The sequence below is a fragment of the Curtobacterium sp. NPDC088465 genome (genome assembly GCF_044753165.1).
Taxonomy (GTDB): domain Bacteria; phylum Actinomycetota; class Actinomycetes; order Actinomycetales; family Microbacteriaceae; genus Curtobacterium.
In genome coordinates this window covers 113356-166404 of the sequence record NZ_JBIVMR010000003.1, presented here as the reverse complement: position 1 = coordinate 166404, position 53049 = coordinate 113356, and the positions used below count along the sequence as shown (strand labels likewise).

At 73.1% G+C, this 53049-nt stretch carries 41 protein-coding genes and 2 tRNA genes (1 of these 43 only partly in view); 14 read left to right on the top strand and 29 right to left on the bottom strand.

Translation table 11 applies throughout. From position 1 onward, the window contains the following. Window positions 1-189 precede the first annotated feature (189 nt). Window positions 190-1431 (top strand): mannosyltransferase family protein, encoded by a 1242-nt coding sequence (locus tag ACIP6W_RS12545; protein ID WP_400429879.1) that lies wholly within the window; start codon window positions 190-192, stop codon window positions 1429-1431. Here the strand turns inward: ACIP6W_RS12545 and ACIP6W_RS12540 are convergent. Both ACIP6W_RS12540 and pucL read right to left on the bottom strand, forming a co-directional pair. Next, window positions 1339-2073 carry an NTP transferase domain-containing protein gene (locus ACIP6W_RS12540; protein WP_400429877.1) on the bottom strand — a complete coding sequence of 245 codons (735 nt, stop codon included), beginning with the start codon at window positions 2071-2073 and terminating at the stop codon, window positions 1339-1341. The genes ACIP6W_RS12545 and ACIP6W_RS12540 overlap by 93 nt on opposite strands. Window positions 2074-2087: 14 nt before the next feature. Continuing rightward, window positions 2088-3029, bottom strand: coding sequence for a factor-independent urate hydroxylase (gene pucL, locus ACIP6W_RS12535; protein WP_209685656.1), 942 nt, complete (start codon window positions 3027-3029; stop codon window positions 2088-2090). 283 nt (window positions 3030-3312) lie between these two features. On the opposite strand from pucL, the gene ACIP6W_RS12530 reads away from it, so the two are divergent. From ACIP6W_RS12530 to ACIP6W_RS12515, 4 genes are all read left to right on the top strand, one after another. Continuing rightward, window positions 3313-4146 carry a xanthine dehydrogenase family protein subunit M gene (locus ACIP6W_RS12530; protein ID WP_066655746.1) on the top strand — a complete coding sequence of 278 codons (834 nt, stop codon included), beginning with the start codon at window positions 3313-3315 and terminating at the stop codon, window positions 4144-4146. Continuing rightward, window positions 4143-6938: a molybdopterin-dependent oxidoreductase gene (locus ACIP6W_RS12525; RefSeq protein ID WP_400429874.1), complete on the top strand. Its 2796-nt coding sequence runs from the start codon at window positions 4143-4145 to the stop codon at window positions 6936-6938. The genes ACIP6W_RS12530 and ACIP6W_RS12525 overlap by 4 nt, the downstream gene beginning before the upstream one ends. Then, complete coding sequence (locus ACIP6W_RS12520) at window positions 6935-7921, top strand: XdhC family protein (RefSeq protein WP_271826777.1); 987 nt, start codon at window positions 6935-6937, stop codon at window positions 7919-7921. The genes ACIP6W_RS12525 and ACIP6W_RS12520 overlap by 4 nt, the downstream gene beginning before the upstream one ends. Before the next feature lie 375 nt (window positions 7922-8296). Continuing rightward, window positions 8297-9694: an amidohydrolase family protein gene (locus tag ACIP6W_RS12515; protein WP_400429872.1), complete on the top strand. Its 1398-nt coding sequence runs from the start codon at window positions 8297-8299 to the stop codon at window positions 9692-9694. Window positions 9695-9725: 31 nt separating this feature from the next. Here ACIP6W_RS12515 and ACIP6W_RS12510 read toward each other — a convergent pair whose 3' ends face one another. The 10 genes from ACIP6W_RS12510 to ACIP6W_RS12465 form a co-directional block, all read right to left on the bottom strand. Continuing rightward, a complete protein-coding gene (locus ACIP6W_RS12510) occupies window positions 9726-10106 on the bottom strand; it encodes a hypothetical protein (protein WP_251160298.1) in 381 nt (126 codons plus the stop codon). Between the two features lie 101 nt (window positions 10107-10207). Next, window positions 10208-11734, bottom strand: a complete 1527-nt coding sequence (locus tag ACIP6W_RS12505) for a PucR family transcriptional regulator (RefSeq protein WP_400429869.1) — start codon at window positions 11732-11734, stop codon at window positions 10208-10210. Further along, a complete protein-coding gene (locus ACIP6W_RS12500; protein ID WP_400338687.1) occupies window positions 11731-12813 on the bottom strand; it encodes a DUF917 domain-containing protein in 1083 nt (360 codons plus the stop codon). Before ACIP6W_RS12500 ends, ACIP6W_RS12505 begins: the two co-directional genes overlap by 4 nt. A 28-nt stretch (window positions 12814-12841) precedes the next feature. Further along, window positions 12842-13957 (bottom strand): DUF917 domain-containing protein, encoded by a 1116-nt coding sequence (locus ACIP6W_RS12495; protein WP_251160301.1) that lies wholly within the window; start codon window positions 13955-13957, stop codon window positions 12842-12844. Continuing rightward, entirely contained in the window at window positions 13954-15108 is a 1155-nt protein-coding gene (locus tag ACIP6W_RS12490; protein WP_400429867.1) for a DUF917 domain-containing protein, read from the bottom strand. The genes ACIP6W_RS12495 and ACIP6W_RS12490 overlap by 4 nt, the downstream gene beginning before the upstream one ends. Beyond that, window positions 15105-16661, bottom strand: coding sequence for a hydantoinase/oxoprolinase N-terminal domain-containing protein (locus ACIP6W_RS12485; protein ID WP_400429865.1), 1557 nt, complete (start codon window positions 16659-16661; stop codon window positions 15105-15107). The genes ACIP6W_RS12490 and ACIP6W_RS12485 overlap by 4 nt, the downstream gene beginning before the upstream one ends. Before the next feature lie 176 nt (window positions 16662-16837). Continuing rightward, window positions 16838-18229 carry a purine-cytosine permease family protein gene (locus ACIP6W_RS12480; RefSeq protein WP_400429863.1) on the bottom strand — a complete coding sequence of 464 codons (1392 nt, stop codon included), beginning with the start codon at window positions 18227-18229 and terminating at the stop codon, window positions 16838-16840. Between the two features lie 321 nt (window positions 18230-18550). Beyond that, window positions 18551-18623: transfer RNA gene (locus ACIP6W_RS12475), tRNA-Arg, on the bottom strand. 112 nt (window positions 18624-18735) lie between these two features. After that, window positions 18736-19521: a dienelactone hydrolase family protein gene (locus tag ACIP6W_RS12470; RefSeq protein WP_066655775.1), complete on the bottom strand. Its 786-nt coding sequence runs from the start codon at window positions 19519-19521 to the stop codon at window positions 18736-18738. A gap of 102 nt (window positions 19522-19623) precedes the next feature. Further along, complete coding sequence (locus tag ACIP6W_RS12465) at window positions 19624-21048, bottom strand: glucose-6-phosphate dehydrogenase (protein ID WP_066655780.1); 1425 nt, start codon at window positions 21046-21048, stop codon at window positions 19624-19626. 81 nt (window positions 21049-21129) lie between these two features. On the opposite strand from ACIP6W_RS12465, the gene ACIP6W_RS12460 reads away from it, so the two are divergent. The 3 genes from ACIP6W_RS12460 (at window position 21130) to ACIP6W_RS12450 (ending at window position 26637) form a co-directional block, all read left to right on the top strand. After that, window positions 21130-22299 carry a Gfo/Idh/MocA family protein gene (locus ACIP6W_RS12460; protein WP_066655782.1) on the top strand — a complete coding sequence of 390 codons (1170 nt, stop codon included), beginning with the start codon at window positions 21130-21132 and terminating at the stop codon, window positions 22297-22299. A gap of 52 nt (window positions 22300-22351) precedes the next feature. Further along, window positions 22352-24166 (top strand): thiamine pyrophosphate-requiring protein, encoded by a 1815-nt coding sequence (locus ACIP6W_RS12455; protein ID WP_251160371.1) that lies wholly within the window; start codon window positions 22352-22354, stop codon window positions 24164-24166. 122 nt (window positions 24167-24288) lie between these two features. Beyond that, the gene (locus ACIP6W_RS12450) at window positions 24289-26637 is read left to right on the top strand and encodes a bifunctional UDP-sugar hydrolase/5'-nucleotidase (protein WP_209685630.1); all 2349 of its coding nucleotides are present in this window, start codon (window positions 24289-24291) and stop codon (window positions 26635-26637) included. A gap of 253 nt (window positions 26638-26890) precedes the next feature. On the opposite strand, the gene ACIP6W_RS12445 is transcribed toward ACIP6W_RS12450, so the two are convergent. The 3 genes from ACIP6W_RS12445 to efeU are packed head-to-tail and all read right to left on the bottom strand — an operon-like array spanning window position 26891 to window position 30997. Beyond that, the gene (locus ACIP6W_RS12445) at window positions 26891-28174 is read right to left on the bottom strand and encodes a Dyp-type peroxidase (RefSeq protein ID WP_209685628.1); all 1284 of its coding nucleotides are present in this window, start codon (window positions 28172-28174) and stop codon (window positions 26891-26893) included. Next, on the bottom strand, window positions 28171-29421 hold the full coding sequence (gene efeO / locus ACIP6W_RS12440) for an iron uptake system protein EfeO (protein WP_400429860.1): 1251 nt from the start codon (window positions 29419-29421) through the stop codon (window positions 28171-28173). The genes ACIP6W_RS12445 and efeO overlap by 4 nt, the downstream gene beginning before the upstream one ends. Next, window positions 29408-30997 carry an iron uptake transporter permease EfeU gene (gene efeU, locus ACIP6W_RS12435; protein ID WP_400429858.1) on the bottom strand — a complete coding sequence of 530 codons (1590 nt, stop codon included), beginning with the start codon at window positions 30995-30997 and terminating at the stop codon, window positions 29408-29410. The genes efeO and efeU overlap by 14 nt, the downstream gene beginning before the upstream one ends. Before the next feature lie 69 nt (window positions 30998-31066). Between efeU and ACIP6W_RS12430 the strand changes: the two genes are divergently transcribed. After that, complete coding sequence (locus ACIP6W_RS12430) at window positions 31067-31840, top strand: trimeric intracellular cation channel family protein (protein ID WP_400429856.1); 774 nt, start codon at window positions 31067-31069, stop codon at window positions 31838-31840. A 415-nt stretch (window positions 31841-32255) separates the two neighbouring features. Further along, on the top strand, window positions 32256-32864 hold the full coding sequence (locus ACIP6W_RS12425) for a TetR/AcrR family transcriptional regulator (protein WP_209685623.1): 609 nt from the start codon (window positions 32256-32258) through the stop codon (window positions 32862-32864). Between the two features lie 202 nt (window positions 32865-33066). On the opposite strand, the gene ACIP6W_RS12420 is transcribed toward ACIP6W_RS12425, so the two are convergent. From ACIP6W_RS12420 to ACIP6W_RS12390, 7 genes are all read right to left on the bottom strand, one after another. After that, complete coding sequence (locus ACIP6W_RS12420; protein ID WP_400429854.1) at window positions 33067-35424, bottom strand: transglutaminaseTgpA domain-containing protein; 2358 nt, start codon at window positions 35422-35424, stop codon at window positions 33067-33069. Continuing rightward, window positions 35421-36752: a DUF58 domain-containing protein gene (locus tag ACIP6W_RS12415; RefSeq protein WP_400429852.1), complete on the bottom strand. Its 1332-nt coding sequence runs from the start codon at window positions 36750-36752 to the stop codon at window positions 35421-35423. Before ACIP6W_RS12415 ends, ACIP6W_RS12420 begins: the two co-directional genes overlap by 4 nt. Further along, entirely contained in the window at window positions 36752-37744 is a 993-nt protein-coding gene (locus ACIP6W_RS12410) for a MoxR family ATPase (RefSeq protein ID WP_235426362.1), read from the bottom strand. The genes ACIP6W_RS12415 and ACIP6W_RS12410 overlap by 1 nt, the downstream gene beginning before the upstream one ends. A 188-nt stretch (window positions 37745-37932) precedes the next feature. Next, window positions 37933-38931 (bottom strand): glycosyl hydrolase family 18 protein, encoded by a 999-nt coding sequence (locus ACIP6W_RS12405; RefSeq protein WP_400429850.1) that lies wholly within the window; start codon window positions 38929-38931, stop codon window positions 37933-37935. A 147-nt stretch (window positions 38932-39078) separates the two neighbouring features. Further along, window positions 39079-39168: transfer RNA gene (locus ACIP6W_RS12400), tRNA-Ser, on the bottom strand. A gap of 343 nt (window positions 39169-39511) precedes the next feature. Next, window positions 39512-40186, bottom strand: coding sequence for a GntR family transcriptional regulator (locus tag ACIP6W_RS12395; protein WP_209685615.1), 675 nt, complete (start codon window positions 40184-40186; stop codon window positions 39512-39514). 149 nt (window positions 40187-40335) lie between these two features. Then, window positions 40336-41736: an MFS transporter gene (locus ACIP6W_RS12390; protein WP_066658565.1), complete on the bottom strand. Its 1401-nt coding sequence runs from the start codon at window positions 41734-41736 to the stop codon at window positions 40336-40338. A gap of 249 nt (window positions 41737-41985) precedes the next feature. Here ACIP6W_RS12390 and ACIP6W_RS12385 point away from each other — a divergent pair, with 249 nt between their 5' ends. From ACIP6W_RS12385 to ACIP6W_RS12375, 3 genes are all read left to right on the top strand, one after another. Next, window positions 41986-43185 (top strand): cobalamin-independent methionine synthase II family protein, encoded by a 1200-nt coding sequence (locus ACIP6W_RS12385; RefSeq protein ID WP_307810457.1) that lies wholly within the window; start codon window positions 41986-41988, stop codon window positions 43183-43185. Between the two features lie 124 nt (window positions 43186-43309). After that, complete coding sequence (locus ACIP6W_RS12380; RefSeq protein WP_209685614.1) at window positions 43310-44725, top strand: AAA family ATPase; 1416 nt, start codon at window positions 43310-43312, stop codon at window positions 44723-44725. Beyond that, window positions 44718-46736, top strand: a complete 2019-nt coding sequence (locus ACIP6W_RS12375; protein WP_400429847.1) for a VWA domain-containing protein — start codon at window positions 44718-44720, stop codon at window positions 46734-46736. The genes ACIP6W_RS12380 and ACIP6W_RS12375 overlap by 8 nt, the downstream gene beginning before the upstream one ends. A gap of 120 nt (window positions 46737-46856) precedes the next feature. Here the strand turns inward: ACIP6W_RS12375 and ACIP6W_RS12370 are convergent, their stop codons facing one another. The 3 genes from ACIP6W_RS12370 to ACIP6W_RS12360 are packed head-to-tail and all read right to left on the bottom strand — an operon-like array spanning window position 46857 to window position 48937. Beyond that, window positions 46857-47633, bottom strand: a complete 777-nt coding sequence (locus ACIP6W_RS12370; protein ID WP_251154492.1) for an SCO1664 family protein — start codon at window positions 47631-47633, stop codon at window positions 46857-46859. Further along, window positions 47630-48157 carry a DUF3090 domain-containing protein gene (locus tag ACIP6W_RS12365; RefSeq protein ID WP_066655829.1) on the bottom strand — a complete coding sequence of 176 codons (528 nt, stop codon included), beginning with the start codon at window positions 48155-48157 and terminating at the stop codon, window positions 47630-47632. Before ACIP6W_RS12365 ends, ACIP6W_RS12370 begins: the two co-directional genes overlap by 4 nt. A 33-nt stretch (window positions 48158-48190) precedes the next feature. Then, a complete protein-coding gene (locus ACIP6W_RS12360; protein ID WP_400429844.1) occupies window positions 48191-48937 on the bottom strand; it encodes an MSMEG_4193 family putative phosphomutase in 747 nt (248 codons plus the stop codon). A 61-nt stretch (window positions 48938-48998) separates the two neighbouring features. Between ACIP6W_RS12360 and ACIP6W_RS12355 the strand changes: the two genes are divergently transcribed. Beyond that, a complete protein-coding gene (locus ACIP6W_RS12355; protein ID WP_271826759.1) occupies window positions 48999-49457 on the top strand; it encodes a BLUF domain-containing protein in 459 nt (152 codons plus the stop codon). 32 nt (window positions 49458-49489) lie between these two features. Here ACIP6W_RS12355 and ACIP6W_RS12350 read toward each other — a convergent pair whose 3' ends face one another. The 4 genes from ACIP6W_RS12350 to ACIP6W_RS12335 form a co-directional block, all read right to left on the bottom strand. Further along, the gene (locus ACIP6W_RS12350) at window positions 49490-50101 is read right to left on the bottom strand and encodes a ScbR family autoregulator-binding transcription factor (protein ID WP_158407764.1); all 612 of its coding nucleotides are present in this window, start codon (window positions 50099-50101) and stop codon (window positions 49490-49492) included. A gap of 76 nt (window positions 50102-50177) precedes the next feature. Continuing rightward, on the bottom strand, window positions 50178-50648 hold the full coding sequence (locus ACIP6W_RS12345) for a BLUF domain-containing protein (protein ID WP_066655844.1): 471 nt from the start codon (window positions 50646-50648) through the stop codon (window positions 50178-50180). 114 nt (window positions 50649-50762) lie between these two features. Next, the gene (locus tag ACIP6W_RS12340; RefSeq protein ID WP_400429838.1) at window positions 50763-52136 is read right to left on the bottom strand and encodes an ABC transporter substrate-binding protein; all 1374 of its coding nucleotides are present in this window, start codon (window positions 52134-52136) and stop codon (window positions 50763-50765) included. Window positions 52137-52148: 12 nt separating this feature from the next. After that, a protein-coding gene (locus ACIP6W_RS12335) for a carbohydrate ABC transporter permease (protein WP_400429836.1) crosses the window boundary here: on the bottom strand, window positions 52149-53049 show its 3' portion. The gene runs 53 nt beyond the window's last position; 901 of the gene's 954 nt are visible here — the last part of the coding sequence; its start codon lies beyond the right edge, outside the window — the gene reads right to left on this strand; its stop codon occupies window positions 52149-52151.

The following is a 53049-nucleotide window of genomic DNA, read 5'->3' as shown; positions in this document are numbered from 1 at the left end:
CCGCGCGCGTGGTGGCCGCGGCGGTGCGCAACGGCTGGGTCACCGCCCCGCCCCGGGGGGGGGGGGGGGGGGGGCCCGGGGGGGGGGGGGGGGGCCGGCGGCCCCCGCGCCTCCCGTCCGTCCGTCCGTCCGTCATCCGTGTCGCACCGGTGCCGGGTCGGAGGCTCCCGGCCCACCTAGGATCTTCCGGTGAGCACCGCGACCGCGCCGCCGACGCCCCTCGACCGCCCCGACCACCTCGTCGGCGAGTCGACGCACGACCCCTCCGGAGCGCTGCACGACCGCGGTCGACGGGCGCTTCGCGGGACGCTCGCGGCGCTGGCGATCTGGGCGGCGGCCCGGGTGCTGCTCGAGGGAGCCGCCCTCGTCGCCTGGCTCGTCGAGCGACCGGGACAGCTCGGCCTGCGGACGCTGCCGACCGTCCTGAACCACTGGGACGCGGAGAACTACCTGCACGTCGCCCTGGCCGGCTACCCGACCTTCGGCGTCGTGCCGTTCGACGAGGCGTTCCTGCCCGGGTACCCCTTCCTCTCCCGCTTCGTCGCCGAGGGTGTGTTCTTCACCGTCACCCCGAACCCGACCCAGGTCGCCGCGGCCATGTGGCTCGTGACCGGCCTCTCCGCCGCCGTCGCCGCGGTGCTGCTGTGGAAGGTCGTCCGCGACCGCTTCGACGCGCGCGTCGCGGCCGGCGCCGTCGCGCTCCTGGTCGCGGGGCCCTATGCCCACTTCATGGTCGCGCCGTACGCCGGGTCGCCCTACCTGGCCTTCGCGATCGCCGCCTGGCTGCTCGTCCAGCGCGGCCGCTGGCTCACCGGGGCGCTGCTCTGCATCCCGGCGGGACTGATCCGTGTGGAGACGGTCTACCTCGTGGCGGCCCTGGTCGTCGCGCAGCTGCTCGGCCCGCGGATCCGGCCGTTCTGGTCGCGCCTGTGGCGAGCCGCCGCCTTCGGTGCGGTGGGGTCGCTCGGCCTGGGCTACTACCTCGCCTGGCTCTGGCACCAGACCGGAAACCCGACGCACTGGTTCCTCGTCCAGAAGCTCGGGTGGCACCGCGAGACGCAGTGGCCGTGGGAGACGTTCCGCACGACGCTCCGGATCGCGACCGGGACGACCGGGTCGGGGCAGTTCCAGGAGTGGTCGGACATCGTGATGGTCGCGGTCTACCTGGTCGCGGTCGGCTTCCTCATCGCGAAGCGGTGGTGGCCCGAGCTGGTGTACACGGGCCTCATGGTGGTGTCCATGGGGACGAGCTACGCGTGGACCTCGATGGCCCGCGAGAGCTCGGTGCAGTTCCCGCTCATGGTGCTCGTGGCCTCCACGCTGGCCGGCCGTCGTCGCTCACGGTGGATCTTCTGGGTGGTGCTCGGCATCGGGATCGTGGACGCGACCTACCAGTCGTACCGGTTCGCACTCGGCGACTGGGGCGACTGAGCCGTCAGCGGTCTGGTCGACGGGCGGTCCGGGCGTCGGGCGGTCCTGGTCCTCGCCGTCCCACAGGTCCGCGCAGTCGACCGCGGAGACCCCCGCCCGCCGGAGCCAGGCACCGGCGACCCGGTCCCCCGGGTCGGCCGTGACCGCCGCGACGAGCGCCCCGCGGTGCGCCGGACCGACCAGCACCGGGTGACCCGGTCGGCCGTCGAACGCGGCACGCCGCAGGACGTCCGCACCCGCAGACGCCCCGATGACGCGGCGCACGACCGTCGGTGGCATCGTCGGCAGGTCGACGAGCGCGACGCACGCGACGACCCCGTCGTCGAGCACCCGCAGCCCCGCCGCGAGCGACGCACCGGGTCCCTCGGCCCAGTGCTCGGCGACCACCGTGCGGACGGACGGCAGGTCCGGCACGAGCACTCGGGCGTCCCCGGCCGCGGCGCCGAGGACCACGACCACCGAGGCGCAGCCGCCGTCGAGCAGTGCCCGGCTCACGGACCCGAGCCACGGCGTCCCGTCCGTCGTCCGCACCAGCGCCTTCGGCATGCCCATGCGCGTCCCGGCACCGGCGGCGAGCAGGACCCCGGTCACCGGCAGCGGGACGTGCGGGGCGACCGGCAGCGGGTCGTCCGGTCGCGGCACGCGCGGGCCGCCGCTCAGACGAACGCCGGGACGGACGTCCAGGCTGCCGGGGCGTCCTCGACCCCGTCACGCACGACCGTGCCCGAGATGAGTCCGTAGGGACGGTCGGCGGCGAAGAACACCTCGCCCGGGTTCTCGAGCCCGAACGGGGACAGGTCGACCAGGAAGTGGTGCTTGTTCGGCATCGAGAAGCGCACTTCGGCGATCTCGGGGAACGACTCGATCGCCGCGCGCCCCATCGCGAACAGGGTCTGCTGCAGGGCGAGCGAGTGCAGGTCCGCGAAGGTCGCGAGCATCCGGTCGAGCACGCCGGTCCACACCCGGTCGTAGTCGATGCCGTCGGCGACCGCCTCGGGTGTGTAGCGCCACCGCGCGGTGACCGACGTCGCGAGGATCCGGTCGTCGGTCTCGGCGAGCGTCGTGTACGCGTCACGCGGGAAGCCGTGGAACTCGCTGCCCGTCGACTTCAGGACCGTCAGGTCGGTCACGCCGGCGAGCACGTGGACGTCGTCGCCGTCGACCTGCACCACGGCGGTGCGGGTGCCGCGGCCGGACCGGACGAACGCGTGGTCGTGCGCCCGACCGTCGACCGCGATCCGCTCCCAGGCGTGCTGCTCGGCGGACAGCGTCGACCCGTCGTACCAGTCGAACGCCGTCGCGAAGTGCCGGCCGAGGCGGAGGAGGAACTCCTCCGGGGCGCCCACACCGTGCTCCTTCGCGAACGCGTAGACGGTGTTCTTCTGCGTGTCCGTCGCGACGACCTTCGCGTTGTCGCCCTCGGTGTAGGACTCGGCGAGCGCCGCACCGCGCAGCTGGGTCGTGACCGTCAGGTCCTCGATCTCGTGGCGGTCGGTGTCGCGGGTGACCCGGACGAGGCGGACCTCGGCCTTGCCGTACTGGTTCGCACCGAGGCGGACGGACGTGCTGACGGGGGCTGCGGTGGCGGTGGTGTCCATGCGGCGACGATGACAGCCGCGTGTTTCGGTGGTGCGTCGATCAGGTCACGAGCTCCGTCCGCCGAGCCGGCCCGGTCGTGACGCGGCCGTCGTTCCCCCGTAACGGTGCCGAAACACCCGTTCCCTAGCGTTGCCGCCACGAACCGATCCGACCGAGGAGGCACCGTGGCGCGCAGCACCGCACCCCGAGCGTCCTCGGCGTGGAACCGCGGGATGATCGCGCACGGCCGACGACCGGGCGACACCGTCGTCACCCGTCCCGCCACCCCGATCGGACCCCTGCATGGACCTCGTCACCGTCCGCACCCTGCGGACACCGTCGCACCGCGACGACCTCGCGCTCGCACCCGGTGAGCAGCCGCTCGCCGGCGGCACCTGGCTGTACTCCGAGGAGCAACCGGGAACCACCGGCCTCGTCGACCTGACCGGCCTGGGCTGGCCGGACGCCGAGCACACGCCGGAGGGTCTGCGGCTCGGTGCGACGTGCACCATCGCGACGCTGCTGCGGCTCGACCCCGAGCCGGGGTGGCGTGCGTGGCCCCTCGTCGAGCGGTGCGCGAACGCCCTGCTCGCGTCGTTCAAGGTGTGGAACGCGGCGACGGTCGGCGGGAACGTGGCGACCGCGCTGCCCGCGGGAGCGATCACGGCGTTGCTGGTGACCCTGGACGCGACGGCGGTCGTCTGGACGCCGGACGGCGGGGACCGCCGCCTGCCCGTCGCCGACCTCGTCACCGGGGTCCGCGCCACGGCACTGGCGTCCGGCGAGGTGGTCCGCGCGTTCGACGTGCCGGAGTCGGCGCTCAGGAGCACCACCGGGTACCGCCGTGTGTCGCTCAGCCCCCACGGTCGGACCGGCGCGCTCGTGACCGCGCGCTGGGACGCCGACGGCTTCGTCCTCGTCGTCACCGGCGGGACCCGGCGACCGGTCGTGCTGCGGTGGGACGCGGTGCCCACGGCGGCCGAGGTCGACACGGTGCTCGCCGCCCACGACGACTGGTACGACGACCCGCACGGCTCCCCCGACTGGCGTCGGGCGGTGTCCCGCCGCTTCGCCGCCGAACTCGTCGCCGAGGCCGGCGGCTCGGGTCTCGCTGCTGCGGAGGGGGACGCCCGATGAGGTTCGAGGTCGACGGGACGACCCTGGACGCCGCCCCGCAGCCGGGCCAGGTCCTCCGCACCCTGCTCCGCGAGCACGGGGTCACCAGCGTCAAGAAGGGCTGTGACGCCGGCGACTGCGGTGCCTGCTCGGTCCTGCTCGACGGGGTGCCCGTGCACTCCTGCATCACACCGGCGCACCGGCTCGAGGGTCGCGTGGTGACGACGGCCGCGGGCCTCGGCACGCCGGAGCAGCCCCACCCCGTGCAGCGGGCGTTCGCCGAGGCCCCCGGGTTCCAGTGCGGGTTCTGCACCGCCGGGTACGTCGTCACCGCGTCCGCCCTCGACGACGACCAGCTCGCCGACCGACACCGGGCGCTCAAGGGCAACCTCTGCCGGTGCACGGGGTACCGCGCGATCGAGGACGCCCTCGACGGCGTGCGCAACACGGCGTGCCCGGGTGCCGGGGCCGCCGTCGGCACGTCCGTCGCGGCCCCGGCGGCGATGCGGATCGTGACCGGGGGCGAGGAGTACACGCTCGACGTCCGCTCGACCGAGGCGCTCCTGCACGTGGCGGTCCTCGGCAGCCCCCACCCGCACGCCCGCGTCGTGTCGATCGACGCGAGCGCGGCCGAGGCCCTGCCCGGTGTGCACCTCGTGCTCAGCCACCACGACGACCCCGGCGTGCTCTTCTCGACCGGGCGGCACGACTCGCGGCTCGACGACCCCGACGACACCCGCGTGTTCGACCGGGTGCTGCGGTTCCGTGGGCAGCGCGTGGCGGCCGTCGTCGCCGACAGCGTCCGGATCGCGGAGCAGGCGTGCGCCGTGCTTCGGGTCGAGTACGAGCTGCTGCCGAGCGTGCACGACGTCGACGCCGCGCGCGGCCCGGGCGCTCCCCTGCTGCACGGCGACAAGACGACCGCCGAGCACCGCATCGCCGACCCCGGCCGCAACGTGGTCGCGGCCCTGCACGGCGAGACCGGCGACGTCGAGGCCGCGCTGGCGTCCGCCGTCGCGTCGGTCGACGGCACCTGGAGCACCGGTCGTGTCTCCCACGCGGCGCTCGAGACGCACGCGACCCGCGGTTCGCTGGACCGGGACGGGAGGCTCGTGCTGCGGACCGCCACGCAGGTCCCGTTCCTGGTCCGCGACGAGATCGCGCACGTCTTCGGCCTCGACGCGTCGCGTGTGCGGGTGGTCGCCAAGCGCGTCGGCGGTGGGTTCGGCGGGAAGCAGGAGATGCTCACCGAGGACCTCGTCACCCTCGCCGTGCTGCGCACGGGTCGGAGCGTGCAGTACGAGTTCAGCCGCCGGGACGAGTTCACGATCGCGCCCACGCGGCACCCGATGCGGGTGCGTGTCCGGCTCGGTGCGGACGCGTCCGGCCGCCTGACCGCGATGCACGTCGACCAGGTGATGGACACGGGCGCCTACGGGAACCACGGCGTCGGCGTCATGTTCCACTCGGTCAGCGAGTCGGTCGCCGTCTACCGCTGCCCGGCGAAGCGGGTCGACGCCGAGTCCGTCTACACGAACAACCTGCCGTCGGGGGCGTTCCGCGGGTACGGCCTGGGCCAGGTGGTGTTCGCGATCGAGTCGGCGATGGACGAGCTCGCGCGTCGGCTCGACCTCGACCCGTTCGAGCTCCGGCGGCGCAACGTCGTCGTGCCGGGCGACCCCCTCGTCGTGACCGATCCCGACGAGGAGGACGACCTGCGCTGGGAGGGCAGCTACGGCCTCGACCAGTGCCTCGACCTGGTGGAGGACGCGCTGCGCGCGCCGCTGCCCGAGGTCCCGGCGATGGACGGTCCACCGCTCGACCCGCCCACGGCGGACGGTTCCGGGGACTGGGCGTACGGCACCGGCATCGCGCTGGCGGCCATCGCGACGATGCCGCCCCGTGGGCACCACGCGCACGCGACCGTCGAGGCCACCACGGACGGCCGCTACCGGATCGGGGTCGGCACGGCGGAGTTCGGCAACGGCACGACGACCGTGCACACCCAGCTCGTCGCGACCGCCCTCGGCACCACGCCGGACCGGGTCGACGTGCACCAGTCCGACACCGACGCCGCGCAGTACGACACCGGTGCGTTCGGCTCCGCCGGGGTGGTCGTGGCGGGCAAGGCGCTGTTCGCGGCGGCCGAGGACCTCCGCGAGCAGCTGACCGCCCGGGCGCTCCGGATCGTCGCCGCGCGCACACCCCGTGCCGCCTCCGGGCCGCTCGGCCCCGCCGTCGAGGTCCTGCCCGGCGGCGTCCGCGTCGGTGACGAGGTCGTCGGACACGCCGAGCTCCTCGCCGAGGGACCACTGGTCGCACACGGCAGCCACGACGGCACCCCGCGGTCGCTCGCGTTCACGGTGCACGGTGCCCGTGTCGCGGTGCACCGACCGACCGGCGAGGTCCGGGTGCTCCACAGCGTGCAGGCCGTCGATGCCGGGACCGTCCTGAACCCCGAGCAGCTGCGCGGACAGGTCGAGGGCGGCGCAGCACAGGCGATGGGATCGACCCTGTACGAGGAGGTCGTGCTCGACGACACCGGTCGCGTGACCACCGACGCCTTCCGGTCGTACCGGGTGCCGAAGATCTCCGACGTGCCCCGCACCGAGGTCCGCTTCGCCGACACGCACGACCCGCTCGGACCGCTCGGGGCGAAGTCGATGAGCGAGGCCCCGTACAACCCCGTCGCCCCGGCTTTGGCGAACGCCGTCCGCGACGCGATCGGCGTGCGTCCGTACCGCCTCCCGATGACGCGCGACCGTGTCTGGGCACTGCTGCAGGGCGACGCGACCGACGCCGGAGGTGCGTGATTTTCGAACTGGCACCGCGCCTCCTGGCCGTCCTCGACACGGGTGCACCGGTCGTCGTCGCGACGGCGGTCTCGATGACCGGCAGCGCGCCGAGCGGCGTCGGGACCTCGATGGCGGTGCTGCCGGGCGGACAGGTCGTCGGCGCCATCTCCGGAGGCTGCGTCGAGGGCTCGCTGTTCCTCACCGCCGAGCAGGTGCTCGAGACCGGCGAGGCGGTGTTCGAGCGGTTCGGCTTCGACGACGACCCCGACGCCGTGTGGGCCCCCGCGCTCCGGTGCGGTGGTCGCGTGGAGGTGCTCGTCCACCGGGTCACGTCCGACGACGCCCTGCTCGTGAGCGCGCTCCGTGACGCCGCGGCCGGTCTGCCGACCTCGCTCGCCGTCTCGCTGGAGCCGGGGACGCTCGGGGTGGTCGTCACCGCTCCGGACGGGTGCCGCGACCGGGTCTTCGTCGAGCGCAGTGACCACCGCCCCCGCTGCGTCGTCGTCGGCGCCGTCGAGACCGCCGTCGCCGTGACGAACGCCGCCGCGGTGCTCGGCTACGCCGTGACCGTGGTCGACCCGCGGCCGGTGTTCCTGACGGACGAGCGCTTCCCGGCCGCGGACGAGCGGATCGTGGGCTGGCCGACGCGCGTGCTCGAGGGGTTGCCCGTGGACCGGACGACCGCCGTCGTGGTGCTCTCGCACGACGACCGGTTCGACGCCGAGGTGATCGACCAGGCGCTCCGCCGCGGAGCCGGGTACGTCGGCGCGATGGGCTCCCGATCGACCCACGAGCGGCGGCTCGCGGAACTGCACGCGCTCGGCACGCCGGACCTCGATCGGCTCCGCTCCCCGATCGGTCTCGACATCGGCGCGCGGACCCCGGCCGAGACGGCCGTCGCGATCATGGCCGAGGTCGTCGCCGTGCGGACGGGCTCCTCGGGAGGGGCGCTGACCGGCGGGTCCGGCCCGATCCACCGCGTCCCCGCGCGGGTCCCCTGACGCGCGCGCGTCGTGCCCGTCGAACGACGCTCCCGGGACGGCACCAGGGGCGGCGCCTGGTTCGACCTCGCATCCGTGGTTCGACGTCGCATCCGTGGTTCGACGTCGCATCCGTGGTTCGACACGGCCGTCCCGCTCGGCGCCGCGAGCGTCCGGGCGAGAGGAGCCCGAAGGGCACGGGCTCCCACGCGCCTTGAACGGTATGACGATTCGAGCGCACACAGAGCGGTCCAGTGCACGAGGACCGACCGGCACCGACCGCTCGTCACCGCCGCGACCGGGCGACGACGACTCCGGGTTCCGACTGCGCCTCCGGGCGCCGAGGGGAAACTCCGCGGTGACACCGGCGAAACACGGGCACCCTAGGTTCGCCCCATGACGCAGACCCTGATCCGCGCCGGCTGGGTGCTCACCGCCGCACCGGACGGCTCCTCCACACCCGCAGCGATCCGCGACGGCGCCGTCCTGCTCGACGGGGACCGCATCGCCGCCGTCGGCACCTTCGCCGAGCTGTCCGCTGCGCATCCCGACGCACCCGTCCGCGGCGGCGCGTACGACATCGTGACCCCGGGCTTCGTGAACACACACGGCCACTTCAGCGAGGGGCTCATCACGGGCATCGGCTCGCAGTACACGCTGTGGGAGTGGCTCACCGCACTGATCGGCCGCGTCAATCGGGTGATGACCCGCGAGAAGGCGTACGCCGGCACGGTGCTCCAGGGCATCCAGCTCCTCCGGAGCGGTGTGACGACCGCGAACGACATGTTCTGCGCCGACCCGGTGCCCGACGAGCCGGCGACCCCGGGTGTCGTGCAGGCACTCGAGGACCTCGGGCTCCGCGGTGTCGTGTCGTTCGGCTCCGGCGACGTCGACCGCGACTTCGGCGCGACCCCGATCCTCGACGAGTTCGAGGCCCTGCGCGAGGCCGCCGACGCCAGCCGCTACAGCACCTTCCGCGTGGGCGTCTCGTCGATCGGCCGGTACACCGACGACACCTGGCAGGAGCACGTCGACTACGCGGTCGCGGGCGGCCACGGGGTGCACGTGCACTTCCACGAGGTGCGCGAGGAGGTCACCGCCGCCCGGCAGCGCACCGGTCGGACGGCGATCGGCCACGCCGAGGCGACGGGCATGTTCCAGGTCCCGGTGATCGCCGCGCACAGCGTCTGGGTCGACCGCGAGGACCGCGAGCGCTACGCCACGCACGGCGTCGGGGTCGCGCACAACCCCGTCGCGAACGGCATCCTGGCGAGCGGCATCGCGCCGGTCACCGAACTGCGAGCGCTCGGCGTCCCGGTCGGGATCGGGGTCGACGGTCCGGCGTCGAACGACTCGCAGGACTTCCTGCAGGCGATGAAGACCGCGGCCCTGCTCGCCCGCGTCCGCGACCTGCAGGCAACCGCGATGAGTGCACGCGAAGCCCTCGAGATGGGCACGATCGGCGGCGCCCGGGCCCTGCGGATGGAGCAGGAGATCGGGTCGCTCGAGCCCGGCAAGCGCGCTGACCTGGTGGTGTTCGACGGCGACTCCCCCACGCTGGCGAACGTGCACGACCCCTACCAGGCGGTCGTCTTCGTCGCGGGCAGCCGTGAGGTCCGCGACGTCTGGGTCGACGGCGAGCTGAGCCTCGCCAACGGCGACGTCACGAAGGTCGACGTGCGCGAGGCGGTGGACCGCGCCCGCCCCCTCGCCCGCCAGCTCGTCGCCGAGGCAGGGCTGGAGCGCCTGTCGGCGCTCACCGGTGGCGCGCTCGACGACACCGAGCGTCCGTAGCGGCGCACGTGCGACCGATCGGCCGTGGGGCTCAGCCGAGCGTGATCTCCCGGATCGTCGCCGACACCGTCGACGGATCGTCGGCCGTGGTCTGCGCGGAGCACGACCACTCGACCGGTTCCGTCGCCGTCCCGTGCTCCTCGCGCCGCACGGACGACTCCCCGGTGACGGCTGCCACCGTCACCCCGCTCGGACCGGACGATCGCTGCTCGACGCCCGTCGACCGGGTGTCGACGACCTTCCACGGGGTCGTCCCGTACTGGTCACGCCACCAGGCGACGATCGCCGGCCCGACCCTCGTCTCGCACGCCGCGCGCGCGACCCCGTCGAAGGAGGTCTGCTGCTGCGTGCAGCCGGTGAGCGCGACGAGCACGACCACGACGGCCGTGGCCGCGACGGTGCGGGTCCTCATGTACCCATCGTGCCGAACGCCGTGCGGCGCGTACAGCCCGGGGACGCCGGAGCGCGCGACGCGGCGACCGATCCGCTGCACGACGCACGGTCGCCCCCGCGCTACGCCCCGCCGAGCGCCCGCGTCGCCAGGTGCAGCGCGAGCCGGGTCTCCGGGTCGCCGAGGTCCACGCCGAGCAGCCGCTGCACCCGGTCGATGCGATCGGCCACGGTGTTGCGGTGCACCCCGAGCACCGCGGCCGTCTCCGCCACCGAGGACTCCGCGTCGAGGTACGCCGCCAGGGTCGAGCGGAGCGCCCCGCCTCCGCGCTCCAGGGGCGCGAGGAGCTGCTCCGCCGCCGGCAGGAACGTGTCGGTCTGCGTCCACGCGAGCAGCAGCTGCGCGAGGCCGAGCCGGTCGACGTGCACGAAGAAGCCCGACTCCGGTCGCGCGGCGGCGAGGCGGACGGCGTCGCCCGCTTCGCCGAGCGTCCGCACGAGCCCCGCCGGACCGGCGTGCACGCTGCCCACGCCGGCGTTCGTGTCGACCGCGGCGCGCAGGGCGTTCTGGGCGGCACGCACCGAGGCGGCGATCGCGGCGACCGTGGCACGGTCGGGTTCGTCGGACGACGAGCACCAGAGCGCCCACCCGTCGGTCTGCTCGACCACCACCACGTCGAGCCCGTGCGCGTCGAACGCCGTCTCGACCTCGCGTCGCAGGGCCACCGCGTCGACCGGCGCCCGCGCGACGAGCCGGACACCGACGTGCCAGGCGTCGAGCTCCCAACCGGCGGCGATCGTCCGCTGCACCAGGGGCGGCGCCGGTGCCCCGTCGGCGGTCCGGAGGTCGTCGAGCATCGCCATCCGGTACCGGGCGTCGCGCTCGTCGTCGAGCCGGGTGAGCACGAGCCGGTGTCCGGCCGCGACCGCCGCGACCCGCAGTGCGGTCGCGAGCACGACCCGCTCGGCACGCACGGGCGTGGTGGTGCCGACCGCGAGCCAGGCCCGCGGTCCGATGCCGGTCGGGACGGGCACGGCCACGACCGTCTCCCGGTCGTCGGTCGCCCAGACCGGCTCGCTCGTCCCGACCGTACGCGCGAGCAGTGCCGCGGTCGCCGGCGCGACCCCCGCACCACGCAGGGGACGTCCCGACGCGTCGAGGAACCGGATCGCGTGTCCGAGCTCGTGCTCGAGCCGGGTGAACAGCTCGTCCAGGGCGGGTCCGGCGTCGAGTCCGACGCGCGCCGCGACGACGGCGGCACGGGCAGCGGGAGCGTCCCCGGACCCGATGAGCTCGTGCACCCGGACGGAGGCGGCCCACGGGTCCGGGGTCACGACCACCGCGACGCCGAGTCGATCGGCGAGCGCGGCGGTCCCGGCGCCGGGCAGCGGTGCCCCGTCGGCGAGCCCGACGACGAGCACCGCGACGCCGGCGGTCGCCGCCCGGCGGAGCATCACGTCGAACCGGGCGTCGAAGCGCTCGACCGGGGTGAGCAGGACGACCGCGGAGTCGTCCGTCCCGAGCTGCCGACCGACGTGCTCGGGCAGGCCGACGAGTCCGCGCACGGTGGTGACCGTGCCCGTCGCCGGTCCGACGAGCAACGTCGTGCCCTCGGGCAGCAGGGGCAGGAAGTCCGAGACGGGGATCACGCTGCGGCCTCCGGCACGGCGTCGGCGTCGATCCCGAACGCGCGGGGCGCCACGCGTGCCGTGCGCTCCGGCGACGCCCACCACCACGGCGCACCGGGCAGCACGAGCACCGCGAGCTCGTCCCCGACCCGGGCTCGCTCGGTGCTGACGGGCCGCAGGGACCTGGCGTCGACGACGACGATGCAGCTCGGGGTGCTCGCGACCGGTTCACCGTCCACCAGGCAGTGCACCCACTCGCTGCCCGCCTCGACCCGGACGACGGCGCCGGTGGCCGCGTCGCGGATCGCCATCGACCCGTGCACGAACGCGACCGCGTCCCCGCCGCGCTGCACGTCGAGCACGCGGCCGCGGGCGACGGCACGAGCGCCGTCGAGCCCGACCACGAGGTCCTCGACGCCGGCCGCGGCTGCAGCGACGCGTCCGGTGCGCAGGGCCCGGTCGACACTGCCCGTGATGCAGCGTGCGGCGAGCACCTCGGCGTCGACGGGGCCGACCGCGAACGCCGCCCACCCGCCGCTGTGCGAGACCGCCTCGCGCCAGACCGTCTCGAGGTCCCGTGGGTCCGGCGCGTCCACCACGATCCGCAGGCCGCTGGACGTCACCGCAGCGGCGGTGACCGAGGGCGACGACCCGACGAACAGGGAGAGCTGGTCGATGCGCGGCGTCGCCCGACCGACCAGGTCGGCGTCGACGAGCGGCAGGCCGACCGCGTGCGCCGTGAGCGCCGCGGCCGGTCCGGTGACGCCGCCGATCTGCGCTGCGACGACGGCGTCCGCCCGACGGCCGGTCCAGCGTTCCACCGCGGCGAGCGCGTCGGGCAGCTCCCGCCCGCTCGGCGTCTTCTCCTCGAGCACGGTGGTCGACCCGACGAGCCCCACCGCCATCACCGCGCGGACACCGCCGCCGACCGGCACGACCGGCACCCGGGCGTCGCCGAGCGCCCGCCGCAGGGCATGGGCCATGTGGTCCACCTGGCCGCCACCGCCGCACCCGAGGAGCGCGGTGCCGCGTGCGAAGTCGTCGACGTCGTCGGCCCGGAGGCCCGTCACGACCCCGTCACGCTGCTCGCCCTGGTGCACACCTGCGATCCTCGCGCATCGGCGCCGCTCAGCGCGCCCCCACCGGCGCGCGATCGTGCAGCTGCTCGACCGGGACGAAGTCGTCGTCCAGGCCGAAGCACGACGGCCCGAACACCGCGAGGGCCTCCGGTGTGCGCATGAGGTCGGGCGTCGACACCCCGATCACCCGGACGCGCTGGCCGTAGCGCAGGCGCTCCGTGGTGATCGGTTCCGCCGTCTCGGCGTCGAGCACGCAGATCAGGTCCGGCACCACCGCGACGAGGCGGCCGTCCCGTCGGGCGACGAGGTTCTCGTTCTGGAAGGCGATCTCGAGCTCCGACCCGTCGGCGCCCTGGACGACGGCCCGGCCCTTCGCGAACCCGTCGACCGTCCGGCGCTCGACGTCGACGACCTTGCCGTCGAACAGCTCGCGCAGGTGCGTGTAGATCGTCTGCCCGAACGCCTCGGCGAGCCCCTCGACGGGGTCGCGGTGCTCTTCGCGTGCCCGTCGGATCGCCCGACCGACCGCCAGCGCGAGCGAGAGTGTCCGCGGGACGGCGGTCTCCCGGACCTGGCGGCCGCTCATCGCGTACTCGGCGATGTACGCCACCCCGCCGAGGCGGATCGTGACGCCGCGGGCGAGCCACTCCATCTGCCGGTTGTCGTGCCCGGTGTCGATGACGACGCCGTGGCCGTTCTCGTCGCTGATCGCCAGCGGGGACCCGGGCACCCCGTACACCGAGAAGGTCTCCATCTGCAGCTCCGGGAACGCGCGCCCCATGCCGTCCGCGTCGACGACGGGCAGGCCGCCGGTCGCGCCGACGAGCAGCGGGATCATCGAGTTGATGCCGCCGCACTCGATCGGCATCGTGGCGGTGGCGGTCCGGCCGAGGTGCGCCTCGAGTCGGCGGAGGGCACCGAGCGGCTCCGGGCCGGCGGGCAGCCGCTCGAGCACCACGGTCGGGGCGCCCATCTGCGCGGTGGGGATGACGAGGGCGTCGTCCGGCACCTCGGACGGGTCGAGGACCGTCACCGGTCCGTGCTCCTCGATGGCCGCCTTGACGAGCAGCATGCCGATGAGCGGGTCGCCCCCGCCCCCGGTGCCGAGCAGTGCGGCGCCGCGCGCGAGGTCGGGCAGGTCGTCGACGTCGATGGTCCAGCTCATGCGTGTTCTCCCTCGCTGACGGTGCCGTCGTGGCGGACCGCCGGGGTGTCGTAGCCGAAGTACCGGGGTCCGGCGAGCGCGAGGCCCGCCGGGGTGTGCCAGCGCGGATCGGCCGGTGCGGTGACGATCCGGACGCGAGCGCCGAAGCGCAGCCCCTCGGTGGTGATCGGTTCACCGGTCTCCGCGTCCAGGGTGACGATCAGGTCGGGGGTGGTGGTGCGGACCGACCCGGCCACCTCGACCAGCAGGTGCTCGTTCTGGAACCGGAGCACGGCCTCCAGGCCGGTGTCGCTGCCGGAGCCGGCGATGCGGGCGGTCCCGCGGGCGAAGCCGGTGACGGTCTTCCGCTCCACGTCGGCGACCCTGCCCTCGAACACGACGGTCCCACCGAGCACCGCGGTGACGGCGTCCACGGGGTCCTCGTTCGCGGTACGGGCGGCGACGAGTGCCTCGCCGATCGCGACGCTGAGCGAGAGGCTGCCGCGGACGTACGACTGCTTGAGCTCGGCGCCGGACATCGCGTACTGCGCGGTGATCGCGGAGCACCCCATCTCGACCGTCGCGGTGCGGGCGAGCCGTTCCGCCCAGCGGTTGTCGACGGTGTCGAAGACGGCGGTGTTGCCCTTCTCGTCGGCGAGTGCCATCGGCGTGGCGCTGATCCCCGACAGGGTCGGCAGGACCATCTGCACCTCGGGGAAGGCGCGGCCCATGCCGTCGCCGTCGACGAGCGGCAGGCCGAGTTCGGCGGCGGCGACGATCGGGCTGGTCGAGTTGACGCCGCCGACCTCGATGCACGCGACGTGCGTCGGGGTGACGCCGAGGTGGGTGGCCAGGCTGCGGATCGCCTCGGCGAACTGCGCGCCGGACGGCAGCTTCTCGACCATGACGGTCGGTGCGCCGATCATCGCGACGTTGAGCACGACGGCGTCGTCGGGCAGGTCCTCGACCTGCACGACCGGCACGGGGCCGTGCTCGCGGACCGCGGCCTCGGCCAGCAGTCGGCCGATGTAGGGGTCTCCACCACCGCCGGTACCGAGGACGGCGGCGCCGCGGGCGAGCGCGGAGCAGTCCTCGCCGATCTCGGTGAGGGGACGGACGGTGGTCGCCGACGGACGCGTGTCCACGCCGGGTGCCGTCGCCGTCGTCGTCATCGGACCAGCGCCCCGAGTGCGAGGTCGCCGACGGCCTTGGCGCGGATGCGCGTGGCGTTGCCGGGCAGGTACGGGATCGGGACCTCGTCGAAGTCGACGATCGCGACACTGGACGGATCGGCTCCGGCGGCGACGGCGCGGTCGACGGCCTCCTGGCGGGCCTCGTCGACCACGGCGGAACGCCTGCCGTCGCTGATCGCGTAGACCTTGTCGACCTCGCCGGACACCTGCGCGATGGCGGCGCCGATCGCGTTGGCGACCGAGTGGTGCTCCGGCCGGTGCACCGTGCCGAGCCCGGGCAGGGTGTCGGGCAGCAGGACGGACCCGCCACCGACGGCGACCACGGGCAGCGGGTCCGACGAGGTGCGCATGCGCTCCACGACGTCGGCGACGCGCTCGGCGATCACCGCGAGGGCCCGTTCGGCGACCTCGGCCGGCACCCCGGCGACACGGGCGACGTCCCCGATGGCGCCACGGCCACCGCGGACGGCCACGTCGGTCGCGGTGAGGGTGTCGCCGCCGAAGACCAGGCCCTCCTGGGTGAGCCGGTAGCCGACCGAGTCCGGGCCGACCAGGGCGCCGTCCTCGCGGATGCGGGAGCCGCCCCCGATGCCGATCGACAGCACGTCGGGCATCCGGAAGTTCGTGCGGATGCCCGCGACCGCGACCTCACCGGTGGCCTCGCGCGGGAAGCCACCGGTCAGCACGCCGACGTCGCTCGTGGTGCCGCCGACGTCGACGACCGCGCAGGTGTCGAAGCCGGAGAGCACCGCGGCACCGCGCATCGAGTTCGTCGGGCCCGAGGCGAACGTCGCGACCGGGTAGCGCCGGGCGTACTCGACGTCCATGAGCGTGCCGTCGTTCTGGCTGAGGAACAGGGGCGCGTCGATCCCGCTGCCGGCGACGGAGCCGGACAGACCGTCGACGATGCGGTCGGCGAGCTCGCGGAGCGCCGCGTTGATGATGGTGGCGTTCTCGCGCTCGAGCAGCCCGATGCGACCGATCTCGCTCGACAGCGAGAACGCGACGTCCGGTCCGAGCTCGGCGGCCATGATCGCCTGCGCCCGCTGCTCGAACTCGTCGTTGATCGGGGAGAACACCGACGAGATCGCGATCGAGCGGATCCCGGCGGCACCGATGGCCTCGGCGTGCCGCTTCAGCTCGTCCGGGTCCAGCTCGGAGATGACCCGGCCGTCGAACTCGTGGCCGCCGTGCGCCAGGAACGCCCGTCCCTGCACGGCGCCCACCAGGTGCTCGGACCAGTCGGTGAAGGGCGGCAGGGACGCGGTCGCCGGCAGGCCGAGACGGACGGCCGCGGTCGGGGCGAGCCCCCGGGCCTCGACGAGCGCGTTGATGAAGTGCGTCGTGCCGATCATCACGCCGTCGATGTCCGCCGAGGTGAAGTCGCGCTGCTCGCGCAGGCCGGCCAGGGCGGCGACGATGCCGGACGTGACGTCCTGGGTCGTCGACCGCTTCACGGCCGCGGCGACCGTGCTGCCGTCCATCAGGACGGCGTCCGTGTTCGTGCCGCCGACGTCGATGCCGATGCGCATGGGGTTCCCTTCGGGGTGGTGCTGTCGTGGTGCCGGTGGTGGTGCTGACGGTGGCGGTGCTGTCGTGGTGGTGGTGCTGACGGAGTGTCGGGCCGACCGTGTCGTGTCCGGGTCAGGGGGCCACGGCACGGCCGGCGACGAGGTGGCGGTCGGCAGGGGGGCGCCGACCGCCGGCTTCAGGGCGCCGGTGCCGGCGCGGGTGCCGCCGTCGGGGCGTCGCTCGTCGTGCCGTCGCCGACCGCTGCCGGCGCGTCCTCGGTGCGGCTCACGCCGACCCCGCGGACCCATCCGGCCTTGCCGGCGATCACGTAGAGCACGAAGGCGATGACGACGGAGTTGATCGACGGGATGCCGATCGCGACGAAGTAGCCGACCAGTGCCGCGACCGCCCAGATGACGAGTGTCGCGGGGACCCACGTCGGGCTCGTGGCCGGCAGGCCCTCGCTCTCGCTGAGCTCACGGCGCCAGCGCTGCACCACGAAGTACTCGGCGATCATGATCCCCGCGATCGGCGGGAACACGACACCCAGCACGATGAGGAACGGGGTGAACGCGTCGAGGAACCCGACGGCGGCCAGCACCGACCCGACGATGCCGAGCACGAGGGTGACGACACCACGGTTCACCTTCCTGCCGAACACCACGTCGATGAAGTTCGTGACGCCGAGGCTCGAGCTGTAGATGTTCCAGTCGTTGATCTTGAACGTGCCGAGCAGGATCACGAGGATGCCGACCCAGCCGACGCTCGACGTGATGACGCGGGTGATGTCGGACGACCCGACGGCGTGGGCGAGCAGGACGCCCGCGAGCCCGATGACGTACTCCCCCAGCGTGACGCCGAGCGCGGTCTGCTTGACGACGTCGCCGACCGAGCGGTTGAAGCGCGTCATGTCCGGCGTGATGACCGCGCCGACGATGAAGCCTCCGGCGACGAGGGTGGTGCCCGCGACGAAGCTCAGCTCCGGGCCGGCCGGGGCCTTCGCGGCGAGCTCGGCGATCGAGTGCTGGCTCAGCTCGACGACGACCGCCCAGCCCACCAGGACCAGGAACAGCGGCACCGTGATGTTGGCGAGCCACTGCATGGAGTGGAAGCCGCGGAGCACGATCGCGGTGACGAGCAGGCCGAACACGAGTGACCACGCCCACGCCGGCAGGACCGGCAGGATCGCGACGAGCCCGGCGGCGGAGACGCCGGACTGGATGCCGAACCACCCGATCAGGCTCAGGCCGATCGCCAGGCCCACCAGTGCGGAGCCGGCCTTGCCGAACCCGGTCCACCGCGCGATCACGGAGGTGTTGAGGCCCTCGCGCATGCCGATGATGCCGACGAAGACCGACACGATCTCCAGGATCACGGCACCGAGGGTGATCGCCCAGAACGCCTCCCAGAAGCCCATGCCGAAGCCGAGCGTGGCACCGAGCAGGAACTGGGACAGGGCGGAGATCTGGCCGAACCGCTGCACCGCGACCTGGAACCAGCCGTAGCGGGCGGAGGCGGGGACGCGGGACAGGGAGTGGTCGTCGACGACGACGGACGGGGCTGGTGGTGCTGACGCTGCACTGGCCATCGGGTGCTCCTGGGGGACGGGGAGCCGGTCGGGGCGACCGGGTTGCGGCAACCGTAGTGACGTGACGGGAGCGGGTACACGTGCACGATGTCGTTACCGGCAGGTGAACCGGTGCACTCTGCACAGCGTCGTCCCTGGGAGCGTCGGGTGGCGCTGTCCGGCGTCGAACCCCGAACACGACGGAGGCCCGGGAACGACAGGACCCCGGGAACGACATGGGCCCGGGAACGACGAAGGCCCGGGAACGACGAAGGCCCGGGAACGACGAAGGCCCGGGAACGACGAAGGCCCCGTCGCAGTGCGACGGGGCCTTCTCAGATGTGCGCTCGAAGGGACTCGAACCCCCAACCTTCTGATCCGTAGTCAGATGCTCTATCCATTGAGCTACGAGCGCATCCGGTCTTGCGACCGATGCTGGCCTTGCGGCCGTGGAAGACTCTACAACAGGTGCGGCGCGGAACGCCAATCGAGCCGCGCCGCACCGAGCCCTCGGCGTGTCGCGCCGTTCAGACCACGGTCGGCTCCTCGTCGAACACCTCGGCGAGGAACACCTGCAACGCCTGCCACGAGCGGCGGTCGGCGCGCTCCTGGTACTGCGCCCCGTGGTCCGGCGCATCGGTGCCCGGCACCGCGAACGCGTGCATCGCGCCGGCGTAGGTGGTGACCTGCCAGTCGACCGACGGCACCGCGCGCATCTCGTCCTGCCACTCGGCGACCGTCGTGTCCGGCACCATCGGGTCCGCTCCCCCGGTGAGCACGAGGAGCTTCGCCCGGATCGCGGACGCGTCCGAGGGCTCGTGCACGATCAGGCCACCGTGGAAGGACACTGCGCCGGCGAGGTCCGCACCGGTGCGCGCGAGTTCGATCGCGCCGGAGCCGCCGAAGCAGTACCCCATCACGACGATGCGGGAGTGGTCGACGTCGGGGTCCTCGCGCAGCCGGTCGAGCCCCGCGGTCAGCCGGGCGCGGAACAGCGGCAGGTCCTGGTAGAACGAGCCCGCGACCTCGCCGGCGGTGTCGTCGCCGGGACGGACGCCCTCGCCGTAGACGTCCGCACCGAAGGCGACGTAGCCGAGACGGGCGAGCATCGTCACCCGGGCCTCGACGTGCTCGTTGACGCCGTGCCAGTCGTGGATCACGAGGACGGCGGGGCGGGGCCCCGACACGGCGTGGTCCTTCGCCAGCACACCGAGGAGCGCGGTGCCCTCGTGGTCGTAGCGGACGGGCTCGACGCGGACGTCGGAGCCGGCGGGGACGGGGACGGTGGACAGGACGTCGTCGGTGGTCTTCACGTCACCGGACGCTACGCCGCGCGACCGGCAGACGGACGGGAGGCGCGTGGCGGCCCCGCCACGCGCCTCCCGTCCGGCACCGCGCCTCCCGCCGACGCGACGTCAGCAGTCGATGTTGTCCCAGCTGTCGGGACCGGCCGACCCGGCCGCGTACTCGTCGAGCGGCGCCTTCCCGTCGCGCCACGCACGCAGGAACGGCTCGACCACCTTCCACCCCTGCACCGCGCTGTCACCGCGCACCGACAGCGTCGCGTCGCCCTCGAGCACGCCGGCCAGGACCTCGCCGTAGGCGCTGAGCCGACCGGGGTTGAAGTTCACGGACAGCGCCGTGTGGTCGATCGTGTACGGATCGCCGGGACCGTTGACGTTGAGCTCGAGCTGCATCTCGTCCGGGGCGATCCAGATCCGCAGCTTGTCCGGTCGCTCGGCGCCGCTCAGCCCGTTCGGCACGTGCGGCGAGTCCTTGAAGGTGATGACGATCTCGCGACGCTGCTGCTCCAGCGCCTTGCCGGACCGCAGCGTGAAGGGGACGCCGGCCCAGCGCCAGTTCGCGACCTCGAGGGTGAGCTGCGCGAGGGTCTCGGTGCCGAGCGACGGGTCGACGCCGTCCTCGTCGACGTAGGACGGCAGCTCACGGTCGCCGATCGTCCCGGCGGTGTAGCGCGCACGCTTGCCCGCGGCGACGACGTCCTCGCCCCACGGCCGGACGGCGCGGAGGACGAGCTCCTTCTGCGTGCGGAGGTCGTCGGCGTCGATGGATGCAGGGGCCTCCATCGCGACGACGGCCATCACCTGCAGCAGGTGGCTCTGGATCATGTCGACCAGGGCACCGGCCTTGTCGTAGTAGCGCGCGCGGCCCTCCAGCCCGAGGGTCTCGTCGTAGACGATGTCGACGCGGTCGACGTGCGCCGACGACAGCAGCGGCTCGATGATGCGGTTCGCGAAGCGCAGCCCGAGCAGGTTGAGGACCGTGGAGCGGCCGAGGAAGTGGTCGACGCGGTGGATGCGCTCCTCGGGCAGGAACGAGTGCAGCAGGTCGTTGAGGTGCTCGGCGCTCTCGGCGTCGGTGCCGAACGGCTTCTCGAGCGCGAGCCGCGTACCACCGGGCAGGTCGAGGTCCTTGAGGACGGCGCAGCTCTTCTCGGTCACGGCCGGCGGCAGCGCGAAGTAGATCGCCGGGTCGTGGTGGCACGCGTCGAGCAGGGCCCCCAGGTCGTCGGCGTCGGTGACGTCGGCCTTGCGGTAGGTCGAGGCCTCGATGACCTCGACGAGCCGCCGGCTGAGCTTCTCGCCGCCGTCGTGCGCGCCCTCGTCCTCCTCGTTCTTCGACGCCTGCGCGTTCTCGAAGGACGTGCGCACCTGCTCCTTCCAGTCGTCGTCCGAGATGTCCTCCACGCCGGCCCCGACGAGCTGGACGTCCCAGTCGTCCTTGACCTCGAGGAGGGTGGCGAGACCGGGCAGCAGCAGTCGCTTGGACAGGTCGCCGCTGGCTCCGAGGATGAGCAGGCTGGTCTGGAGGCTCGACATGCCCCCGACCGTACTCACGCGTTCCGGCGCGTGGCCGGGTTGCGTCGGTACGGTGGGGCGAGTCCGGCGCGAGGGAGCACCATGAGCAGTGGGTACGGAGGGCGACGCATCCGCGTCGCCGTGGTCGGCACCGGGATGATCGCGGGGGTGCACGCCCGTGCGGCACGGGCCGCGGGCGCCGAGGTCGTCGGGGTGCTCGGCCGGACGCCGGCTCGGTCGGAGCAGGTCGCCGCACAGCTCGACGTGCCCCGCGGCTACGCCTCGCTCGACGAGGTGATCGCCGACGCCCCCGACGTCGTCCACGTCTGCACGCCGAACGACCAGCACCACCCGCAGTCGCTCGCGGTCGTCCGCGCCGGGATCAACGTCGTGTGCGAGAAGCCGCTCGCGATCAGCGCCGAGCAGGCCGCCGAGCTGGTCGCCGCAGCCGACGAGGCCGGCGTCGTCGCGACCGTGCCGTTCGTCTACCGGTACCACCCGGTCGTCCGGGAGATCCGTGCCCGCATCGCCGCCGGGGAGCTCGGCCGGTTGCTCGCCGTGCACGGCCACTACCTGCAGGACTGGATGCTCGACGAGGACGCCTCGAGCTGGCGGGTGGACGCCGGCGCCGGCGGGGTGTCCCGGGCCTTCGCGGACATCGGCTCGCACTGGTGCGACCTGGTCGAGTTCGTGACCGGCGACCCGTTCGCCGCGGTGAGCGCCGCGACCGACATCGTCTACCCGACCCGTCCGGCTGCCTCCGGGCCGTCGTTCTCCGGCTCGCCGGACCCCGACCCGGTGGCGGACGCCGGGCAGCGGGCCGAGGTCACCACGGAGGACACGGCCGTCGCGACCTTCCGCACCGGCACCGGGCGCATCGGCAACGTCGTCGTCTCGCAGGTCGCGGCCGGGCGGAAGAACCGGCTGTGGTTCGAGGTCGACGGCACCCTCGGGTCGGCGGCCTTCGACCAGGAGCAGCCCGAGGCGGCGTGGTTCGGCAACGAGCGCGGCGCCCAGATCGTGGTGCGCGACCCCTCGCTCGGGTTCCCCGACCAGCGTCGGCTGGCGGTCGTGCCGGCCGGGCACCCGCAGGGGTACCTCGACGCCTTCGCGGCGTTCGTCGCCGACACCTACGCGGCGGTCCGGGCGGAGGGCGACCGTTCGGCGTGGCCCGAGGGGCTCCCCACGTTCGCCGACGGTGCTCGTGCGGCGTCGGTCATCGAGGCCGTCGTCGCCAGCGCGGCCGACGGGACGTGGCGTCCCGTCGCCTGACGTCCTCCGGGCGACCTGAGCGCGTACAGGAACCGCCGAGCACGGTGGGTGCATGAGCACGACCGTGAGCGACTTCGTCATCGACCGCATCAAGGCATGGGGCGTCTCGCGCGTCTTCGGTTACCCCGGAGACGGGATCGGTGCGTTCGACGGGGCGCTCGGCAAGGCCGACGGCAGCGAGCGGGAGCTCGAGTACGTCCGCCCGACGCACGAGGAGATCGCCGCGCTGATGGCGACCGCGCACGCCAAGTTCACCGGCGAGGTCGGGGTCTGCGTCGCGACCTCGAGCCCCGGCGCGTTCCACCTGCTCAACGGGCTGTACGACGCGCAGATGGACAACCAGCCGGTCGTCGCGATCGTCGGGCAGCAGGGCCTGGCGTCGATCGGGTCGTTCACGCAGCAGGAGTCGAACCTCGAGCGCGTGTTCGCCGACGTCGCCTGCTACGTGGAGACCGTCGCCACGCCGGACGCGGTCGGCGTCGTGGTCGACACGGCGTTCCGGACGGCGATGCTCCGGAAGCAGCCGGCGGTCGTCGTGCTCCCCCACGACGTGCAGGCGATGGCGTACGAGGCCCCGGCCGCCGAGCACTGGGTGTCCCGGTCGAGCGACGTCGCCCCGTCGACCCGGATCGTGCCGCCGCAGGACCAGATCGCCCGCTTCGCCGAGATCCTGAACGCCGGGGAGCGCGTGACGTTCCTGGTGGGTGCCGGCGCGCGCGGCGCCACGGACCTGGTGCTCGAGGCCGCCCAGAAGACCGGCGCCGGCATCATCACCGCCCTGCGCGGGAAGGACGTCGTCCCCTCCGACGTGCCGTACCACACGCAGCAGGTCGGGCTCCTCGGCTCGCGCCCGAGCCTGACCCAGGTCAAGGAGTGCGACACGATCGTGCTCCTCGGCTCGAACTACCCCTACGGCGAGTACCTGCCCGCCTCCGGTCAGGCCCGCGGCGTGCAGGTCGACATCAAGCCCGAGCAGATGGGCCTGCGGTACCCGACCGAGCTCAACCTGTGGGGCGACGTCGGTGCGACACTGCAGGCGGTCATGCCGCTGCTGCGCGACAAGCAGGACACCACGTGGCAGGACAAGCTCGCCGGCGAGATGCGCGAGTGGGAAGCGGAGATGCACCGCCAGGCCGAGGTCGCGTACGACGACGGCGTCAACCCACGACGCGTCATCCGCGCCGTGAACGAGCGCCTGCCCGAGGGCGTCACGGTCACCTGCGACGCCGGGACCACCGCCGACTGGTACGGCCACCACATCCGGCTGCGCCGCGGTATGCACGGCGACATGTCCGGACGGCTCGCGACGATGCTCGCGGCGATGCCCTACGCCGTCACGGCGAAGTTCGCCTTCCCGGACGCCCCGGCGGTGTGCACCATCGGCGACGGGGCCTTCCAGATGCTCGGCATGAACGAGCTCATCACGGTGAAGAAGTACATGGCCCAGTGGCCGAACCAGCAGCTCGTGATCGTGGTCATGCACAACGACGACCTCGGCCAGGTGTCGTGGGAGATGCGGACCGAGGACGGCAACCCGATGTGGTCCGGGTCGCAGGACGTCGAGTCGATGGACTACGCCGGGTACGCCCGGCTGCTCGGCTTCGAGGGCATCGCGGTGCACGGTGACGATGAGGTCGAGGCAGCCGTGGAGCGGGCGTTCGCCAACCCCGGGGTCACGCTCATCGACGCCTACGTCAGCCGCAACGTGCCGCCGCTGCCGCCGCACATCACCGCCGAGTACGCGGTGAACACCGCGAAGAGCCTGCTCAAGGGCGACCCGGCGGAGATCGGCGTCATCAAGGACTCGGCGAAGGCCATGGCCGCCGAGGCCGTCGAGCGGGTGAAGGGCGCGCTGGGCCGGGACTGACGCCGATCCCGCCGTGGTTGTCCCCCGAACGGGAGGAACGTCCCCCGTGGTGTGAACACCACGTGACGTGTTGCGGCAACCCCTGGCGCGTCGGCTGTGGGAGTTCATAGGTTCTTGCGGTGATGAACGCTCACACTCCCCCGCGTCGCCGGCGCCTGGCCGGGGCCTCCGCCCTGGTCGCCGCCGGCGTCCTCACCGCCCTGACCGTCCCGTCCGCCGCCCTCGCCGCCGAGGGCGACACCACGATCGACCTCTACAACGTCAACGACTTCCACGGCCGCATCGCGCAGTCGATCTCGAAGGACTCCGCCGGTGCTCCGGCACCGCGGGACGGCGACGCCGCCGGTGCCGCGACCCTCGCCGGTGCACTCGAGCAGCTCCGGGGTGCCGATCCCTCGACGTCCGCCTTCGTCAGCTCCGGCGACAACATCGGCGGCTCGACGTTCGAGTCCTTCATCCAGGACGACCAGCCCACCATCGACGTCCTCAACCAGATGGACCTGTCGGTCAGCGCCATCGGCAACCACGAGCTCGACAAGGGCCAGGACGACCTGCGCGACCGCGTGATCGGCGGCCAGGGCGAGGGCGTCCGCGCGGCACAGTGGGACTACGTCTCCGCGAACATCCTCGACTCGGCCACGGGCGAACCCGCGTTCCAGCCGTACTCGATCCAGGAGATCAGCGGCAAGCGCGTCGGGTTCATCGGTGCGACGGTCGACCTCGTCGGCCAGGGACTCGTCGCTCCGGACGGCATCGCCGGACTGGAGATGGGCGACATCACGACCGAGGTGAACAAGGTCGCGGCGCAGCTCACCGACGGTGACACGGCGAACGACGAGGCCGACGTGCTCGTCCTCCTCGTGCACGACGGCGCCGAGTCCCCCGCCGAGGTCGCGCCCGGCGACGACTCCGACTTCGCGCGCGCGGTCCACGGCGTCACGCCGAAGGTCTCGGCGATCCTGTCCGCCCACACGCACCAGACGTACGCCTACTCGGTCGTCCCGACCGGCGGTACCGTCGCCCGCCCCGTGATCCAGACCGGCTCGTACGGCTTCAACCTCGGTCACGTCGAGCTCACGGTCGCCGCGGACGGCACGGTGACCGCGGCGACGCCCGAGAACCTGCGCCTGGTCGACGGCACGTACACGCCCGACCCCGCCGTGCAGACCACGGTCGACGCCGCCGTGCAGGAAGCCGACCGCCTCGGCGCCGTCGAGCTGGGCACGGTGGACCGCGACCTGCAGCGCGCCGTGCAGTCGAACGGGTCGGAGAACCGCGGCGGCGAGTCCACCCTCGGCAACTTCGTCGCCGAGGTGCAGCGTGACCAGACGCAGCGCCAGGGCTCGCAGATCGCCTTCATGAACCCGGGCGGTCTCCGCGCGGACATCGCTTCCGGCGCGGTGACGTACAAGGAAGCGGCGGTCGTCCAGCCCTTCGCGAACACGCTCGTCGTGCTCGACCTGACCGGCGACCAGATCCGGCGGGCGCTCGAGCAGCAGTGGCAGCCGTCGACCGCGAGCCGCCCCTTCCTCAAGCTCGGCGTCTCCGAGGGCTTCAGCTACACCTACGACCCGCTGGCCACGGCCGGCGAGCGCATCACGGGCATGACCCTCGACGGTGACCCGATCGCGTCCGACCGCACCTACAAGGTCACGGTGAACTCGTTCCTCGCGACCGGCGGAGACAACTTCGCCGCCTTCAAGGACGCCGCCGCGAAGCAGGACAGCGGCATGGTCGACCTCGAGGCGCAGGTCCAGTACTTCCGAGCACACCCGACCGTCGCGGTCCAGGAGGACCAGCGGGCCGTCGGCGTCCGGGTCTCCGAGGCACCTGCCGGCGGCTTCGGCCCCGGCGACGACGTCCGCATCGACCTGTCGTCCCTGACCTTCAGCAACGCGGCCGACCAGGGCGGCACCGTCTCGGTCAGCGCCGGTGGTCAGGAGCTCGCGTCCGCCGAGGTCGACACGACGGTCGTCGACACCACCGACGAGCAGGGTCGCGCGACCCTCGCGTTCACCGTGCCGGGCACGCCTGCCGCGGACACGGAGCCGACGGCCGTTCCGACCGCTGCTGCCCGCGCCGCCGCCCCGACCGCGACGACCGACCAGCCGCTCGTCCTCACCCTGCCGAACGGGCAGACCGTGACCCTCGCCGTGACGGTCCCGGTCGAGACGGCCGTCGAGCCGGAGCCGGGCACCGGCGAGCCGACCGACCCGGGTACCCCCGGTCCCGGCCTGCCGGGCAGCGGCGACACCGACGGCGACGGCAGCGCGGGCGGTGCCGACGGCGCGGGCACCGGTGTCGTGGACGCCGACCGACCGGACGCCGCTCGCGGCGACCTGGCGTTCACCGGCGCCGACCTGGTGTTCCCGGGCATCGCCGCCGGCGTCCTGCTGCTCGCCGGCGCCGTGGCGCTGGTGCTCGCACGCCGGAAGCGCGCCGTCGAGGACGGGCCGGTCCTGACGGACTGACACCGCGCCTCCCGGCCGACAACGCGACGGGCCGTCCCACCTGGTGGGGCGGCCCGTTCCGCTGTCCGATCCCAGAACGGGACTGCTCAGGGGCAGTCCCGCGAGGTACGCTCCCCCTGTCGCATCGCGATGCGTCGCGCCGGGTCGTCCCCCCAGGGGGCGGGCGGTGGTTCCGTCCGCCGGACTCCGCGGCGCGGGTGCTCTCCGTCTCCAGGGAAACGACGGAGGGCACCCACCTCGACTCCCGCCGGGGTCAGTGGAAGAGCTGCTCCCCGATGTACGAGCCCTTGCGGGGTGCCGGCGGCACGGCGAACACCCCGGACCCGATGTGCGACACGTACTCGTTCAGGCGGTCGGACGCACCGAGCTTCCGCTGCAGCCGCGTGACGTGCTCCGGGTCGTTCACGTACGCCGCGAAGAGCAGGCCGGCGTCGAGCTGCCCGTACTGGTTCAGCCCGTCGGTGTAGTTGTACCCGCGGCGCAGGATCTTCACGCCGCCGTTGTTCTCGTGCGCCGCGAGGGCGACGTGGGAGCGCGGGTCGATCGCGGTCCCGCCGTCCGCGTCGGTGCCGTGCGGCGCCCGGGCGTGGAAGTCCGGCGTCGTGTGCTCCGACCCGCCGGAGAGCGGCGCGCCCTCGACCTTCGTCCGGCCGAACACCCGCTGCTGGTCGGAGACGACGTCGGCGTCCCAGGTCTCCAGGTTCATGCGGATCTTCCGCACCACCTGGTACGTGCCACCGGCCATCCAGTCGGCTCCGCGGTCGAGCCACACGAACCGGTCGTACTCGTCGTCCGTCGTGACGTTCCGCGTCCCGTCCTTGAACCCCATCAGGTTGCGCGGCGTCGACTGCGTCGGACCGGCCGAGGCGCGGCCGAACCCGATCACGGTCCACCGCACGGTCGCGGTGCCGCGGGCCATCCGGGCCAGGTCGCGGACCGCGTGGTACGCCACCTGCGGGTCGTCGGCGCAGGCCTGCAGCGACAGGTCGCCGCCGGTCAGCTGCGCGTCCAGGTCGTCGCTCGGCAGCGGCGGGATCGCGGCCAGGTGCGCCGGACGCTTCGCGGCGAGGCCGAAGCGCTCGTCGAAGACGCCGGGCCCGAGCCCGACGGTGACGGTCAGTGACGCCGGGCCGAGGTCGAGCGCCTCGCCCGTGTCCGCTCCCACACCGTCGCCGTGGACGGGTTCGACGCTGCCGATCGTCCGGCCGGCCTGCAGCTGCGCGATCGCGGCCGACCAGCGGGCGAGCAGGACCTGGAGTTCGGTCGCGGTGGACGCCGTCAGGTCGAACACCATGAAGACGCAGTGCCGCTGCGGCGTCGTGCGGATCCCGCCCTGCGGCTGCCGGGCGGCGGTCGCGTAGAACGGGACCGACTGCGACAGGTCGACGGACTCGTCGCCGTTCGCGGCCGCGGTGAACGGGTCGACGCCGGTGGCGGCGGCCGACCCGGCGACACCCGCGACGGCACCTACGCCCGCACCGGCGGCCGCGAGCCCGGCACCGATCAGCCCGCGGCGGGAGAAGCGGGAGTCGTTCACGCCGTCGCGACCTTCTCGGCCAGGCGCGAGAGCGGGTCCTGCAGCGCCTGGACCTGCTGCGAGATGCGGTTGGCGTCCTTCGCCTTCGCGGCGGTGTCCCACGTGGCGAAGCCGCCGAGGGAGTCCGCGTCGCGGAAGCCGTCCATCAGTGTGTTCGTCGTGTCGAACTGCGTGGCGATCTGCTTCGTCAGCGCCGGGTCGACCTTCGTCAGGCCGGGCTTGAGGTACGCGAAGGCCTGTCGGGCACCCTCGACGTTCGCGGCGAGGTCGACGAGGTCGATGTGGCTGTACGCCTCCTCCTCGCCCGTGATCTTGTTCGACTGGACCTCCTCGAGCAGCCCGGCCGCGCCGTTCGCCAGGTCCTCGGGCTTGTACTCGATCGACGGCACGCGCTTCGCGAGGAGCTCGACGTCGGCGGTCAGTGCGGCCGCGGTCTCCTTCGTCGACGCGGTGATCGCGCCGGCCTGGAACAGGTCCTTCTCGACGGCGTGGAAGCCGCTCCAGCCGACGGCGTCGTCGAGGTTCGACGCGCGCATGTCGATCAGGTAGTCGAGGTTGCCGGCGTTGTCGGTGGCCGAGAACCCCTTCTTGACGAAGCCGTCGACGTCGCTCTCGACGTGCTCGTAGAACGGACGGGCCGCCGCGTAGTCGCGCTTCGCCGCGTCGAGGTCGCCGGCGTCCACGTCGTGCTGCAGCTGCTGCACGGCCGCCACCATGTCGGTGACCTGGCCGTCGACGTAGGTCGCGTAGCCCTTCGCTCCGTCGGCGAGCAGGGTGGCCGCGCTGCTGTTCGCGGTCGACGCAGCCTTGCCGGTCACGGTGAGGTCGGTGAGCTCGTGCTCGGCACCCGGGCAGTAGACCTGGTACTCCCCACCGCTCAGCGTGGCGGTGAAGCGGACGGCGTCGAGCCCCGGGGCGAGGTTCTCCTTCTCGCCGAGGATGCGCTGGTCCTGCAGGAGCTCCACCTCGGTGATGGCGGTGGACGACTCGTTGTGCACCGTGAACGTGACGGGGCCCGCGGGGACCTTCGTGGTCGACACGGCGCAGGCGTCGGAGCCGTCGTTCGTCAGGGTGATGGTGACACGGGAGAGCTTCCCGGTGCTGCTCGAGCTGTCGTCGGCGGGCGACCCCGTCGAGCAGCCGGACAGGGCGAGGGCGGTGACGGTGCCGAGCGCACCGAGGACGATCAGGGGGCGGGCGGCCAGGGGGTGGGCGGCGCGGGGGCGGGCGGTCCTACCGAACGGCATGGTCGAGGCTCCTTGCAGGGACGTCGGCGGGCGGTCCGCGCGACGGGTCGGTTCCGGGGGTGGTGGTCGGTGGGGCGACGGCGCGCCGACGGTCGCGGAGGGCGAGCAACGCCTGTGCGGCGGCGGCGACGGCGAGCGCGATCGGCAGCCAGGTGCTCCAGAGCCGCAGCTCGGCAGCGCGGGTGTGCGCCGCGGCCAGGTCCGCGGCCGCGCGGTCGACGCGGTCGGTCGGCACCGCCCACACCGTGCGTTCCAGCGTGGTGGTCCGGGCGGCCGGGAGGCCCCCACCGCGCAGTGTGAGCACGTCGCGTTCCGAGCGGGTCGCGTCCAGGACACCCCCACCGACGGTGGTCAGGGTGACGGTCTCGCGGACGGACCAGCGGGCCGTGAACGGCCCGGGGTCCGTGCTCGGCGAGATGCCGACGGGGACCCGGCCGAAGAGGCCGACGAGGTCGTCGAGCGTCAGCGAGGTGGGGCGGCCGGCGACCGGGACGTCCTCGGTGACCTGCCAGCGGTCGGCGGCGACGCCGGAGCGGGTCACGCGGCGGTGGGCCGACGCGGGGAGGGTGCGTCGTGCCTCCCGGCCGGTGCCGGAGACGCGCAGGACTGCTGCCGGACCGTCGACGTCCGCCGTGACGGACCGTGCGTCACCGGTGACCGCCGTCGTGCGCGGCAGGTCGACGTCCGTGCTCGGGACGACCAGGGCGAGGACGACGGCCGTGGCCGCGAGCCCGGCGGCGACCGCCGCGCGGACCACCGGGACGCGGGCCGGCGACGGACGCCAGCGGCGCGGCCAGACCGCGACGGCGAGGACGGGCACGACGTAGAGGAACCAGCCGAGCACCTCGATGACGCGCGGATCGGCGGGGATCCCGAGGACGCCGGTGACGAGGGCGCCGCGGAGCGACCCGTTGGGGGCGAGCCACCCGAGGTCGACCGTGCGCTGCTGGCCGATGACGAGCCACCCGGCCTCGTGCGCGTGCCGCAGTGCGGTGAGCACGAGGCCGCCGGCGACGAAGACGAGGAAGACGCCGGTACCGGTGAAGAACCGGCCGAGGTCGAGGCGGACCCCGCCGGTGTAGATGCCGTACCCGACCGCCACCGCGACCGCGATGCCGATCACGGCACCGACGGCTGCCGTGCCGGTGTCCGACGACGCCTGGAAGGTCGCGAGGAGGAAGACCGAGGTCTCGAACCCCTCCTTGAGGACCGCGAGGAACGCCATGCCCGCCAGCGCCCAGGCGGTCCCCCGTCCGAGCGCCGCCGACGCACTGGCCTGCAGGTCCCGCGACAGCGTGCGCGCGTGCGTGCGCATCCAGACGATCATCCCGGTGACGAAGGCCACGGCGACGGCTCCGATGACCGTCTCCATGCCCTCCTGCTGGGCCTGGGGCAGTGCCTGCTCGACGAGCTGCAGGCCGAAGCCGACGGCGATGCTCAGCGCGACGGCGAGCCCGACGCCGGCCCACATCGGGGCGAGAGGCGCGCGGTTGCGACGGAGGAACGCGGCGATGATGCCGACGATGAGCGTCGCTTCGAGGCCTTCGCGGAGGCCGATGACGAGGGTGGCGATCATGGCGAAGGTGAGGCTAACCTAACCAGCGCTCGGCCCGCCACTCCGGCGACGTGGGGTTTGATTGTTCTCATGAACGTGCTGACCCCGGAGGCCCTGGCGTCGGTCACCAACGTGCTCGACCTCGCCGGCGTGTTCGCCTCGGCACTGCTGGGCGGCTCGCTCGCACGCACGATGGACTTCGACCTGTTCGGCTTCCTCGTCGTCGGCTTCGTCTCCGGCCTCGGCGGCGGCATGCTCCGCGACACCCTGCTGCAGAACGGGCCGCCCGTCGCGCTCGTCGACCCGCTCTACCTGCCCGTGGCGATCGCCGGCGCACTGGTCGCGTTCTTCGTGTCGTTCTCGGAGCTCACCTGGGACCGACTGTTCACCGTGCTGGACGCCGCCGTCATCGGCTTCTGGTCCGTGGTCGGGGTCCAGCGGACCTTCGACGCCGGTCTCGGCTGGCCCGCCGCGATCATCATGGGCACCATCACCGCGGTCGGCGGCGGGGCGATGCGCGACCTGCTGCTCCGTCGCGTGCCCGCGGTGTTCGGCGGGAACGCGCTCTACGCCACCGTGGCCGTCGCCGCGTCCGCGGTGATGGTGGTCGCCTCGTACCTCGGATCGCCGTCGATCGGCATCATCGCCGCGATCGTGCTGTCGCTCGGGCTCCGGTACGGGGCCGTCAAGCGCGGCTGGGGGCTGCCGAACGGTCGCGAGTGGCAGCCGAAGTCGACGCTCGGCGCACTGCTGCAGCGCGGGCGACGGCTGCGCCCCGACGCGATCCGGCTGCTCCGTCGACCCGGACGCCGAACCGGCGACGGGGCCGTCCGCAGCGACCGGGACACGCCCGACGGCGCCTGACGAGCCGCGGTCGGGGTTCCGTCAGCGCCCGTCAGCACCTCGGCCGGTGCCTCGGTCGGCGCCTCGGTCAGCGCCTCGGCCCGGGCTCCGGTCGGTGCCCGGGCACGGCGGTGGCCCACCGTCCGGACGACGCACGACCCCGTCGCTGCAGCGGCCTGCCGCGGTACGATCGCTCCCGCCGGGTACCGACCCGGTGACCACCGTCCTCGACGCACCGACACGACCCGAACGTGGCGGTCCACCGAGCGACGGGGCCGGGGGCTTCGCTGGTGCCGCGCGTGATCACGACGCGCGGCGCGGCAGGTCTCCGAGGGTCGCACCGGACCGGGTGCGGCACGGCCCGTGCGCCACCGACGCGCGGGGATCGACAGGACGGCGCACCACCGTCCACGACGACGATCACGGACCAGGACCCATGCGCGACGACGCTTCCTCCCCCAACCCCCGGACACCCCGCGCCGAGGTGCGCGAACGACTGCTCGTCGCCGGAGCCGACGTCTTCGCCGAGTCCGGCGTGCACGGCGCCCGGCTCGACGACGTGGCCGCTCGCGCCGGCTTCAGCAAGGGCGCCGTCTACTCGAACTTCACGTCGAAGCAGGACCTCGTCGCCCAGGTCATGCAGCGCTCGACGAACCGGATCCTCGCCGCGCTCCAGGAGGTCGTCCACGAGGACGTCGCCGCCGCGAGCATCGCCGAGGTCGTCCGGGCGGCGTTCGGGCGGTACGACCAGGGTCGGCAGTTCGCCCTCGTCTCGGAGCTCCGGGGGTACGCGCTCCGCGACCCGGAGTTCATGCCCGAGTTCGTCCGGCAGCGGCGCGAGCTGCAGGACGGCGTGCTCGACCTGGTCCGGTCGTGGTTCGGGGCGCACCCCGAGGTCGAGCCGGGCATGCCGCTCGAGGACTTCGCCACGCTGCTCATCGGCGCGAACACCGGGATCGTGTTCGACGGGCCGGCCCTGCCCGGGGTGAACCCCGGCGACGTCATCGCGAGCCTGGTCGACGCGGTCGTGCGCCCGCGGCGCTGACGCGGCCGCGGCCGCGGCGCCGCCGCCTGCGCGCCGGCGCGGCAGGGCGCATGCGCCCGGCGCGGCGGGGCGAGCAGCCGTCCGCACAACCGGAAGCACGTCGCGCCACGCGATTCCGCGGCGCGACGTGCTCCCCGTTGTGCGCGAGCACGCCACACCACGCCCGGCCCGGCACGGCCGGCGCGTAGCCGCCGCGCGGCGGCTAGGCCGTGCGCCGGCGCTGCCGGCCCTCGTGGGACCACGCGGACGAGGGCAGCAGGCTCGGCGGGAACAGCCGCGCCCGGACCACGCGCGCCCGCGGGACGGACGCGTCGAGGGCGACACGAGCCTCCAGGACGGCCCGCCGGAGTGCTGCCGTGTCCACGCCCGCCGCACCGTCCGCGGCGAAGCGCTCCAGGTCGACCGCATCGACGATGCTCGTCAGGTGCGGGAGCACCCTCGCGGGGACGGTCCCGACGAGCCGACCGCGCACCGCACGCGCCGTCCGCGCTGCTGCGGCGGCGTCATCCGGCGGCGCGAGCCCCGGTGCGTACCCGTGGTCGGCGACGTCGTCGAGCACCTCGCGCCAGGCCTGCAGTGCGGGCGAGCGTCCCGCCTGCACCGCGGCGAGCCGTCGGCGCCGACGCACCACACGGACGGCCCCGGGTGCGACGAGCACCGCCAGCAGGAGCAGCAGTCCGACCACCAGGCCGACGGCACCGGGTCCGGCGCCGCCGCCCGTCGTGGCCGCCGCACCCGCTCCGGTCGAGGCGGAGGGTGTCGGGGTGGGCGAGGCCTCGGCGGGAGCGGTCTCCCCCGGGGCCGGCAGCGGCGTCTCCGACGGGGCCGGAGCCGGCGTCGCCGACGACTCGGTCCCCGCCTGCGCTGCGGCGTCGGAGCTCGGGGTCGGCTCGAACGACACCCAACCGGCGCCACGGATGTACAGCTCGGGCCACGAGTGCAGCTGTCGGTTCGAGACGGTGTACTCGCCGTCCTCCGTCTGGTCGCTGCTCGCCCGGTACCCGACCGCGATGCGCGACGGGATCCCGAGCGTCCGCGCCATCACGGCCATCGACGACGCGAAGTGCACGCAGTAGCCCTGGCGCACGCGCAGGAACGTGTCGATCACGTCCATGCTGTCGCCGTCGTAGCCCTGCTCGACGGGGGCCGTCTCGGAGTAGGTGAAGAGGTCGCTCCGGAACCACTGCTCCAGGGCACGCGCGCGGGCGTAGTCGTTCGGCAGCCCGCCGGCCACCCGCTGGGCCGCCGCCCGGATGTCACGTGGCAGGTCCTCGGGCAGTGCCAGGTCGGTGCGGAGCTGCGTCTCGCTCGGCGCCGTGAACCCGCGGCCGTCGGTGCGCCCGAGGATCCCGCTCGCGGCGATCGCGTCGAGGTACTCCCCCGACCAGGTCGAGGCGCCGAAGACCTGGTAGGTCGAACCGCGCTGGGTCACGGGACCGGTCGACCGGACCGTGCTCGAGTCCCCCATCCAGCGCCACTGCGACAGGTCCAGGTTCGTCGACTGCGACTCGAGCGACACCGCGCCGCCGGGCACGGGCAGGTAGTTGCTCGACAGCCCGGTGATCCGCACGGTCAGGTCGCCGCGGCTCGCCAGACGGGGGTTGATCCCGACCGCCCACTGCTGCTGGTCCGCGGTCTCCGCGGTGCTGGCGTCGGTCACGGTCGGCACCCAGTCGCCGGTGCCGAACTCGTCGAGGTCGGCGAGCTTGAGGTACTCCGGCTGCCCGTCGGCGGTGCGGTAGCGGAACACCTCGAGCTCGTTCGGCTGGCGGAGGTCGCGGCCGAGCTCGAGCAGCGTGCCGGGACGACCGGGCTGGATCGGGGCCTGCAGCGCGCCCGTCACGCCGGACAGCCAGCTGGCGTTGATCGGGACGAGCACCGGGAGCCCCACGGCGACGACGAGCCCGATCGCGCCCACCACGGCGGCCGGGAACGCCCGTTGCACCGGTCGGACGGACAGCCAGAGGAGCCCGAGGAACGCCGCCCCCACCAGGACGACGAGCACCGGCGAGGCGGGCTCGCCCGTGACGACACCGGGGACGATGAGCACGACCAGCGCGGGCACGGCCGCGAGCGCGACGGTCGGCGCGATCGCGGCGAGGAACAGGGTCACCCCGGCCACCCAGGCGATCGCGACGGTGACGATCAAGCGGATCGCGTCGCTCTGCGGCAGCGGCGCGGGGTTGAGCCGGATCGCGGCGAGCGCCTCGCCGAGGGCTCCCTCGCGGTCGAGCCAGCCGAGGGGGTGGACGTCGTTGACGACCGCGGCGACGCACGACCCGACCACCAGCGTGGCGACGAGGGCGATGAAGCGCACGCCCGGAGCGCGACGGCGGACGGCGAGGACGACGGCGACGAGCACCGCCGTGAAGACGACGCCGGACAGCCACCAGGCGGTGCCCTGCACGAGCGGACGCATCGCGAGCGCCGCGATGAGGACCGGCAGCGGTGCCAGGGCGACGACCCACGGCCCCGGGGCGTCGTCGCGTTCGGCCGGACGCTCGGGGCGGCCGCTGCGCGTGGGCGTCCTGACGCGGTCGGCGGTCGAGGTCCCGCTCACCGGGTGCTCCCGTGCGCCTGCGCGCCCGCGACGGGCACGACCAGGGTCCGCCAACCGGCACGGTCGAGGATGCCGCGCACCACGGGGTCGGGCGGGACGATGGTCGCGAGGATGCCGCGACTGGACCCGCTCGTCGCGGCGACGAGCTCTGCGGCCTGCTCGGCGGTGCACCGGCCGGTGACGACGGCGGTCATGCCGTGGACGTCGCGACCGTGCACGTCGGACAGGACCTCGGTGATCGGGCGGGCGTCCGAGCGGACCCGGACGTCGGCGAGTCCGACGAGCAGGTCCGTCAGGCTGCCGACGTCGCCGGTGTGCCGTCCCGCGCCCGGAGTGTCGTCGCTCACGAGCACCACGCGCGACGTTCGCGCGCTGAGGGCACGGGCGACGCTCGCGGCGACGACGACGGCGTGCTCGAACGCGGCGTCGCCACCGAGGTCGCTCAGTTCCGCGAGGTCGTCGCGGCCGAGCGCCTGGTAGGACTCTCGGCGGAGGTCGATGGCGATGACGGCCTCCGGCGGCTGCGCCTGCGTGGTCTGGCGGACGTGGAGTTCGCCGCGTCGGGCGCTCTGTGCCCAGTGCACGCGGCGGATCGGGTCGCCCTGCCGGTACGGCCGGAGCTCGCTGTCGTCGGCGGAACCGCCCTGACCCACACGGCCCTCGTCCGCCGAGACGGCACCCGCGAGCGCTCCGGTGTCGATGGCACCGAGGGTGGTGGATGCGGGGACGATCACGACCTCCTCGGCGGGGACGACCGGCCGGTCGATGCGCAGCAGGCCGAAGGGGTCCTCGACGCGGATGGTCACGGGGCCGACCAGCGTGCGGCCCCGGTGCATCGCGAGGGCCTCGACGTCGAGCACCGCCGGGGGCTCGTTCGGGCCGACCAGGGCGTAGGTCTGCGCGTCGGACACGCTCGCGAGGGCGTCCTCGAGCTGTTCCCGCACCAGCAGGGTCGTCCGCGGCCCGATCGGCAGCGACGTCCCCCGCAGGGTGATCCGCTCGCGGTGGACCTCACCGACCTGCACGACCGAGCGGGCGGTCGACCGGGTCGCACGCAGCGGCGCCGCGACGACGAGTGCCATGACGATCCCGAGCACGAGCAGCACGAGCAGCAGGAGCCCGGCGGAGACGGCGATGCTCGTCGTGGCGACGAGACCACCGCCGACGAGGGCGATCCCCGACCCGAGCACCGTCCACCCCCTGGCCGTCGGCCGCGGGAACGGGGTCCGGCGGAGCATGGCCGCGCCGCGTCGCCCGGTGCGGAGCACCCACGACCGCACCGCGCCCGCACGCAGCGCGGACGTCGAGGGCCCGCTGCCGTCGGGCATCAGGAGCGGACGGCGGCCGAGGCGAACGGCACGGCGGTGTCGGACACGATCCGGACGACCACGTCGCGCGCGGTGTCCTCGGCGGCCCCGCCGAGCCCGCGGGCGACCGGGACGAGACGGTGGGACAGGATCACCGGTGCGAGGTGGGCGACGTCGTCGGGGGTGACGAACGGGCGACCGAGCAGCGCGGCGTGGGCACGAGCGGCCTGCGCCAGGTGCAGGGTGGCGCGAGGGCTCGCGCCCAGCACGAGGTCCGGGTGCGTGCGGGTGGCACGGACGATCGCGACGATGTAGGCCTCGACGTCGTGGGCAAGGTGCACCCCGCGCACGGCGTGCACGATCGCCCGCAGCGTCTGCACGTCGACGATCGGTCGGAGCGCGGACAGCGGGTCGCGGGTCCCGCGCGCCGCGAGCATCTGGCGCTCGGCGTCCGCGCTGGGGTACCCCATCGCGATGCGGGCCATGAACCGGTCGCGCTGGGCCTCGGGCAGCGGGTACGTGCCCTCCATGTCGATCGGGTTCTGGGTCGCGACGATCATGAACGGCGACTCCAGCGGCCGGGTCACGCCGTCGACGGTCACCTGCGCCTCGGCCATCGCCTCGAGCAGGGCCGACTGGGTCTTCGGGCTCGTGCGGTTGATCTCGTCACCGATGACGACGTTCGCGAACACCGGACCCGGCGAGAACCGGAACGTGCCCGACGACTGGTCGTAGATGTTCACACCGGTGACGTCGGACGGCAGCATGTCCGAGGTGAACTGGATGCGGTTCACCGTCCCGCCGACCGAGGCACCGAGCGCCTTCGCGAGCACGGTCTTGCCGACGCCGGGGACGTCCTCGACGAGCAGGTGCCCCTCGGCGAGCATCACGGTGAACGCCGTGCGGATGGCGTCGACCTTGCCGTCCACCACGGTGGAGACGGCTGCGACGACGTCGTCGCCCACCGCTCGCACGTGCTCGATCGGGAAGGCTTGGTCGGTCTGGTCCGGCACGCAGGCCTCCTCGTCTCGGGACAGGTGTCGTGCATGCTACAACGGCGCGGTGACAGGCACCGGAGGATGCGTCACCGATCATCCGGAAGGCACACACGGGCCCTGCCCCGCGACGGACGGGAGGCGCGGTGCGGGGCCGCCACGCGCCTCCCGTCCGCCTCCTGGTCACGGTCCGGTCGGTGCGGGCGTCAGCGCGGCAGGGCCTCGGTCGTCAGCGACCAGAGCGCGACGCCGTGCAGCCCGAGTCGCTGCGCCAGCGCGACACGTGCCCGGTAGGAGCGGGCGTCCGACCAGTGCAGCTCGTGTCCGTCACCGAGCGTCGCCGACCACTCCCCCGTGCGGTCCGACCAGCGTGCGGCACCGCCGGCCAGCGCACGGGCCCGCGTCGGCGACACCTGCCCGGCGTCCGGTCCACCCCAGCGGTACCCGTACCCGGCGACGCCGAGGTCGGTGCGGTCGGCCGGCAGTCCCTCGTGCTCGGCCACCTCGACGACGCGCTGCGCCCACGGCAGGGCACCGATCGTGCCCGGTCCGCTCCACGGGCCGTGCTGGTCGTAGGTCATCAGCACGAAGCGGTCGACGTGCTCCGCCAGACGACGGAGGTCGTACCCGGTGTCCCGGAAGCCCGCGGCCGAGGTGGACGCCATCACGGCCATCGACACCGGGGCGTCGGCACCGAGCTCGTCGTGCACCGCGTCCTCGAGCGCGGCCGCGAAGGCGACGAGTCCCGCGCGGTCGCGGTCGCGCAGTGATTCGAGGTCGATCTGCACGCCCGTGCAGTGGTGGTCGTGCGCCAGGGCCGCCAGGTCCCGAGCGACCCGTCCGCGGGCGACCGGGTCGGCCAGCAGCGCCGAGGCGGTCTCCGGCGAGAAGTCACCGAGCGTCTCGGAGTAGTTGCTGACGAGGAGCTCCGGTCGCGCGCTCCCGCGGGCCGCGGCGCGGGCGAGTCGGTCGACGCCGTCGGGCAGCGGCGCGAGGCCCGTGCCGTCCGCGGAGAGCGTGACACCGTCGATGCCGATCGTGTCCGCCCGCTCGGTGGCGGCTCGTACCCGGGCGACCGCCGTCGGGGCTCCCGGCTCGACGTACGCCTCGACGGCGACGCCGCGGGCAGCGGACGCGTCGGCGCAGCCGGCGACCGTGGTGACGATCACAACGAGCGCGACGGCGAGGGCGGATGAGCGGATCACGGGGCAACGGTAGTGGGCGGGGCCAGGGCACCCGTGCCGAGCCGGCCCGTGCCTCCCGACCGTCGAGCACGGCCGCACCGTCGTGTTCCCGCGCGCACCCTGCCGGAACGACGAAACCCCCGCCGGTGGCAGGGGTTTGGTCGACTGCGGAGACGGAGGGATTTGAACCCTCGGTCCCCTCAAAGGGGACTCCACCTTAGCAGGGTGGTGCACTCGGCCGGACTATGCGACGTCTCCGTGCGCTCTCACGAGCGCGAGACCCACCATACAGGAGGACGAGCCTCCTCTCGACCTCCCGCCACGACACGATCATCTCGGGTCGGTCACCGGGTCCCCTGAAGTGGGGACAGGTGGGGCTTGTCCGCTCGTACCCCGACGCCTAGCATCGTCGGGACGCGGACATCACGTTCCGGGGGCATCACCTCCCCCGTCGCCGCGACACAGCACCAGACGTCGTCCCCCCTTCTGCCGAGCCCGACGCACCCGACCGCGGCGGCCCGGACGGGGACGACCAGGGGGCGCGGACCCGGTCCGCGCCCCCGCTCTGGGTGCTCTCCGGTGGGCGCTGCCCCACCGTGCCTCACGCGGCGGAGCGGAACCGGTCGGGCAACGCGATGAGGTCCTCCGCCAACCCCACGAGCGCTGCGGCGCACTCGTCGAGCTGTCCACGCTCCGCCGCAGCAGCCGCCCGTTCGACCTGCTGCACACGAGCACGCCGCCCGACGACGGCGTCGATGCCGTTCGCCACGGCGACGTCGTCCGTGAAGAAGGTGTCGAGCACGGCCCGCTGCGCCGTGAGCCAGTCGGCACTGACGATCGCACCGCGCCGACGGAGGTACCAGGCACCGAGCTCGACGAGCGCCCCGGCCTCGGTCAGGCAGGACCTGAACGCGAGCGCGTCGAACTGCTCGTCCACCCCCTGGCAGCCGGGAGCGGGATCGGCGATCATCGCCCGGGCCACCCGGAGTCGCTCGACCATCTGGCCGACGGACCAGTGGGCGACGACGACGCCGACGTACCGCTGCACGCTGACGAGCCGCAGCGACTCGAGCGGGACGAGGGCTTCGCGGACGGGTGTGCGCGAGACCTGCATGTCCCGGGCGATGTCGTCGAGCCGGAGCCGTTGCCCCCGCCGGTAGACCCCGCGCAGGACGTTCTCGAGCAGCTTGAGGAAGACGGCGTCACGCAGCAGGCTGCGGCGGATGCCGTTCGGGTCGGGAACCCGGTCGTTCCCCGAGGACGATGAGCGATCCATCGCCCCAGGGTCACGCACGACGACCACCCGGTGCTCCGGGAGCGGGCGACCAGGGGAACGATCCGGTCGGGGTCGGGATGTGGAGGAGTGCCATGCCGAGACCCTCCCAGCGGAAGGGCCTCGGCGCTAAACATCACGTATACGAAATCCTACTTCTTGGACGCGTCGGTGAGGACGGACAAGGGTTGGGTGATGTCCTCCAGCCCCTTGCGCGCCGCATCAACTCCGAACACCAAGGCCACGATCCCGCCGGCGATCATCACCGCCGACCCGAGCAGGTACCCCCAGAAGAGCGGCTCACGCGACGACCCGTCCCCGATGAACGCACCGTAGATCGCCGGGGCGACCGCTCCGAAGATCTGCGCGAGGGCGAAGAAGTACGAGATCGCCTGCGACCGCAGCTCGAGCGGGAAGATCTCGCTCACGGTCAGGTAGGCGCTCGAGGCACCGGCCGAGGCGAAGAAGAACGAGACGCACCAGAACACGACCTGCACGGTGGCGCTGATGGCGTCGGCTCGGAACAGGAACGCCGAGGTGGCGAGCACCAGACCCGACACCAGGTAGGTCAGGAAGATCATCTGCCGACGACCCCAGGTGTCGAAGAACCGGCCGAGCACGATCGGCCCCAGCAGGTTGCCGATCGCGAACGGGAAGAAGTACACGGCCGTCTCGGCGGTCTTCAGCCCGAAGAAGTTCGTGAGCACCAGGGCGTAGGTGAAGAAGATCGCGTTGTAGAGGAACGCCTGGGTGATCATCATGGTCGCGCCCACCAGGGTGCGGGTCGGGTACTGCTTCAGCAGCACCTTGGCGATCGTCAGGAACCCCACCTTGTCCAGCGGCGTGACGGTCATGGCCTTCGACTCGTCGACGTCCGGCAGCCGGTGTCCGGTGGACTTCTCGACGGAGGCCTCGATCTCGGAGACCGTGCGCTCGGCCTCCTCCTCGCGTCCGTGAGTCATCAGCCACCGCGGGCTCTCCGGGATGTGCCGCCGCAGGAAGATGATCGCGATGCCGAGCACCGGGCCGAGGAAGAACCCGATGCGCCACCCGATGTTCTCGGCGAAGATCGACGTGTCGAGCAGGTAGATGTTGGCGAAGGCGCCGAGCGCCGCACCGCCCCAGTACGTGCCGTTGATGGCGATGTCGACGTGCCCGCGGTACTTCGACGGGATGAGTTCGTCGATCGCCGAGTTGATCGCCGCGTACTCACCGCCGATGCCGAGGCCCGCCACGAAGCGGAACGCCGCCAGGAACCAGAAGTCCTGGGCGAGTCCGGCGATGCCCGAACCGATGAGGTAGATCGCGAGCGTCAGGATGAAGAGCTTGCGGCGGCCGAGCCGGTCGGACATCCGTCCGAAGACCAGGGCGCCGACGACCTGTCCCACCAGGTAGATGGTGCCGAGCAGGGTGACCTGCTGCGTCGACAGGTCGAGGTCGGCCTGGAAGCCGGCGTTCGAGACGATCTGGATCTCGAGGCCGTCGAGGATCCAGGACACCCCCAGACCCACCACCACGCTCCAGTGGAAGCGCGTCCACGGCAGTCTGTCCATCCTGGCGGGGACCAGGCTCTTGATCGCCCCGTTCGTCGTGCTGCTCACGAGAGCGGACCGTACTCCGGAGATTCCAGGCTGGTTCCCAGTACCAGCGCAGCTTTACGTCCTTACAGATTCAGGAACTCGTGCGACGCGGACGGGAGGCGCGGGGCGGGCCCGCACCGTGCCTCCCTTCTGCGTCGGGTCGCGGTGACGCGCGACGTCACGACCGCACGCGGCCGCAGCCCGCGTCGGTAGCGTGACGACGTGCCCACCCAGAACTCGATCGACCGCATCCTGACCACGCACACCGGGTCGCTCCCCCGTTCGCCCGAGCTGACCGCGCTCCTGGTGGCCCGCGACCAGGGGAAGCCGCACGACGAACAGGCACTCCGCGAGGAGACCGCCGCCGTGCTCGCGCGCACCGTCGACGCGCAGCTCGACGCGGGCCTCGACGTCGTCAACGACGGCGAGGTCCCGCGCGTCGGCTTCTCGACCTACATCCGCGACCGGCTGTCGGGGTTCGGGGGCTCCGGTCACCGCAAGCCGACGCTCGACAGCGTGAAGTTCCCCGAGTACGCGGCGTTCCAGGCCCGGCAGATCGACGAGGGCACGGAGTTCGCCCGGGTGTGGGACACCCCGCTCGCCCAGGGGCTGCTCGAGTACGACCAGGAGCGCGCCGGCATCCGCGAGGACCTCGACGGCTTCGAACGCGAGCTCGCCCGGAACGCCGCCGACGGCCGCACCCCGGCCGGCACCTTCATCTCCGCCGCGACGCCGGGCATCGTCGCCACGACCCTGCTGCTCGACGACGAGAACCCGCACTACCGCGACCACCGGGAGTACGTGTTCGCGCTGGCCGAGCAGCTCCGCGTCGAGTACGAGGAGATCGTCGCCCGCGGGCACGTCCTGCAGCTCGACGCCCCGGACCTCGCCATGGAGCGCGTGATCCACTTCGGCGACGCGTCGCTCGACGAGTTCCTGGCCGCCGTGGACCTGCACGTCGACGCGCTCAACCACGCGCTGCGGAACATCCCGAAGGAGCAGACGCGGCTGCACGTCTGCTACGGCAACTGGCAGGGCCCGCACCAGGACGACGTCCCGGTCGACGTGCTGCTCCCCCACCTGTACCGCGCCGAGGTCGGGTCCTTCAGCATCCCGTTCGGCAACCCGCGGCACGCGCACGAGTTCCCGGCCTTCCGCGACCTGCCGCTCCCCGACGACGCGGTGCTCGTGCCGGGCGTCATCGACGTCACGACCAACTACCTGGAGCACCCGCAGCTCGTGGCGAACCGGATCGTCGAGGCCGCCGAGGCCGTCGGCGACCCCACCCGCATCGTCGCCGGGACCGACTGCGGCCTGGCGACCTTCGCGAGCTACGAGTTCGTCGCCGCGGACGTCGCGTGGGCGAAGCTCCGAGCACTCGTCGAGGGTGCGGAGATCGCGTCGCGCCGCCTGTTCGGCTGACGCTCCCGCCGCGCTGTTCCCGCAAGACGCAACGTCGGCAGGCCCTCGCAGCGGTACAGCGCTGCGAGGTGTCGCCGAGGTTGCGTTCTCCGGAGCCGAGCGCCGAGACGCGCCTCCCGTCCGCATGTCGGTGCGCGGGCGTAGCGTGCGGACCGTGACCCGACCTGACATCCACACGGTCGGCGAGCTCCGCGCTGCTGGGCACGTCCAGAAGTCGGTCCGCGCCGAGATCCGCGACAATCTCCTCCAGGCCCTGCGCGAGGGCCGCGACCCCTGGCCCGGCCTGCACGGGTTCGAGACGACCGTCATCCCCCAGCTCGAGCGTGCGCTCATCGCCGGGCACGACGTCGTGCTGCTCGGCGAGCGCGGGCAGGGCAAGACCCGCCTGCTCCGCACGCTGCAGGGGCTGCTCGACGAGTGGACCCCGGTGATCACCGGGTCCGAGCTCGGCGAGCACCCGTTCGAGCCGATCACCACCGCGAGCACCCGCCGTGCCGAGGAGCTCGGCGACGCCCTGCCGATCTCGTGGGTGCACCGCGACGAGCGCTACGTCGAGAAGCTCGCGACCCCCGACACCAGCGTGGCGGACCTGATCGGTGACGTCGACCCGATGAAGGTGGCCGAGGGCCGCAGTCTCGGCGACCCCGAGACCATCCACTTCGGGCTGATCCCCCGCGGGCACCGCGGCATCGTCGCGATCAACGAGCTCCCCGACCTCGCGGAGCGCATCCAGGTCGCGATGCTCAACGTGATGGAGGAGCGCGACGTGCAGATCCGCGGCTACGTGCTGCGCCTGCCCCTCGACGTGCTCGTCGTCGCCAGCGCCAACCCCGAGGACTACACGAACCGCGGCCGCATCATCACGCCGCTGAAGGACCGCTTCGGCGCCGAGATCCGGACGCACTACCCCATCGAGCTCGCCGACGAGGTCGCCGTCATCCGGCAGGAGGCCCAGCTCACCGCCGAGGTCCCCGACGCCCTGGTCGAGATCCTCGCCCGGTTCACCCGCGCCCTGCGCCAGTCCAGCGCCGTCGACCAGCGGAGCGGCGTCAGCGCCCGCTTCGCCATCGCCGGCGCCGAGACGATCTCCGCCGCCGCCGTGCACCGCGCCGCGCGGCAGGGCGAGGAGCACCCGGTCGCGCGGCCGATCGACCTCGAGACCGCGGTCGACGTCCTCGGCGGCAAGATCGAGTTCGAGAACGGGGAGGAGGACCGCGCCGACGAGGTCCTCGAGCACCTGCTCCGCACCGCCACCGCCGAGACCGTCCGCTCGCGGTTCCGCGGGATCGACTTCGGCGTCCTCGTCGAGGCTCTCGACGGCGGCACGATGGTGACGACGGGCGAGCAGGTCAGCGCCCGGGCCTTCCTCGAAGGGCTCCCGTCGATCGGCGAGTCGGACGTCTACGACCAGGTGTGCGAGCGACTCGGGGCGACCGACGACGGCGAGCGGGCCGGCGCGATCGAGCTCGCGCTCGAGGGGCTCTTCCTCGCCCGGCGCATCAGCAAGGAGTCGGGGGGCGGCGAGGCCGTCTATGGCTAGCCGGCAGAACCGCCGCCTGACCCGCGACGCCCGCTACGGGAAGTACGAGGGCGGACCGGATCCCCTCGCTCCCCCGGTCGACCTGGCCGAGGCGCTCGACGCCATCGGCGAGGACGTCATGGGCGGCACCTCCCCCGAGCGCGCCCTCCGCGAGTTCCTCCGGCGCGGCGGCCAGACCCAGCGCGGGCTCGACGACCTCATGCGTCGGGTCGCCGAACGTCGGCGCGAGCTCACCAGCCGGAACAACCTCGACGGCACCCTGCAGCAGGTCAAGGAGCTCCTGGACCAGGCCCTGCTCGCCGAGCGCGGTGAACTCGCCCGGAACGTCGACCTCGACGACGGCGACCGCGCCCTGGCCGAGCTGCAGCTCGACAGCCTGCCGCCGTCGCCCGCGAGCGCCGTGCAGGAGCTGAACGGCTACGACTGGACGAGTCCGACGGCCCGGCAGAAGTACGACGAGATCAAGGACCTGCTCGGGCGCGAGGTGCTCGACCAGCGCTTCGCCGGCATGAAGCAGGCGCTCGAGAACGCGAGCGACGAGGACCGCGCAGCCGTGTCCGCGATGATGCGCGACCTCAACCAGCTGCTCGACGACCACCGCCGAGGCACGGACACGCAGGAGCAGTTCGACGCGTTCACGGCGCAGCACGGGCAGTACTTCCCGTCCCGCCCGCAGAACGTCGAGGAGCTGCTCGACGACCTCGCCGCACGAGCCGCGGCCGCGCAGCGGATGCGGAACTCGATGACGCAGGAGCAGCGCGACGAGCTCGACGCGCTCGCGCAGCAGGCGTTCGGCTCACCGGACCTGATGGGTCAGCTCGGGCAGCTCGACGACACCCTCCGCGCGCTCCGCCCCGGCGAGGACTGGGGCAGCTCCGAGCGGATGGACGGCGAGCAGGGCCTCGGACTCGGCGACGGGACCGGGGTCTTCCAGGACATCGCCGACCTCGACGCCCTGGCCGAGCAGCTGGCGCAGTCCGGGCCCGGGTCCGACCTCGCCGACCTCGACCTCGACGCCCTGCAGCGTCAGCTGGGCGACGAGGCCACCGTCGACGCCAGGACCCTGCAGCGGTTGGAGCAGGCCCTGCGGAACTCGGGCGCGGTGCAGCGCGGCACGGACGGGCACCTCCGGCTGACCCCGAAGGCGATGCGGCAGCTCGGCAAGAGCCTGCTCAGGGACGTGGCCGAGCGGATGTCGGGGCGCCAGGGCGCGCGTGACCTCCGTCGCGCCGGGGCGTCGGGCGAGCCCTCCGGGGCGACCCGACCGTGGGCGTTCGGTGACACCGAGCCGTGGGACCTCCCCCGGTCGATCACGAACGCCCTGGTCCGGACCGCGGCGGACGGACGCACCGGACCGGGTGTCCGCCTGACGATCGACGACGTCGAGGTGCAGGAGACCGAGGCGCGGACCCAGGCGTGCGTGGCGCTCCTCGTCGACACGTCGTTCTCGATGGCGATGGAGGACCGCTGGGTCCCGATGAAGCGGACGGCCCTCGCGCTGCACACCCTCGTCAGCACGAGGTTCCGCGGCGACGACCTGCAGCTCATCGCCTTCGGGCGCGAGGCGGAGGTCATGGACGTCGAACGACTCGTCGGCCTCGACGCCCAGTGGGACAAGGGCACGAACCTGCACCACGCACTGCTGCTGGCCAACCGACACTTCCGGAAGCACCCGACGGCGCAGCCAGTGCTCCTGGTCGTGACCGACGGCGAGCCGACCTCGCACCTCGAGCCGAACGGCCAGGTGTGGTTCGGCTACCCGCCCGATCCCGTGACGATCGCGCTGACGGTCCGCGAGCTCGAGAACGCCGGCCGGCTCGGGGCGCAGACGACGTTCTTCCGACTCGGTGACGACCCCGGGCTGGCGCGGTTCATCGACGCCATGGCCCGACGGGTGGACGGCTCGGTCGTCGCGCCCGAGAACGACGACCTCGGGGTCGCCGTGGTCGGGTCGTACCTCGGTTCCCGTCGCGGAGGCACGTCCCTGTTCGGCGACGACCGGGCAGGCTGACCGGGGCCAGCCGACGGACGGGAGGCTCCCCACCGGGCACGGCCCGGCAGCCGCTGGCGCGTCTGCCGGGAACCGGCCGGCGTGGGCCCCGGCACCGGACGGTGCCGCGCCTCCCGTCCTTCAGAAGAGGGGCCAGGGCACGGCGGGTCCGTGTCCGGGCGGCGGCGGGAACATCCCGACCGCGCGCAGCGCGGCGCACCGGGCCCGCAGGTTGTCGATCTCCCCGCGGGTCAGGTGCTCGGCGAGCGCGACGCCGAGGTCGCCGCGGAGCGCCTCGGACACCCGGTCGAGCCCCTCGAGCTCGTCGGGGTCGAGCGGCTCCCCGATCCAGCCCCACAGGACCGTGCGGAGCTTGTGGTCCACGTGGAAGGTCAGCCCGTGGTCGACGCCGTGGCGGTGCCCGTCCGGCATGGCGAGCACGTGCCCGCCCTTGCGGTCGGCGTTGTTCACCACCACGTCGAACACCGCCATCCGGCGGAGTGCCGCGGTGTCCTCGTGCACGAGCGTGACGGGCTGGTCGTGCTCGTCGATGGCCTCGAGCACGGGCAACCACGGGGTGCCCTCGGCGTCGGCCTCCTCGGTCGGCACCAGGTCGACGGGGTCCTGCTCCGGGTCGACGTCCTGCCAGCGCTGGACCATGCCGGGGCCGAACGGGCCGTCGCCGAGCCAGGTGGGCGGCACGATGCCCCAGCCGAAGGCCTCGGAGACCAGGTGTGCCGCGACCTCCCGACCAGCGAGCGTGCCGTCCGGGAAGTCCCACAGCGGACGCTCCCCCTCGACGGGCTTGTACACGACGGACTCGCCGTCGAGGTCGGCGAGGAAGGTGGCGTTCGACGCCTCGCGGATGCGCGCCCGGATCGTCAGCGGGCCGTCGTACCGGGGTGCGTCGTCGCTCATGCGTCGCCGGGGCGCCGACCGGCAGCGACGACCTCGCGCGTGCGTTCGACGAAGGCCCGGGCGCTGCCGACGGGGATCTTCACCTGGAAGACCTCGGCGGGCTCGGGCATCTCGACGACGGCCTCGACCTCGTCGCCGTCCTCGTCCGTCTCGGTGACGATCTCGAGCTCGTCCTCGATCGGGTACGCCTCGATCACCACCTGCGCCGTCGCCGGGTCGAACCCCAGGCTCAGGGCACCCGCGCGGAACTCGGGCTCCACCGGCTGGTCGAGCGGCGCGGCGTCCCGGAGTTCGGACGGTGCCGCCGGCGGGACGCTGAAGCGGTTGTCCTCGACGGTCGCGACCTCGTCGAGGAGCTCGGCGACCTTGTCCGCGAGCACCGCGGACTGCTCCTTCTCGAGCGCGACGCTGGTCACCCGCTTGCCGTCGCGTGCCTGCAGGTAGAAGGCGCGTTCACCCGGGCGGCCGACCGTCCCGACGACGAGACGTTCCGGCCAGTCGAAGCCGTGCACGATGGTGGGCATGACCCGATTGTAGGAGCGTGCGGCTCCGTCCGTTCAGGGTCGAGCGGTCCCCGGCTCACCGCTGCCGACCGCTCCGTCCGCCGAGCCGGTCCCGTCGTGTCCTACTCCGCCGCCGACCGCGGCGTCGCCCGAGGGGGCCGGTGCCGCGGCGAGCCACGACAGGTCGCCGGAGTCGGTGTTGGTGGCGACGACCTCGGGCCGGTGTTCCCCGTAGCGGACGACCGAGACGGACGCCGGACCGACCGCGATGCGTTGGAACAGGTCGAGGTGCATGCCGAGCGCGTCGGCGAGGACGGACTTCACGATGTCGCCGTGGCTCACGGCGACCCACACCGCCGTCGGGCCGTGCTGCGCCTCGACCTCGGCGTCGATCCGTCGGATCGCGGCGACCGCACGGGACTGCATCGTCTGCATGGACTCGCCGCCGGGGAACACCACGGCGCTGGGGTTCGCCTGCACCGTGCGCCACAGTGGTTCCTTCGCGAGGTCCGCGAGCTTCCGGCCCTGCCAGTCGCCGTAGTCGGCCTCGGTGATCGCCCGTTCGACCCGCACGTCGGGGCTGCCCTGCTGGCGGGCGAGCAGGGCGCGTGCGGTCTGTCGGCAGCGCTCGAGCGGGCTCGTGACGAGCGCGGCGAGCGGGATCGGCGCGATGCGCTCGGCGGCCCGGTCGGCCTGCTCGCGGCCGACGCGGTCGAGTGCCACCCCGGCGGTGCGACCCGCCAGGACCCCGGTCGCGTTCGCGGTGGTGCGTCCGTGCCGGACGAGGAGGACGGTCGCCATGCGGTCGATCCTAGGCACCAGGGCGACCAGGACGCGAAGCGGATGGTGGACAGTGGTCGGCGTGCGCCGCACCATGCACGAAGATGGTGCGGTGCTCGTCTCCATCGTCTACATGAGCCGCTCGGCCGTGCCCTTCGACGACGACGCGCTCGCCGAGCTCCTGCGCGAGTCACGGCTCCGGAACGAGGCACTCGGGGTCTCCGGTCTGCTCGTGGCGAAGGGCGGCCGGTTCATGCAGCTGCTCGAGGGCCCGTCGTGGAGCGTCGACGACCGCTTCGGCGCCATCGCGCGCGACCCTCGGCACGACGGGGTGAAGTCGCTGATCCGCGAGGACATCGAGCGCCGGCGGTTCGACGGCTGGTCGATGGCCTACCGGTCGCTCGACGAGTCCGACGTGGCGACCGAGGACGGGTTCAGCCCGTTCCTCTCCGGCACGATGGACTTCGCCCCGGAGTTCGACGGCACGAGCGCCGCATGGCTGCTCAAGTGGTTCCGCGACCGGGAGCTCACCGACCGCTGACGCGGACCTCCGCCCGTCGACGGTCCACGAGGTCAGCCTGCCGCGCGGAAGGTGTCGGCGACCACCCCGAGCAGACGTGCCCGGTGCGCCGGCGCGGCCGTCGCCTGCAGGAGCACCCGCCACATCACCGCGACCGCGGGGTCGAGGTCCGCGCGACCGCTCCGCACCTCGGCGACCAGCTGCACCCCGGTGAAGTAGGGCACGACCGAACCGCCGAGCTCCTCCGGGGTGAGGTCGGTCTCGAGCTCACCGCTGCCGATCGCAACGCAGAACACGTCCACGATGCCGCCGATCCACTGCTCGTAGAACGACGACGTCGCTCCGGAGAACTCGCCGCGTTCGAGCGAGAGGCGGATGCCGGCACGCACGATCGGGTCGGTGCGGAGCAGGTCCGCGATCTGCTTCGACGCCCCGATCAGGGCGGCCGTCGGCGACGCGGCGTCGTGGCTCACCTCCGCGAAGGTCCGCGCGTTCTGCTCGTCGATCACGCCGAGGGCGAGCGCGAGCTTCGTCGGGAAGTGGAAGTGCAGGGTGCCCTGCGCCACGTCGGCGCGGCGCGCGACGGCGGCGATCGACGTGGCGGCGAAGCCGACCCGGTCGAACTCCTCCGCCGCGGCCACCAAGATCTGCTCACGTTTCCCCACGTGACCAGTGTCTCGAACTGGAGGCACGGTGCGGGCCCGCACCGTGCCTCCAGTCCGAGGGGGTCCCGTCAGGTCGTCACGCGGCGTGGCGGGCCAGGGTCATGCGCTCCTCGGGTACGTCCTGCAGGTCGCGTCCGCGGAACCAGCGGAGCAGCCAGTCGGCCGGCGAGCCGGCCAGCTCGGCCGGCAGGCCGGAGCGCTCGGTGAGGAAGGTGTTGAAGCCGGGCTCGTCGCGGACCTCGAGGTCCGACGGGTTGCCGAACGCCATCGACCAGCCGTCGAAGCGGCGGGTGTCGATGTCCTCGCGGGAGAGCGACTTCACGCCCTCGTGGCGGGTGTCGCGCTCGATCGCGGCGAAGCGGTCCTCGACGCTCCAGGAGGGACCCTCGAGCACCTGCATGAAGCGGCCGCCCTTGGCGAGCAGGAGTCCGGAGACACCGAGCGCCTCGTTGCGCAGGCGGGCTTCACGGAGCATGGCGACCAGGTGGTCGTCGGTCATCTCGTCGACGGCGACGGACATGTACACGAGGGAGGTGAGTTGCGTCATCGGCGCCAGTCTGTGTGCTGCTCCGGTGGAGGGTCAATGCGGTCGTCCGCACACCGCAGTCGGGTGCGGTGTGCGGACGACCGGTGGGGGTGGCCGTGCTCGATCCAGCGGGGCTCAGGTCAGCGCGAGGAGCGTGTTGACCTGCTCGTTCACGCCGGTGAGCGTCGACACGGGCTTGCCGTTCGCGTAGATGCCGTCGAACGCCGGCTGCACGAGCGCCTGGACGTCGGCGGGGTTCCGGGTGACGGGGAACAGGAACGTCGTGCCGTCCGCCACCTGCTCGGTGAACGCGGAGACGTCGAGCCCGCGCTCCCGGAAGGCGGCGACCGCGGCGTCCGTGCCCGACCGGCGGGCGGGGAAGACGATGCCCGCGCGGCCGACGATCTCCTGCGCGGCGGCACTGCCGAGGAACGCGACCCACTTCGCCGCGGCCTCCGGGTTCCGCGCCTGCTTCGTGATCGAGTCACCCAGGCCGTTGAACATCGACGCGCGGTGCCCGATCGGCCCCTTCGGTGTCGGGGCGATGGCGACGTCGACGCCCTGCAGGTTGGCGTAGGCGCCGATCATCCACGACCCGTTGAACGAGAGCGCGACCTTCTTCGACCCGAGCTGCACGTCCGGACCGGTCGTCGTGGAGAACACTCCGTACTTCGGCATGTAGCCCTTCTCGGCGAGCCCGAAGTACCAGGAGATCGTCTTCTGGAACGCGGGGTCGTCGTAGCGGAACGCGTTCCCCCACGGGTTCCGGTTCGTGTAGGACCAGTCGATCGAGCCGGTGAACGGCGACCACTGCGTCTGCCCGAACCCGTCGCCACCGCTGCCGTTGGCGCTGATGCCGTAGACCGCCACGTCCGACCTGTCGAAGCCGGGCTCGTCCCCGCGGCGCCCCTTGCCGTCGATGGTCAGGTGCGCGACCGCTCGTTCGAAGGTCCCACCGTCGTCCGGGTTCCACTCGAGCGCGGCGAGGTCCTCGGCCGAGTAGCCGGCCTTCGCGATCACGTTCCGGTCGTAGAACATCGCGACCGTGTCCCAGTCCTTCGGCGACCCGTAGCGGTGCCCGTCGCGCCCCTTCCAGAGCTGCGCGAGGCCGGACTGGTAGTCGTCGTCGCGGATCGCACTCGTCGCCTCGAGTTCGTCGAGCCGGTGGAGCACGTCGAGGTCGGCGAACTGCGGGAACTTCGACAGGTGGTCGGTGAACACGTCGGGCGCGGTACCGGCGATGAACCCGGCGGTGAGCTTCGTCCAGTAGTCGCTCCACCCGAGCTGGGTGATGCGGATCCGGATGTCGGGGTTCTCACGCTCGAAGGCCTTCGCGACGGCCTGGTACGCCGGGAGCTGGTTCGCGTCCCACAGCCAGTAGGACACGGTGCCGGTCGCGCCGCTGCGGGGGTCCGGCGTGCTCGGGGACGAGCAGGCGGCGAGGGCGCCGAGCGCCAGGGCCGAGGCACCGCCCGCGAACAGTGCGCGTCGGGAGATGGAGTGCGTCATGTGCGGGGTTCCCTACTTGATCCCGGAGAAGCCGATGGAGTTGACGATGCGCTTGGCGAAGACGCCGAACAGCACGATCATCGGGAGCGCGGCGACGAGGGTCGCCGCCATGAGGCCCGCCCAGTCGGTGCCGGACTGCGGCGTCTGCGACTTGAACACCCCGAGCGCGACCGTGAGGACGCGGGAGCTGTCCGTGTACGACACCATGAGCGGCCAGAAGTAGTCGTTCCACGCCGTGATGTAGGTGAGGACCGCCAGCGTCGCGATCGGCGCCGATGCCATCGGCAGGACGAGCCGGAAGAACACGCGGACCTTCCCGGCGCCGTCGATGAGTGCGGCCTCCTCGACCTCGCGGGAGATGCCGAGGAAGAACTGCCGGAGGAAGAACACCGCGAACGGGGTCATCAGCATCGAGGGCAGGGCGATCCCGAGCAGGGTGTCGACCAGGCCGAGCGACTTGATCAGGGTGAAGTTCGGCAGGAGCGTGAAGATCGTGGGAACCATGAGCCCGGCGAGGAACACCCCGAACACCCGGTCGCGTCCCGGCCAGCGCAGGCGGGCGAAGGCGTAGGCGGCTCCGGCGGAGAAGAACACCTGCCCGACCGTGATCATCGTCGCGGTGACGACCGAGTTGAGCAGGTACTGCCAGAAGTTGATCGCCGCGCCGGAGCCGCCCTGCGCCAGGGCCTCCTCGGTGGATTGCAAGCCGAACACCCGCTCGAACCCGCCCAGGCTGAAGCCGGTCGGCAGCAGCGAGGTGGGGTCGGCGGAGATCGCGCCGTTCGACGACAGCGCCGTTCGGAGGATCCAGTAGAAGGGGAACAGGGTCATGACGATCACGGCGATCATCGCGGTCCAGGCGAGGACCCGTCCGACGGACGGCTTCGGACGCGGGGGCTTCGCGCCGCGGGTG

Bases quoted from the DNA above. Each gene is read 5' to 3' on its own strand.
- ACIP6W_RS12380 (WP_209685614.1), top strand. From the start codon at position 43,310: ATGTCGGTGCGCGGGCGTAGCGTGCGGACCGTGACCCGACCTGACATC.
- ACIP6W_RS12430 (WP_400429856.1), top strand. From the start codon at position 31,067: ATGAACGTGCTGACCCCGGAGGCCCTGGCGTCGGTCACCAACGTGCTC.
- ACIP6W_RS12490 (WP_400429867.1), bottom strand. From the start codon at position 15,108: ATGACGACGACGGCGACGGCACCCGGCGTGGACACGCGTCCGTCGGCG.
- pucL (WP_209685656.1), bottom strand. From the start codon at position 3,029: ATGGACACCACCGCCACCGCAGCCCCCGTCAGCACGTCCGTCCGCCTC.
- ACIP6W_RS12530 (WP_066655746.1), top strand. From the start codon at position 3,313: ATGGACCTCGTCACCGTCCGCACCCTGCGGACACCGTCGCACCGCGAC.
- ACIP6W_RS12375 (WP_400429847.1), top strand. From the start codon at position 44,718: ATGGCTAGCCGGCAGAACCGCCGCCTGACCCGCGACGCCCGCTACGGG.
- ACIP6W_RS12370 (WP_251154492.1), bottom strand. From the start codon at position 47,633: ATGAGCGACGACGCACCCCGGTACGACGGCCCGCTGACGATCCGGGCG.
- ACIP6W_RS12340 (WP_400429838.1), bottom strand. From the start codon at position 52,136: ATGACGCACTCCATCTCCCGACGCGCACTGTTCGCGGGCGGTGCCTCG.
- ACIP6W_RS12495 (WP_251160301.1), bottom strand. From the start codon at position 13,957: ATGAGCTGGACCATCGACGTCGACGACCTGCCCGACCTCGCGCGCGGC.
- ACIP6W_RS12415 (WP_400429852.1), bottom strand. From the start codon at position 36,752: ATGCCCGACGGCAGCGGGCCCTCGACGTCCGCGCTGCGTGCGGGCGCG.
- ACIP6W_RS12465 (WP_066655780.1), bottom strand. From the start codon at position 21,048: ATGTCGAGCCTCCAGACCAGCCTGCTCATCCTCGGAGCCAGCGGCGAC.
- ACIP6W_RS12360 (WP_400429844.1), bottom strand. From the start codon at position 48,937: ATGGCGACCGTCCTCCTCGTCCGGCACGGACGCACCACCGCGAACGCG.
- ACIP6W_RS12425 (WP_209685623.1), top strand. From the start codon at position 32,256: ATGCGCGACGACGCTTCCTCCCCCAACCCCCGGACACCCCGCGCCGAG.
- ACIP6W_RS12525 (WP_400429874.1), top strand. From the start codon at position 4,143: ATGAGGTTCGAGGTCGACGGGACGACCCTGGACGCCGCCCCGCAGCCG.
- ACIP6W_RS12460 (WP_066655782.1), top strand. From the start codon at position 21,130: ATGAGCAGTGGGTACGGAGGGCGACGCATCCGCGTCGCCGTGGTCGGC.
- ACIP6W_RS12515 (WP_400429872.1), top strand. From the start codon at position 8,297: ATGACGCAGACCCTGATCCGCGCCGGCTGGGTGCTCACCGCCGCACCG.
- ACIP6W_RS12480 (WP_400429863.1), bottom strand. From the start codon at position 18,229: ATGGCCAGTGCAGCGTCAGCACCACCAGCCCCGTCCGTCGTCGTCGAC.
- ACIP6W_RS12455 (WP_251160371.1), top strand. From the start codon at position 22,352: ATGAGCACGACCGTGAGCGACTTCGTCATCGACCGCATCAAGGCATGG.
- efeU (WP_400429858.1), bottom strand. From the start codon at position 30,997: ATGATCGCCACCCTCGTCATCGGCCTCCGCGAAGGCCTCGAAGCGACG.
- ACIP6W_RS12365 (WP_066655829.1), bottom strand. From the start codon at position 48,157: ATGCCCACCATCGTGCACGGCTTCGACTGGCCGGAACGTCTCGTCGTC.
- ACIP6W_RS12345 (WP_066655844.1), bottom strand. From the start codon at position 50,648: ATGACGCAACTCACCTCCCTCGTGTACATGTCCGTCGCCGTCGACGAG.
- efeO (WP_400429860.1), bottom strand. From the start codon at position 29,421: ATGCCGTTCGGTAGGACCGCCCGCCCCCGCGCCGCCCACCCCCTGGCC.
- ACIP6W_RS12510 (WP_251160298.1), bottom strand. From the start codon at position 10,106: ATGAGGACCCGCACCGTCGCGGCCACGGCCGTCGTGGTCGTGCTCGTC.
- ACIP6W_RS12390 (WP_066658565.1), bottom strand. From the start codon at position 41,736: ATGGACAGACTGCCGTGGACGCGCTTCCACTGGAGCGTGGTGGTGGGT.
- ACIP6W_RS12450 (WP_209685630.1), top strand. From the start codon at position 24,289: ATGAACGCTCACACTCCCCCGCGTCGCCGGCGCCTGGCCGGGGCCTCC.
- ACIP6W_RS12485 (WP_400429865.1), bottom strand. From the start codon at position 16,661: ATGCGCATCGGCATCGACGTCGGCGGCACGAACACGGACGCCGTCCTG.
- ACIP6W_RS12395 (WP_209685615.1), bottom strand. From the start codon at position 40,186: ATGGATCGCTCATCGTCCTCGGGGAACGACCGGGTTCCCGACCCGAAC.